Origin of the sequence: Thalassotalea euphylliae (assembly GCF_003390335.1) — a bacterium.
Lineage (GTDB): Bacteria > Pseudomonadota > Gammaproteobacteria > Enterobacterales > Alteromonadaceae > Thalassotalea_F > Thalassotalea_F euphylliae_B.
Genome location: NZ_QUOU01000001.1, coordinates 2,306,000 through 2,363,670, shown reverse-complemented (window position 1 = coordinate 2,363,670; position 57,671 = coordinate 2,306,000). Strand labels below are relative to the sequence as shown.

The following is a 57,671-nucleotide window of genomic DNA, read 5'->3' as shown; positions in this document are numbered from 1 at the left end:
TTTGGTGCGGCGCGTGTGCTCTTGCCTTGCCGTATCATCCAGTATTTTTGCCACATAACGCGGCAAGCCGCCCAGTGTTTCAACAATATCCATATTGGCGATATGGGTTGCCCCTCTAGTAAATTTTGACGGTAACAAACAGGTGCTTTCAACACATATTTTCATGCGAAAGCATCTGTTAAAGCCATCTATGATATAGAACTCATTAATCGAAACGGTAACACGCTTGTCATGCCAAAGAGCTTTTAAAATCGATTTCATATTCAAGCCCTCCTAGTGGTTCCAAAACACGTGAACAGAGCCATTTTCATCTTCTATGGTGAAGATATCGCCATTCAGCTCCATGTCACGCGCCATACTTTGATAGTCGATGTAATACGCGAGTTGCTTGGGAATTTCGGTTGTGTCCTGCGTTAGTTCTTGTGCAAAGTCAGCAACTGACGAAAAACATCCGTGATAGTGGTCACTTGCGGCGGTATTGGCTTTGTCAAGGTTATTGTTGAAATGGTTTAATAACGCACCACCAATATCCGGGTATTCATTAAGAAAACACACGTAATCAATAATACGCTCAAGGCTTTCATGCTCTGAGATGTCAATACCATCAAAATTCTCATGGTCATGAATAGCCCATTCTTCTGCATCATTAACAGGGCTTTCCTGTAACATGGCTTGAATTTGCTCATTGATAAACTCTTCACCATCGGCGGCATTAACCCAAACACCGTGAAGGTGTCCGGCGTTATAGGCGGCCAAATCTGCAACATAGATACGTGGTTCATAAAAATTAGTCATGGGCTTTGCTCCTAAAATCATGGCTGAGGTTTAACGAAGCGCTGTTTGCGCTGCTGATGAACCTCTGACGACTAGGGCGACTAAGGCGGGGGTGAAAAAATCCAGAAAAATTGCGGAGGGTCTAGCGCTGCTGGAAACCGTCATTTTTCTTGATTTTGAGCGAACAAGACCGCTCTTTTTTGTGTAAGAAATCTACAAGTCATTGATAGCAATATTTTGTTATGTCAATTGACAATCTATGTTGTTGTGCGAGAATCTTGCTCGTTACTTGGACAGGATTTGTGATAAAGGATTATTAATGGCATTGGATGCTAGCCCCTCGCGCATAGGCCGCGAGCATGGGGATAACCCACTCATTGGCGATAGCCACGCCGAACCACCCACACCGCAACAACTGATAACAGCCACTGCAATTCCACCGTCGCTGCTTAACCAGTTACCGGATGAAATACGACGCAAGCTGCGCAATCAAGCATGGAGTCTTATCCCGCCAAGACAAAGTGACTTATTTCGCTACCAGCATAGCGCTATGTTTTGGGTCAAAACCAACAAACGCTGGCAGCAAGTCAGTTATGCGCAATATCGTCAACACACTGATGAATGCTATGCCTTTGCCCCTTACCAAGCGCTTGATGTCGATAACAACACGCCGAAATTTGCGGGTGGTGGCGGTGCAAACAATGTGCTTAATGCGACTAACCCCATTACGAGCCAAGGCGGCCAAATCACCAATGCGGTACAAAGTGCCTTAGCCACTAACAATGCATCGACCTCAACGAATGGCTTAACTGGCGCAAATACGTTCGTTAATAATCAAAATAACAAACGCGGCCTCACTCAAGCCGAAATCAATCAACGGTTTTTAGGGGCAAGTGTTGACCCTGAGCAAGCATTAGAGCCTCATGTGTTTATCAACAAACCCAATCAGGGCGAGCAAATTGAACTCAAAAAATCAGCACAGGTGTATATGCGCTTTAGTCAGCACACCATGACACCTGCTGATACTGTAGAATCGGTTGCCAAGCAATATACAGGTCAAGCAGACGCAGGGTTAGTTTATCCCTATAACTTTAACGAGGGGTTTACCCGTCGCAATCCGCCACAAGCCGGTGATACCATCAAAGTCCCCAGTGGTTGGGATACCCATGTCGAAGGTTCAATCACCAATGCCAGTTCAGTGGAAGTGAGCTGGCAAGGGGCAAGCAGTGGCAGTAAGTTCATCTCCCTACCTAAACCACCACCAGACCAGATGCGCTACTGGGAGACTCGCCTGACCCTTGACCCCGGCCTTTATCAATTGACGGCAGTTGCGAGTGGCGCAGAGCACAGTATTGATATTGAAGTGCTGGGGGTAAAAACTGATACGGATTGGGTCAAAGTACAAGCCTATTATGACGATATCTGGCAAACGCCACTGCCGCTTGAAAACGTGAATATCAGCATTGACAACAACGCGGTACAAGAAAATATCGCGCTCAATCCCGAAGGTGAGAAAAGCACTACCGTTAACGATTTATCCAGTGCAGAAGCCACTGCCGAAGAAGCGGGGGTGACGGTGCAAAAAGACCTGCCCCAAGGGCAAGTACTGGTGGAAGTTGCCCGTAATGAGGCGCTAGAGGGTGACATTGAACAACTGCGCCAATCACTGCAAATGCAACTCGATGGTGCTTATCGTGATACCGTATCAAGCATGTCTGGCTTTCAAAGCCAATGGGATAGCTATGGTTATGCCGCAATCGCTATGGGCGGCATGGCAGGGTTGTACCAAGGGGGCGGTAAATGGCTGGGTGACCAAGCCGATTTATTTGAAGCCCAAACATGGATTGACTTAGGCAGCACCATGAAAGCTGCCGCAGGCAGTGCCTACGACACCACCGCAGAATACGCCAGCGAGAAGTTTGACCAATTGCGCCAAAGCGCCAATGAACTCTCTGAGTGGGCAGAAGACGGCGGCACAGACGACCTATTAAGCTGGAATTGGTATCAAGCCAATGCCGAAGCAGCGATTGATGCGGCTACTGAGGCATACGCAGATGCAGTACAAAGCGCCAGTCAGTATGTGGAAGATGCCGCCGATGCTATCGAGGCCACCACCGATTACGCGCAAGCCCTGTTAACCCATCACGCCGCTATATTAGCCCTGTTTGATGATATTGCCAAAGGTGATGTGAATAAGGTGGAGCGTTTTGTCGATACCGTGTTAATGGATATTGACCCAGAATTAGCCGAGCAGATTAAAAATAGCCCAGATTTTCATTTGGTGCTGGCGCTGATTGAAGACCATGACAGCGCGTTAACCTATATCGCTTACCTGAGCCTGTTTATGGAAGCGGTTCCGCCTAACTTTTATGCTTTTGTCGCGGGCAAAGGCAGCGCCTATCTGACCATCGAAGTGTGTTTATTGATACTCACCACCTTTTTCACCCTCGGCGTTGGCACTGCCGCGCGCGTTACCACGCTAGCAGCCAAGCTTGCCGCCAGCAGCGCAAAAGCCGCAGGTGCCAATCAGAAAATCAATAAAGCACAAGCGGCAATCACCGCCTTTAGCAAAACGGTGGAAGACTTTGCCAATAGTGCAGAAACGCTTAAAAACCTAGGTAAAAAACTGACTCAAGCAAGAGCAGCAGGACTTACTGCTAAAGGCAAAACCAATTCCACATTAACCGCGAAAAAAGAAACGACTAAGCGTGAAACTAAATGTCGTTTGTGTAAAAAATCAGATCATACAACACCACGCAGTTTACGCGGTATGGTTGACTATGAATAAAAGGACTTTTGATGAGCGACCAGATAGATAATCAAATAGAAGGTACTGTTGATAAAGACACAAAGTACCGTGACCGACTGCAACGAGAAATCATGAATAATGACAATCACCCATTTAACAATGGTATTCATATGGCAGCACACCATTTGGTTTCAAAAGAAGCGGTCAAGTTGGCAAAAATGAGAGATTTGCTTGTGCATAAGGGTTATAACATTAATTTGGTAGAAAACTTAGTTTTCCTGCCGAGCACACTTCAAGGGGCATGTCAGCTCAGAGTGCAACTGCACCGAGGCGACCATACCTATGCCTTGCCAGATCAAAAGCCTTATCACGATCAGGTGACTGCTTCTATAGAAAAAATAAAAGGCCAACTTCGCAAATGTACTCTAAGGACACAGGAAGATAGTAGTGAAGTTCAGCAGAGAGTTGATAAAGAGAGTGTCAAGATACTAAAACGGATTGCTGAGTTTCGAGTACCGCTCACCTCTATTTTTAGAAATTTCAAACCATCGAGTAAAGTAGGTTGCTCAAATCAAAACGAGGTTAAAGAGTGTGAGGGTAGCCTTGTTAGATGCCACCATGAACGCTCTCATGTTGGGCAAATAAACTATCTAAATCCTTATGCTGAAAAACGTAAAGTCTCGCAAACAATGAATTATACCAAATCTCATTACCAACTAAAGGTAGGAAGTTAATCATGAGTCACGATTACAATAATGAATACTACATTTTGTTAAAACCATACAATGACCAAACACTATATCCAACGGCCTTTCAAAAGTCCGCTGATAGAGATTACAGCTTTGAGCGACTAATCTGGGGGCAAGAGCCACTATTTTTTGAAAATGGCTACAAAGAAGAAGATATTCAAAATGGCATAACGCGCCCCATTACCGATGTTTTACTACAAGGGGTAACACCAATTGTTAATACTCGTGTTAGAGACCGTTTAAAATTCTTTAACTTTGTTGGTATGCAACTGTATCCAGCTGTTTATGTTGATGATAATGGTACATTCCATGAAAATTATTGGTGTATGAACTTCTGGGAAGAGCTGGACTGTTGGGATAGAGAGAAATCAAAAATTGAGAAATTCACCGCTGAAGAGATGTTAGATCCTGACTATATGGATGGCTGTGATATATATAAGTACCACTTAGACAGTAAGGTGTTAGATGAAATACCGGAAGAAGAGCGACTAATATTCAAGCAAGAAGGTGGTATTAAATATATCTTTGTGCATCAAAAAATTGCCGATATTTTTAATGAAGAACAAGCATCCGGCGTAAATTTAGTCAAAGTAGCGGACTTTGAGGAAGGTATGCAGTTTTAAGCGTTAAACACTGATCCTAGCAGTATGAAAAACTACAATGATGAATATTACATAGTTCGCAACGAATCTCGAGAAGATGCTTTGTATATCAAAGCATTGGAAAGGTCAGCAGATAGAGATTTTGAATTCGAGCGATTAACCTTAGGCCAAGAACCATTATTCTTTGAAAATAGCTATAAAGAAGGTATCAAACACGTTTTACCAAGTATACTGTTTGATGCACCAACTCCTATTGTTAATAATCAAATACGCGATCGGCTAAAATACTTTAATTTTGTCGATATGCAGCTATATCCAGCAGTTTATATTGATGATGAAGGCCACTATCACGAAAATTACTGGTGTATGAATTTTGGGGGTCGGCTTGATTGCCTAGATAGAGAGAAGTCTATTTTCTATAAAAGTAGCCAAGAAGATTTATTGGAAGACCCATTGGCTGATGATCTATCAGTAAAGCAGTATTCACTATCAGAGCAAATCCTTGATGAAATCCCAGAGCAAGACCGACTAATATTTAAAATGGGTGGGGATGATATGGGTTATGTTTTTATCCATCAAAAAATTGCCGATATTTTTAAAGCAGAAAATGCGACGGGTATCGAGCTATTTAAAGTCGCAGACTTTGAAGATGGTATGCAGTATCGGTAACTAAGCGTCTTGCTATTCCAATGAACAATTATGATGAACAATATTATATTGTGTTAGACGATTTTAATGATGAAGCCCTGTATGTAAGTGCATTGCAAAAATCGATAGATAGGAGCTTCGGCTATAAAAAATTGACTATTGGTCAAGAGCCTCTTTTTTTTGAAAACAGTTACAGAGAAGATGACATTGCAAATGGTATCAAGCACAAGCTCCCTTCTGTGATGCTAAAAGGAACTATTCCGATCATTAGCAATGAAATCAGAGACCGTTTAAAGTATTTTGATTTCGTGGATATGCAACTCTACCCCGCGGTTTACATTGATGATGAAGGGCAATATCACGAAAATTACTGGTGCATGAATTTCTGGGGGAAACTTGACTGCCTTGATAGAGAAAAGTCTGTTTTATCAAAGATAGGTCAAAGGAAATTGCAGGAAAATCCCTACGCTGATAGATTGCCAGTCAAAAAATACGCTCTATCGCAGGAAGTGCTTGATAAAATTCCTGAGGAAAAACGACTAATATTTAAAATTGGGGGAGACAATACCGGTTACGTTTTTATTCATCAAAAAATCGCTGATATTTTTAGAGAAGAAAATGCAACGGGCATAAAGTTATATAAAGTTTCTGAATATAAAAAAGGTATGGAATATAGATAGCTATATAAATGCTTAATGAAAAATTATAACGACAAAATCAGAAAAGTTGCCAAGGTTCTAGCGCAGCTTGAAGTCTTTACTTTTCTTGATTTTTAGCAAAAAGATCGCCCTCTTTTTACACAATATTACTGTTAAGCCGAAACTGTATGTATTAGGCAAATCCGGAAAATTGCCCTTACATTAACTTTATGCGGTTACAGTTATTTAAACGTAACTTAGATTCGCATAATAAGTGCAATTTCTCAGGTTAGGTGGCCAGCTGTTATAGTTCGGCTACTTTCTCGCCAAAGGAAATAGCCTTATGAACTACAAACAGCTGACACAAGCTGAACGATACCAGATTTACGCTTTGTTAAAAGCAAAACATAGTCAAAAAGAGATAGCTGAAATTTTAGAGCGCAGTCCGTCATCCATTTCACGCGAGATACGACGCAATAAAGGATTGAGGGGCTATCGACCAAAACAAGCTCACCAATTGGCTAAACAAAGACGTCAATCGGCTACTAAGTCAGTCAAAATCACAGAGCAGGTCCAAGGTTGGATTAAGTGGTTGCTTGAGCAAGACTTTAGCCCAGAGCAAATTACTGGACGGATTAAATTAGAAGAAAAGCTTTCCCTGCACCATGAGAGTATTTACCGCTATATTTATCAGGATAAAGCCCAAGGTGGTCAACTGTATAAATCTCTCACCAGAGCAGGTAAAAAATACCAAAAACGCTATGGCCGCTATAGTAAGCGTGGCCAACTTGTGAACCGTGTCGGTATTGATGAACGCCCAGCGGTAGTTGACACAAAATCTCGTCTTGGTGATTGGGAAGGTGATACTGTTATAGGAAAAGGGCGCCAACACGCCTTTGTCACACTGGTTGAGCGAAAGACACTTTATACCGTTGTTAGGCGTATTGAGAGCAAACATGCTGATATTACAGCAGACGCTATCATTGATAGTGTTATGCCACTCAAAGAAAAGGTACTGACGATTACCTTCGATAATGGTAAAGAATTTGCTCAACATGAGCGAATTGCTCAAGCGCTAGAAGCGGATGTGTACTTCGCCCACCCTTACGCTTCGTGGGAGCGAGGTATCAATGAGAATACTAACGGTTTACTGCGACGTTACTTTCCCAAAGGCACAGACTTTATGGCGCTTAGTGAAGAAGAAATTCAGGCGGCAGTTGATAAGCTCAATCACCGCCCAAGAAAGACAAGAGGTTATAAAACACCTTATGAATTATTTACCGGTCAGCCAGAGAAATTAGTGGCTGCATAAACGATTGCACTTATTAGTTGAATTCAAGTAACCTATTGGTTTATTTTTTGTGCCCAAAGAGGTTATTTATGAAATTTCACACGCCAGAAAACAGGTCATATAATGCTCTGTTAAAATCAATGGTTGATGTCGGTTATTATGTTGTGCCGATTACTTTTGTATTTGCTGTAATTTCCTATGTTACGGCAGGAGATTTACAAACTTTTTCAAATGATGTGATTAAGGAGCATGTCGCATTCTTGAGCGCCTTTATTGCGGTCTCTTGCACCGTGATCTGTTACGGCGCATCCCTGATGCTATTGAATGAAAAGCGCGTGTTACATAAAGCTACCGCTTATTTTGCAAAATTATCAATAATACTGCTCAGTGCACTTTACTTTACCGCTGTTTCAGTCTCTTTCGTGCACAGCGTTGCCACATGGTCATTAGAAGGGTTAGCCATTTTTATCCCTGTTACGGCTTTGTGTTTTGCAGTGATATTCTTTACACATGGCATGGCTAAAAACCTTTATGAAGGTAACGCCTTTGACAAAATCAGCGGGCGTAATCAACGAGCCTTTGGCGCAGGCTTTTTCTGCATCGGATTGATCATGCTTGGCCTTACCATACTTCAGCAATTGGACGCGTTACTTTAATGTCATAAACTTGAACTGGTTTAATTGAGCCGGACACTTTAATAAAGGACAATGTTCCAATATTGAGGTGTTAAATGACAAAACGAAAAAACAAAACCTATACAACCGAATTTAAACAAGAAGCTGTAGCTTTAGTGACTGAGCAAGGCTATACGGTCTCACAAGCCGCAGCCTCTTTGGGAATTACAACTAAACTCATTTATAACTGGAAAGCGAAACTTGAACAACAACAAGCTGGCAATGCGTTAAGTGAAGGTGAACGAGCAGAGCTAAAACGACTGAGAAAAGAAGTTAAAGAACTCAAAGTGGAGAAAGAGATCTTAAAAAAGGCAAGCGCCTTCTTTGCGAAAGAAATGAAGTAAAGTACGAGTTCGTCAAAGCCAATAGTCAGGCTCATGACGTCCGCAAGATGTGTGCTGTGATGCAAGTCAGTCGCTCTGCTTACTATGCATGGCTCAAACGGCCAGCCAAGTTAATTACGGCAGAAGAGCTTCATTTATATCGGCGAGCTAAAGCGCTGTTTAAACGCAGTCGTGAAAGCTTGGGCTATCGCGAGCTACATAAAAACTTACGCAAAGAAGGCTTTGAAATTGGTAAGCACAGAACTCGAAAGCTCATGGAAGCGTTAAACCTAAAAGTAAAGCAGCGAGTTGCCTACAAGGTAACAACGAAGCGTAAGCATGCTGATGCAGTTGCAGATAATTTGCTTAATCAGAACTTTAATCCGTTGGGGCCAAATCAGATTTGGGCTGGTGATGTGACTTATTTAAAAACAGGCGAAGGTTGGATGTATCTTGCTGTTGTGATGGATTTATATTCTCGACGCATTGTTGGTTGGCATATAGATAAACGTATGACGACTGACTTAGTGATGAAAGCCATGATTAGGGCTTATAACCTGAGAAAACCAGCTAAAGGCTTAATATTCCACTCTGACCGAGGCTCTCAATACACCAGTAAGCGTTACCGTCAGCTGCTCGAACAATTTGGTATTCGAGCGAGTATGGGTGATGTGGGAGCCTGTTGGGATAACGCAGTAGTGGAGAGGTTCTTTGGCAGTTTGAAACATGATTGGTTACTTAAAGTGGCTCAACCTACGCGTGAGCATATGAAAAATGATGTTGTCGATTATATGAAGTATTACAACTTAGAAAGACTGCATTCAGCTAATAGTGATCTGTCACCAGTAGAGTATGAAAATTCTTTTAGAAAAGTGTCCGGCTGGAGTTGACCAGAACACTTCAAAATGACTCTTCGATTGAAGACCAAGTTCGTATTTGCAAAGCACGCGCCGAGGCTGAAGGCTGGGAAGTCGTGCAAGTTTATACCGATCATGGGATTAGTGGTGCTAGCATGTTATTGCGTCCGGGTATTCAAGCGTTAATGCACCATTCCCAAATGTCAATGTTCGACATTGTAATGACCGAAGGGCTAGACCGTTTAAGCCGTGACCAAGAAGATGTTGCTGGTATTTATAAGCGGATTAAATTTGCCGGAGCAGAAATCTATTCGCTCAGTGATGGCGGCATTGTCAGTGAGATTCACATCGGCCTTAAAGGCACCATGAATGCCTTGTTTTTAAAAGACCTCGCCATTAAGACCCATCGCGGCCTAAGTGGCCGTGTTGAAAAAGGGAAATCAGGTGGTGGTATCTGCTATGGGTACAAGGTCTTGAAACAATTAAGTGCAAACGGTGAACTGGAAAGGGGAGAGCGGGAAATTATTCCGGAAGAAGCCAACATCGTAAGGCAGATATTTAAAGACTACGCCGCAGGCGTATCTCCCAAGAAAATAGCCTTAAAACTCAATTCAGACAATATCCCATGTCCGTCTGGCAAGGCATGGGGCGCAAGCACTATCTATGGCAACAGAAGGCGCGGAACTGGCATTATCAATAACGAGCTTTATATCGGGCGGTTAGTTTGGAACCGTCAGAAGTTCATTAAAGACCCAGACACAGGTAAACGGGTCAGTAGATTAAATCCTTCGGACGAATGGCAGGTTACCGAAGTGCCGCACTTGCGTATTATAGAACAAGCACTTTGGCTTAAGGTGAAAGATAGGCAAAAGGCACTGGATGAAAAACCTAATTTGCAGTCAAAGAGGCGTCCTCCAAACTTACTATCTTATCTATTGAAATGTGGCTGTTGCGGTGGTGGTATCAGCATGGTTTCCGCAGAGCGTTACGGATGTTCAACTTCGAGAAATAAAGGCACATGCGCCAATCGTCTTACCATCCGAAAAGATGCCTTGGAGAATACGATACTTAACGGATTGCAAAAGCATCTAATGAAGTCTGAGCTTATCGATGCTTTTTGTGAAGAGTATACAAAACATATCAATACGTTGCGTAAAGCACGCTATTCAAAAATTGATAGATATAAAAAGGAATTGGTTAAACTCGCTAAAGACAAAGAAAACATTATCGAAGCTATTAAAAATGGTATTCCAGCCTCAGAGATTAAAGATAGCTTGATGGCAATTGCCAATAGGCGCGATAGTATTGAAGCCTATTTAAAAGAGCAGGACGAGCCTCAAGTCCTGCTTCATCCAAGCATGGCGAAACGCTACCAACAAGAGATCAAATCGCTCAGGGTTTCGTTAAACAAAGAAGAGAGCAGAACGGAAGCAGCCGAGTTGCTAAGAGGATTAATTGATAGAATCGTTCTAACGCCTAAAGCATGCGGTAAAGAGTACACGGTCGACTTACATGGCGACTTGGCGGGTATTCTATCTATCGCGACGGGCAGAGAAAAGAAGATTACCGAGTATGATCCACTGTTAGAGCAGATTAGCAGTGTATCAGAACAATTGGAGTGTGTTGACTTTCTTAACGAAAGTACCTTCAAGGGCAAAATGGTTGCGGGAGCCGGATTTGAACCGACGACCTTCGGGTTATGAGCCCGACGAGCTACCAGGCTGCTCCATCCCGCGCCAAGTATTGTAACGATTTAAGAGGTCGGTTACCGACGACCTTAACAAGCGAGCTAAATAAAGCGGCTTGTCTTTCGAAGCGATGCGTATGTTAAGGAGTGTGAAAAGAATTTGCAACTAGTTTTATGAGAAAAAGTGACCCTGTAACACATTTTGTGTAACTGCCAGTTTTAAATAACATCTTTTAATCGGTCTTCGAATTCGATCATAAATCGATTTAAGGCCGATTTCCAATTTCTTATCGGCATCGTCCATTTTTTAGATGCCTGCTCAATAGCTAAGTAAACCACCTTTTTCGCCGAATCGTCATGTGGGAACAGCTTACGTTTCTTAATGGCTTTACGTATAACTGAGTTCAGCGATTCAATAGCGTTGGTGGTGTAAATAGCTTTTCTGATATCTTCAGGGTAATTGAAGATGGTACTAACGTTTTGCCAGTTATTTCGCCATGAGCGAGAGATATTGGGATATTTACTGTCCCAGCGTTGCTCAAACTGCTCTAAGGCCATTAAGGCTTCATCTTCAGTTACCGATTGGTATATGCGCTTTAAATCAGCCGTGATGGCTTTGTAGTCTTTCCACGGCACAAACTTCAATGAATTACGCACCATATGAACAATACAAAGCTGAATTTGTGTGTCAGGATAAACGGTATTAATTGCATCAGGGAAACCTTTAAGGCCATCGACACAGGCGATAAGGATATCTTTGACGCCACGGTTTTGAAGCTCCGTTAATACGTTAAGCCAGAACTTCGCGCCTTCGTTTTCTGATATCCACATACCTAGAAGTTCTTTATGGCCTTCGATATTCACGCCTAAGGCTAAGTAAATGGCTTTGTTGATGACTTGCTTATCTTGGCGTATTTTTACAACCAAGCAGTCGAGATAGACGATTGGGTAAACAGCATCAAGCGGCCTGGCTTGCCACTCGACGACTTGAGCGATAACCGCATCAGTCACACGAGAAATCAGTGTTGGTGAAACATCTGCATCGTACATTTCCTTGAATGTGGACACGATTTCACGAGTCGTCATGCCTTTGGAATACAGATATAAAATCTTGTCATCCATTGACGTAAAGCGGGTTTGATTCTTTTTAACCAGTTGAGGCTCAAAACTAGAATCTCTATCACGAGGTGTATCTAAATCAATCTCGCCATCTTCTGTTCGTATAGTTTTGGGCGAATAGCCATTGCGTGAATTATCGTTGATGGATTGCTCATGACGAACATAACCAAGGTGTTCATCCAGCTCCGCATTAAGCGCAGCTTCAACCGTTACCTTGGTAAGCATTTTACGAAAGTTCGTTAAATCTGCTTCCGTTTTGATGGATTTAGCCGCTTGCTTGGCAAAGACTTCAAGTTCTTTCTTGTTCATAACTACCTATCCTAAACCCTATATGGGTATTAATAATAGGCAGTTACACAGATTTAGTTACAGAGTCGAAAAAGTGTTGTTTGCTTAATTATTGCACCTTGTGGCGTTAAATAAACCAACTTGGCTAACAGAAGCTATTGAACTCAATCATCCACACAAATACTTACTCAGGTATTTAGCTAAGTAACTATCGCAGCTTACCCAGTTTGTTTATAATTGCCGCCACTTTTATCTCCAGGCTTTTCTTATGTATCAATTTTTAGCGTTAACTTCTCCGGGTATTGAAATTTTATTGGTGGACGAGATCCAGCAATTAGGTGGAAGCAACGTGGTGCAAAAGCCAGAGGGGGTTTATTTTACTGCCGAGCTAGCACAGGCTTACCAAATTTGTTTGTGGACGCGTTTAGCGAGCCGAGTCTTGCTAAAACTGAGCGAAGGCGATGCACAAAACAAAGATGCACTTTATCAAGCGGCAAAATCGGTGGAGTGGGATGACTGCTTTGCACCTGAGCATTCGTTTGCGATTGATTTTGTTGGCAAGAGCCGAGAAATTCGCAACAGTCAATTTGGTGGCTTAACAGTAAAAGACGCCATTGTTGATTATTTTAGAGAAAATGATTTAGAGCGCCCATCGGTCAGTAAACAAGATCCTGATATTCGCATCCAAGCACGTTTACTCAAAGGGCAAGTCAGCTTTTACCTAGACTTCTCTGGCCGAGGCTTATTCCAACGTGGTTACCGCAAAGACAGCGGCGCGGCGCCGTTAAAAGAGAATCTGGCCGCTGCCATGGTGATGCGCTCTGGCTGGCTAGAAGACACAAGTAAACCGCTTGTTGATCCTATGTGTGGTTCAGGCACAGTGTTAATTGAAGCGATTGGCCTAGCGACCAAACAAGCACCGGGTTTAGAGCGTGAATTTTGGGGCTTTGAACATTGGTTTGGCCATGATGATGCCCTCTGGCAGCAAACCTTTGACAAGGCTCACCAAACATCTATCGACAATTTTGCCAACTTCACTGGTAAAGTATACGGAAGCGACATCGACAGTCGCGTCGTCAACACCGCGAAACAAAACGCCCGTAAAGCTGGCATTTCTGATCTTATTGAATTTAGCTGCAAAGACGCGGGTAAAATTAATAACGTATTTTCAACACCAGGCGTTATGCTATTTAACCCGCCATACGGCGAGCGCATTGGTGAATTACCAGAGTTAGTCGAGCTATTTGGCGAATTTGGTGGCAAGCTAAAACAGCAGTACAGCAATTGGCGCGTGTCTATTTTAACGGCCAATACTGAGTTGTTGTCACTGTTAAAACTGGCGACGAGCAAGCGCTATAAGTTTAAAAACGGCCCTCTCGATTGTTTGTTAGCGACTTACGACTTAGATGACAAACAACTCGCAAAAGACAGTTTACACGGCGGTGTTGATTTAAGTCAGCAACCGTCCGATTTTGCTAATCGTTTAAAGAAAAACCTAAAAGCCCTCAAAGGTTGGATAAAGTCAGAAGGTATCGAATGTTATCGTTGTTACGATGCCGACATTCCTGAATACAATGTCGCTGTCGATGTCTATCAAGATTACCTCGTTATCCAGGAATACGCTGCGCCAGCTAAAATAGCCGCTGAAAAAGTCGCAAAGCGTTTACAAGAAGTGCTCTTTTGGGCGCCTAAAGTTACTGGCATTGACGCCAGTAAAGTCGTACTGAAAACGCGCCAGAAGCAAAAGGGCAGTAACCAGTACAACAAACTGAATAAAAAGAACCAAGCGCTTGTCGTCAACGAGCACGGCGCCAAGCTCAAAGTGAACTTGTGGGATTACCTTGATACAGGTTTGTTCCTTGACCATCGTAAAACAAGGCAAATTGTTGCGAAATGGGCAAAAGATAAAAGTTTACTTAACTTGTTCGCCTATACTGGCTCGGTTTCGGTGCAGGCAGCACTTCACGGGGCTGAAAAAGTCACGACCGTAGATATGTCAAACACTTACCTCAATTGGGCGCAGGAAAATTTTGCGTTAAACCAATTGGTAAGCCACAAGTATGAATTTGTGCAAGCCGATTGCTTAAATTGGCTAAAAGAGAACACCGACAAATTCCAACGTATTTTTATCGATCCGCCAACGTTTTCAAATTCTAAACGCATGGATGATGCCTTTGATGTGCAACGTGATCACATAGCGATGATCACTGATGCACTTGGCTCACTGACTGACGATGGCGAGATACTGTTTACCAACAACAAGCGTAATTTTAAAATTGACGTTGAAGCGCTAAGCGAGCTTGGTTTAAAAGCACAAAATCTAACGGATAAAACACGTGATAAGGATTTTGCGCGCAACAAGCACATTCATAACAGCTGGTTGATTACTCGAATATAAGCGCTAGGAAAAATAGCATGATTGATCATGGATTTATTTTATACGGCAGTGACGGCTGCCACTTATGTGAAGATGCGCTAGCACTGTGTCAGCTGTTACCTATGCCAATAATGCTGACATTGGTTGATATAGTCGATGAAGAAGACTTAGTTGAAGCCTATGGCCAGCATATTCCGGTAATGCAGCGTGATATCGATGGTAAAGAGCTATTCTGGCCCTTTAACCTCAAACAGCTAACCGAGTTCGTTGCCAATGGTTTGGCGTTAGCCGCTAATGCCAGTAACCAAGCCGCTAATTAACGTAGTGAAATAGAGTAGTAAATATCCCAATGGAACTAATCCGTATAACTAATGCTGAGCTCGCTTTTGGCGACGCTAAAATTCTTGATGATGCCGAGCTGAGAATTAATCAAGGTGAGCGCGTTTGTCTGGTTGGCCGCAACGGTGCTGGCAAATCCTCATTATTAAAAATCGTCAGTGGTCGACAGCAACTGGACGATGGTCAATTGACCTTCTCTAACGATATTCGTATCGCCATGTTGGAGCAAGATCCCCCGCAAACCTGCGATAAAACGGTGTTTGATTATGTTTCTGAAGGCTTACATGCCAATGCTGAGCTCATTAAACAATATCACCAGTTAGTCACCCTGGTTGCCGAACAGCCAAGTGAGAAAAATTTAGATGCGTTGGCGAATGTACAGCAGCAACTAGAGCAGGCGAATGCCTGGCAAGACGAGCAGCGCATTGAACAAGTGTTAAGTACTTTGGCACTTGATGCGGATAAAACAGTTGATCAACTCTCTGGTGGTTGGCTTCGAAAGCTTGCCTTAGCCAAGGCCTTGGTAACCAACCCAGATGTATTACTACTTGATGAACCAACTAACCACTTAGATATAGACAGTGTCTTATGGTTAGAGCAATTTTTGAAAAACTTTGCTGGTACTATTGTTTTTATTAGCCATGACCGTGCGTTTATTCGCCGTTTATCGACTCGCATTGTTGATTTAGATCGCGGACAATTAACTAGCTATCCTGGCGATTACGATAAGTACGTCGAGCAAAAACAACACGATTTACACGTAGAAGCACAGCAAAATGCGTTGTTCGATAAGAAGCTTGCGGAAGAAGAGGCTTGGATCCGTCAAGGTATTAAAGCACGCCGCACCCGTAATGAAGGGCGAGTACGCGCACTTGAGCGTTTACGTGTAGAGCGCAGCCAACGCCGAGAGTTAAAATCGCAAGGTGATATTGAAATATCCAGTGGCGATCGTTCCGGCAAGCTTGTCTTCGAAGCACAAGACACCTCGATTGCATTTGATGAAAAGCGCGTGATTAATCACCTCAACTTGCTTGTCAGCCGAGGCGATCGTTTGGCGCTGATCGGCGCCAACGGTACAGGTAAGTCAACCTTAATTAAGCTATTAATGGAGCAGCTTAAACCGACGTCAGGTAAGGTCCGCGTTGGCGTTAACTTAGATATTGCTTATTTTGATCAGCATCGTGAACAGCTTGACCCGAATAAAACGGTGCAAGATACCGTTGCAGATGGCAAGCAGGAAGTCACGTTAAATGGTCGCAGCCGCCATGTACTGGGTTATCTACAAGATTTCTTATTCAGCCCTAAACGCGCACGTACGCCAGTAAGAGCATTATCTGGTGGTGAAAAAAATCGCTTGTTACTGGCGCGTTTATTCTTGCGCCCGAGTAACTTGTTAATTCTCGATGAGCCAACCAATGATTTGGATATTGAAACTTTAGAGCTTTTAGAAGAAGTTGTCGCCAATTATAACGGTACGGTTGTGTTAGTGAGTCACGATCGCGATTTCGTTAACAACTGTGTTAATACTTGTCTGTATTTTGATGGCAGTGGCCATATTGAACAAATTGTCGGCGGTTATGACGACGTTGATCAATATCTTGCCTACAAGGCGGCGCAACGAAAAGCTCATGAGGAGCAATTAAAACCAGCACAAGCCTCTGAAAAACCAAAACAAAAGCAGGATAAACCCACCGCGAAGAAAAAATTATCTTATAAAGAGGCCAGAGAGCTTGAAGCTTTGCCAGAGGAAATAGATAATCTGGAGTCTTTAATTGGTGAATTGCAAGATCAGGTCAATCAACCAGACTTCTTTAGCCAAGACACAGCAACAACTCAGAAAATATTGAACCAGCTGCAAGAAAGTGAGTCAAAGCTCGAAGCTGCTTACGACAGGTGGCAAGAGTTAGATGAAAAATAATAAGTGAGATAAGTAGTTAGATGAAAAGTATTATGAAATCTCTGGTTGCCCTTAGTGTAACCAGCGCATTATCGGCAGCTGCGGTTAACGCTGCAACCTATGAAGTCGTTGATCTAGGTGAAGTGAACTCACTTAAATTCTCTTACGGACAACAAGTTAACAATCTTGGTGAATCAGCCGTGCAGGGCACAGATAGTTATAACTTGCCCGTACAATTTCAATATCTAGATGAAGATGATTACGACACAATCGTCAATAATGCTGATCGCACCCACGAACTAGTCAATAACTTAGAAGATATCGAAGATGAAGCCGCACTTCGTGCCGGTAACCCAACGGCTAACGACTTAGTGTGGGTGACCCGCTTTTTGGAAGGCCAAGGTAGTTCCCGCTATCAAAAAATTGGTGACACGGTTGCCATGATCAATCGCAGCGGCCAATCAGAAGAATTTGTTGTTTTTGATACCCCGTTTACCAACACGAGTACCTTGACCCGTTCAACAATCGACTTTATTAACGGTATTACAGACAATGGTTGGGTTTACGGTAACGGCTCAGCGCCATACTTACCGCTAGATTTTACCGAAAGTGATGGTGATGAGGTAACACATTGGGTGCGTGATTTTGCAACTCGTGCATTTATCTCTACGGATTACGGTCAAACGATCAAGCCTATTTTAGCGCCTGAAACCCGTTTTTATAATGGCCAATCAGCGATTTTAGATATCAAGGGCACAACTGCTGTTGGCTACGTGAGTAACCGACTTAACCAAAATCGCGTAGACGATATTGAAGATGAAACTGGTGGCTGCGCGGATCCCAATATTGTTGATGACATTCCGTTTGAAGTTTGTGTGCAAAACTTGTCAAGCGACTTGTACTTCCTAACCGCTTATCAATGGGACTTAGATAGCGAAGGTAATGTTGTTGGTGAAACCGATTTAGGTTTACTGGTCACGCCAAATGAAAGTGACGAGCGAGTGTATCGCAGTTATGCGCAAGCTATTAATGCTAACGGTGTTGCGGTTGGTTTTAGTCACGGTTGGATCGATGAAACTGAAACATCGCCAAGCCAAAATGAACCTCGTCGTCTTTATCCCGTTGTGTATAAAAACGGTGAAGTAACGAGCCTTGTCGAAGATCATGGTGAAGTAGGTGAAGGGCGAGCATACGATATTAACGACAATGGTATCGCAGTTGGTTATGTTACTCGTTCAGTAAATGGCTCAGTACGTGAAAAGTTTTATCATATTGATACTAACGCACCAGCTGGTGATATGACGATGATTTTCCCTGATGATTTCTTTAACGGTTCATCAAGTACTGCATTTGCTATCAATAACGCTGGGTTAATTGTCGGTGAAGGTGAGTTCGAAACGCAAAATAGCACTAGCCAACGCCGCACACATGGCTTCTTGTACGATATCAATAATGAAACGTTTACCGATCTAAATGATTTCTTAACATGCAACTCTGATTACACCATCATTGAAGCACGTGATATTAACGACAACAATGAAATTTCTGCCACCGCAGTTGTTAAAGTGCCACGCAGAGATGCGAAAGGTGAATTAATGTTGAGTGACAGCGGCGAGCAACTCGTTGAAGATGTTGTACGTGCGGTTACGTTAAGACCAATCAGTGGTGACATTGAAGATTGTACTCAAGTGTCAGAAGACCGAGTGGAGCGTAAAGGTGCTGGCTTAGGCGCAGGGCTGCTTGCAATGCTTTCTGTATTTGGTTTTAGACGTAAGCGCAATCGTTAGCCCCTTGCTCAAGGTATAAGAACTTTTGAAAATTAAAACGGCTCATTTCGAGCCGTTTTTGTATTATCTGGATCAGGAACCCTTAAACTAAACTGGTAACTCTCTCTTTTGAAAGTGAAATATCAGTTGTGATTGAAACGTCTATCAATAAAATTTGTATTTATTACTCACAAACAAAGCTTTTCGTTTTGTTCTTCATTAATATAGATTTCAACTTCTTGCCAAAGCGCACTATTGCTCCATTTATCACGTTGCCCGCAAATATATGGGAAATAGGTCCTAAAAAATGCGGTTGCTGGAATCGTTAAATAGCGGTCTATGGTCTTTTGGTCACACAGCGAAAGCTCAACGCAAATAATAGCTTCTTCATATAAATTAAATAAAGCTCTGATTTTATATCCCATTTTTTGCTTATTTATGAGGTCAATCATAAAATCAATATAGCCCTTGTTGGTTTTATCTCGCTCGAAAAGATCTTTAATATCACTATGCGCTTCTTGCATCATTTTATTAATACTTAGCCGATGTTGGAAAATCTCCCCAGTTTGGTGACGTTTGATGATTGCCAAGCTGATATTGATTTTTTGATTTTGCTTATGCTCCAGGTACTCAAACAAGCTGATAAGACCGCCACAAATTAGCACCAAAACCGTTAATAGCGAAACCACGGTATTAATGGCTTTATGGTGGGTGTTGAAGGCATCAAGGAGTGGCATTATTCATTCCCTTTACATGATGCTAATTCCGGATTTAGCTTACAAATATCAATAATACCCTTGGGCTTGTGCATTGGCGACGATGGCGCTGGGGAAGGGGGACTATTACTTTGAGACATTTCCTGCAACGGCTCACTTTTTTCTTTGTTTGGTGAGTCTTTTTTACTGCTCGGTTTTACGTTATTAACAACCTGCTTTGGCAACTTTTTACTTTGTTCTTTATGTTGAGTTCCGCTAGATGCTGGATTTGCTATTGCTTTTAAAGAAACAATAGTCAGTGCCAATATTAGCGTGATGGTATAAAGTCTAGCCATTACAATCGTTCCTCGATCTAGTTTTAACATTATTGTTTGTAATCCATTCTTTTAGGTTCTATGAATGACTTGTCCGTGAGCGATGATTCAATTCTAAAGTTTACTTTCGCACTATTGCGTAGATATTTGGGTGAGCGGCCAGTTTGGTAAGGCTTTATCTCAGTTGGACTGGTGTATTTGGTGAGCTTGTGAGTCGTCGCTTCCGTTGCCATAAGTCATTTCCATCGCAATGCAGCTTTTTAAGCTGGCGTTGCTTGCAATTGTTGTATCGTCGTTGTGCACTTAGGTATAGCCTAGTTTATTCGTATTTTCCTGTAGATAGCCCAAAACGAAATGACGTTGCCAACTTGTGAGCATATGAGAAATGACGCGGCGGCATATAGGCGCTATTACAACTTAGCAAGACTTCATAGTGCTAATGGTGATCTTTCTCCAGTAGAATAATAAGCAAAGCTCCTGAAGAAAACTGTCCTGATTTGTTGCGCGGCACTGATTTAGATGCAAACAGAGCCAAAGAAATGGCTTTCGAAATGCGAAAAGCTGGCTTACCTATTATAATTCTCAAATAAAGTAAGCCGACTGACTATGTTCGTGAGCCGCTAAAAGTAGTAGGTGCAATCGGCAATTGGCAGCGAATTGTTAGGCCTTTACCAGATGGTGATTCGACACTAATAGTCCCATTCATTTGTTCAATATTCTGCTTCATAATTGCCATACCTAAGCCATACCCCTCGATTGCTTTTGAACGACTGGAGTCAACGCGATAAAAAGGTTCAAAAATTTTATGTAGATGTTGCTCTTCTATGCCGGGGCCATTGTCACTAATGATTAAAATAATATCGCGTTTTTCTCGTTCAAGGTTTATCTCTACGGTACATTTTTTACCCGCATATTTAAGAGCGTTCGATATCGCATTTTGTAAAATGCAGGTAATTGCGTCATCATCTGCCATGACGTAACTATCTTCGGTGTGATTAACAAAGCTAATGCGTTGCTGTTGACCAAGCTCCGGCTTTAGTTTTTCGATAGCCTGCTCAATAATAGGAGCTAATTGCTGCGGGCTTAGCTCAAATTGAAAGTGTCGACTCTGCAAGCGACTAAAGTCTAAAATTTGTTGAATAAGCCTGTTCATTTCCTCGCTGTTTTCTTCGATAGTTTCAAAATAACTGAGTTGCTCTGGGTGTAATCTGCTTTTCAGCAAGTGCATGGCTAAGCTTTGTCGAGTGAGGGGAGTTCTAAGTTCGTGAGAGATGTTGCGCAGTAACTTTTTATGGCTACCCAATAACTTTTCAATTTGGCTGGCCATGTGATCAAAATCTAATGCTAAATTGTGAAATTCAGTAATATTGCTGTTGACTTGATTAGATGCTCTTACGGCTAGGTTACCAGTGGCTAGCTGTCGGCTGACCTTTTGTAAGCGCCTTAGTGGTTGCTGTAGGTGTTTGGCAAAAATTCTTGAAACTAGTGCCAATGTTATCGCAGCGACTAGAAAACGCATCAACCATAGATAATATTTGGCTTCGTCAGCAGGGTGTAATTGCCAAGGCAACTGAATCATTAAGTGGTCATCATTTGATAAGTGAATTGCCAACATCGGCTTACTGACTCGATTGTTCATGGGTTGATCAAGTTGGCGACTTTGTGACATTTTAAATTGAGCATGGGGGTGAATCTCCCTTGCTGTGATACTTTTATTTTCGTTATCAACCACATACAAGGCATATCGCTGCGCTTCTTCCCAATTTTTTAGGCTGGCTAAGTCATTATTGTCAATATACGCTTGCGCTTGATAGGCCAAATCTTGAAACTCTTGTTGCAACTTGGCTGGTAAGGTTAATAGCGTGTTGATGAGCAGTAATTCAATAAGGGTAGATAGTGTGAATACCAACAAAAAAATGGCACTAAAGTAGCCAAATAAACGCTGACTAATACTGAGCTGAGGAAAGTTTTGAGTTAACTTCATTAGTTTTTACTTAAACTATAATTAGCGCTTTTGAGTAAAGGCATAGCCTTTGCCACGAACGGTAACAATCGTCTTTTTGGGCAGCCCCGCTTGGGTTAATTTGCGGCGAATATTACTAATGTGCATATCGAGATTGCGATCAAACTGACAATAATCGCGGCGCAGGATTTTTATTTGTAAGTCTTTTTTGGATACTGTTCTGCCTTGGTGTTGCATTAAATAATCAATTAGCTCAAATTCGGTATTGGTTAACGGTAGTGCTTGAATGGCTTGCTGCAGGTTAGTGTCAGAAATTGCCGTGCCAGTGCGTTGCCGCTCCATCGCCACTCGACGCAATATTGCTTTTATTCGAACTAATAATTCAGGCACACTAAAAGGTTTGGCCAAGTAATGATCAGCGCCAGCAGCAAAGCCCTCTATTTTTGCGCTTTCATCTGCCATAGCCGTTAGCATTAAAATTGGCGTGGCAAAGCGTTTGCACACTTGTTTAGCGGTTTGGATACCATTTAGCTTTGGCATCATGACGTCAAGTAATAACAAATCTATTGACTTTTGACCAAGAATATCAAGGGCTTGCTCGCCATCATGGGCGAGGCTAATAGTGTAATTTTCTTCTTCTAATACTGACTTTAATAACTCGCACAACTGCAAGTCATCATCGGCTACTAAAATATTAGGCACAGCAATAAAATATAAATAGGAATAATTGGCGATATCATTACTATTTTTTAATTGATTGCAAGTTATTCTTAAAATAAATGATGACAAAGCACTGTAATTGTAAGTTTTGTAAATTATTTGCACATGATAATTATTATCATTTAGAATTCTGCCCGTTTTAACTTCTCCCCTAATTAAGGCACTTTTAAATGAAAGTAAAATATCTCTCTTTAGCCGTAGCTGCTGCACTTAGTAGCCAAGTATTGGCTGATGATATTCAAGAATTAGCAACCACAGAAGTGAGTGCTAAAACCAATAAGCAGCAAGTTATCACCGCTGAACGACTGGCTAATTTACAAGTTAACGATGTTAAAGGTACTTTACAACAACTTGCTGGCGTTGATGTTAGTAACAGTGTTCGTTATAGCCAAAAAGTTTATTTACGCGGTCTTGAAGAGCATTCTGCCAATGTCACCATTGATGGCGCACGTCAAGACGGTCAAATGTTTCACCACGCCAGTAATCAGGTGATTGACCCAGCCATTTTAAAATCAGCTACTGTTGAATTAGGTGCAACCTCAGTGCTTAGCGGTTACGGTGCTAACACGGGTGCGGTTAGATATGAAACTAAAGATCCGCAAGATATGCTGGCTGCGGATGAGCAATTTGGTGCAAGAGTGTCACTTGCTGCCGACGACGCCACTGAATTTAGACAAGCAAACGTTACTGGCTACGGTCGTCTAACTGAGCAATTAAGTGTGTTAGCTTATGTTAATTACAATGAGTCAGGCGATATTGAAACACCAGATGCCGCGCCAATTGTTAGTAAGCACAGTGAATTAAAAAGCGGCTTATTTAAAGCGGTTTACGATTTTTCTGACACCGAACAATTAGAATTTTCTGCCCAATATGCTGAAGATGGCGGTCGCCGCAACCTTTCAGGCGAAAAGCCTGGCGCGACAAGCCTTGAGCAAGCGTTAGGGTTTCACGGTTATGAGCGCGATACGTATACCTTAGGTTACCAAAACAGCAGTGATGATCCGTTATTAGACTTAGCTGTTAATGTTTATGCCAATGAAAAACGTTTAGTGCGTGAGCCAATTGTTCAAGGTGCTAGCGCATACCCAGAACGCGAATACTCATATACCACTTATGGTTTGGATGCCAACAATACCTTTATTATTAACGATATTGCTTGGACTGCTGGCATTGAGACCTTTAAAGCTGAGCAAGATATTAAAGTTGATGGCTTTAGAGTGAACACCCTTGAAGATGGCAGTACTGAACAGGTTGATATTAATATTCACGATGAGCCTACCGCTTCATTAGTGGCTGGTTATGTTCAAGCTGAGCTTAACTTTGGTGATGTAACAGTTGTCCCTGGTGTTCGTTATGACAGTTACAGCTTAGGCGGCGCTTATGATCTTTCGTTTAACAAGTTATCACCTAAGTTAGCGGTTGACTGGCAGGCCAATAAAGATCTTAACCTTAAACTAGGCTATGGCCGCATTTTTAAAGGCCCTGCGTTAGCAGAAACACTAACCCTTGGCACTAATATTCAACAAGCCGATAATGTTGCCGCTGAAACCGGTAATCACGTTGAATTTAATATTATTCAAGACTTAGCTGAGCAGTTGTCAGTAGATAGCGCAAAAGCCTATGTTAATTTGTTCCATTACGCCATTGACAACTACTACCACCCAACTAAAAACACTAGCTTGGCAGGTGGTCGTTTTGACTTAGAAGTTGATGGTGTTGAAGCGGGCTTTAACGTTAGTCATGAAGATTTAACGGCTTATATTAACTACAGCTATAACACCGGCGATAACGAATACCCGGGTTACACAACCGATCACTTATATGCAGGTACTCAAGTCGTAAAACTAGGTCTTGATTACCAAGTAAACAATGCCTTAGTTGTTGGCTTTAATAGTTACTTTGCTAGTAATGCCGATTTAGATCGCAATTCTCTTAACGGTGAAGGTCAAGTTGAAACAGAAGAAGTGAAAAAAGCAGGCTATGGCGTTACTAACCTTTGGTTAGCTTATGACGTAGAGCAAGTGGAAGGCCTAATTGTGAGATTAGGTGTTGATAACGTTTTCGATAAAGCTTATCAAAACCACAATAGCTTTGGTATGTACTGGGGTAATGCCGATTACAACGACAATGAAGTGGGTCGTAACATCAAAGTTGGCGTTAGCTACCAGTTCTAATTAACTAATCTCAACTCTCATTAAGAGCTGAGGTTAACCAATCAGTAATAGCGGCCAGTATTCAACTGGCCGTTTTATGTAAATTATTGTTATGAAAATATCTCTTCTTCGCAGTCAACTAGCTTGGCTTGTTTTTGCAGCGTTATCGGCAACCAGTGTAGTTGCTTCAGAACAGGGGCAAGTAAAAACAACGACACCAGCAACCATAGATCAATTAACCAAACAATGGCTTGATTTAGCACAGTCGAGCAATCAACTTCAACAAGACTGGCAACTAGAGCAACAACAGCTCGAACTTAGGATTGCACTGCTTAAAGAGCAAAATAAAATCTTATCCTCGCAAATTAGTCAGGACAATAGTCAGCAAGATCAAGTTAATCAGCAAAGGCAAGCAATTTTAACTGAGCAAACTGTGCTTGAGAAAAGTGTCGGCCAATATCAAAAAGCTTTGCCAGCGATTATTAACCAATTACAAACCCTGGTTGCCTCTTTGCCGCCCTATTTAGCCGAGCAGTTAAAAGGTGAGTTAGCCCAGTTAAGCCTGAGAGGGAATCAAATTGAAACGCAAACTCGAGTAGGTAAGTCTCTTAGTAACGAATATCAAGCCATTGCCAGCATTATTAAACAACTAACCAAAAGCTCAGGCTTAATTCAGCTCAAACAAGGGGTGATTGACATTAATGGCAGTGAGCGCTTAACCCAGCAATTGTATTTTGGTCATGATCAGGCGTGGTTTATTAGCTCAGATAACAGCTTTAGTGGCATTGGCTTTCGTCAGCAAAACAGCTGGCAGTGGCTAGCAGTTGACGATGCTAATGAACAAATTCGCCAGGCAATTAACCATGCTGAAAGCCAAACACCGGGTCAGTTAATCAACTTACCGATTGCTTTAGGAGCACACTAATGAGCCCACTAATAAAGTCGGTAATAACAATAAACTCGATAATAAGCTTGTACTTGTTGGCGTTTTCAACCGTATTTGTTATTGCCAGCCCAAGCAGTTTTGCCAGCGACATTAGTAGCGTTGAGGCCGAATTACTGGCAGAAATAAAACGTGCCAACAAAGCCTACCAACAGCAAACGCAAGCAATTGCCAAACAGCGTCGGCAATTGTTAAAACAGTTAGCAAGCCAAGAGCAGACACTGAAAAAACTCAGTGTTGAGGCCAAACTTATTACGCGCACTAAAGACGAGCAAAACTTAAGTGTGACTAAGCTCGAAGAGCGCTTAGCCAGTTGGCAGCAGCAGTACAATTACCTCAACCATCTGTTAGCTAGCATAGATAACCGCAAGCCAATTACCTCGTTAGCAGCGCTCAGCGAACGGATTGAGCAACACCTCAAACCGACGCAATTCGAGCCGATGCAAGTTGCACTCACCAGTGGTGAGCTGATTAACGGCGAAAAGTTGAGTGTAGGACCAGCGAATATTTTTATTAGCGGCGATAACCAGCAAGCGGGCTTAGTCGCTGGTTTGGTGACTCAGGTCGAGCAAACGTGGCAATTGGCACTTCAATACGATGATGCTCAAACCGCTGCAGCACTTGAATTACAGCAAAACCAGCGCGGCACACTGGCATTAGACGCTACCAATAATCGCAGTTTAATTTTAAATCAACACCAAGAAACCATTGCTGAACACTTAAATAAAGGCGGCATTTGGATTGTCCCCATTTTGGCTTTTGCTTTGTTAGCATTGACCATTGCTGGTGTTAAAGCGGTTAGCCTAAGTCGTTTACCTAAGTTAAAGCCAGCATTATCTTCAATTGAGAATACATCAACTGACAACAGCAAGCTTGGCATTTATCAACAGCGTTTACTAACCATCGCTAAACAAAACCAGCACAGCCAAACGCAATCTGACGACTTGTTATTTGATCAACTGATGCAAATTAAACAAGAAATTGAACGCGGTTTAAGTGCTATTGCGGTCACCGCAGCGGTTGCGCCGCTACTGGGGTTATTGGGTACCGTTAGTGGCATGATCCAAACCTTTAAACTGATGACTTTATTTGGCGCCGGTGATGCCAATGCCGTATCTGGCGGTATTTCTGAGTCATTGGTGACCACAGAGCTTGGTTTGATTGTTGCGATCCCTGCTTTGGTTGCACACGCGTTAATGTCGCGTCGTTGCCATCACTATATGAATGGCTTGGAGTCTTTTGCCATTCGTTTATCGCATCAACAAGTCCCCCCCCCTGAAAATAACACGAGTGTTACCCGTGAGGTCACCAATGTTGCTTAGTCATTCACTTAGTCATTTACTTAATCAATGGTCACCTAGTAACTGGCTACCGGAAGAACTCATTACTGGCGGGGTAGTTATCTGGCTCATTATTGCGTTAGCGCTGGTTTGTTATAGCCTACTACTACAAGCACTTTATTGCAGCTATAAAAAACAAAACTTAGCGTGGCTACAAAGCTGGTTAACACCACTGCAAATTTTAATTAGTGCACTGCCTTTACTCGGCTTACTGGGCACGATTATCGGTTTGCTAGATACCTTTGCCGCAATAAGCAACAACTCGGCGCTGTCGATGAGCGATGCTATAGGTAAAGCCTTATTAACCACGCAAGCTGGTTTATTGGTGGCAATTCCTGCGATGGTGATGCTTTGGAAATTACAGCGTACAGTGGATAACTTTGCTCCTAGTCCAGCTCTGACGGAAGTCAGCTGTGTAGTTGAAACGAGCAACGAGGAACTCAATCATGCGGCCTAGTTTGCAGCAGCGCTTGAGTAATGCTCAAAATCAGCAAATTGATTTATCACCGTTGCTCGATGTGGTTTTTATTTTGCTGATTTTCTTTATTGTCACCACAGTGTTTGTCAAAGAAACTGGCGTTGAAGTCAGTAAGCCGCAGGCGATGAGCGCCTCCGATTTAGAAAAGAAAAGCATCTTAATCGCGATTACCGATAGTGGCCAAGTCATGTATGGTGGCCAAGATATTGGTGTTGTCGGCGTAAAACCTACGGTTAGCCAATTACTGGTGCAACAAACAATGCCAGTGATTTTACAGGTTGATCAAGAAGTTAAAACCAAGCTCTTGGTTGAAGTGATGGATCAAGCAAAAGCGGCTGGTGCCACTAAGGTTAACCTAGCGACGGTAATGCCATGATCCAAATGCGCTTTATGCTATTAGCTCTGGTGATTGTCACAGGTTTAATGGCGATATTAATTATCAATAATCGCAGCGACTTAACCAAGCCAGATACTTTATTGGTACAGCCTCTTGAGCAAGTTGCAGTATTGCCACCGCCACCACCGCCGCCAACAGTAAAAGAACTTACTCAGCCGCAAACCCTCAAGTTAGATTTACGGCAGTCTAGCCAAGGGCCGAGCTTAAAACTCAGTAAAATCAATATCAAACTGACTAAACCGCAATTAGCTGCGCCTGAGATTCTAGACTTTACCCCTGAATTTGACAGTAAAGCGATTGCCGCGGCCTTAACTGGTTTTGCTTTAAATGAGCTCGACCAACAGCCCCGTTTAACGACACCGTTAGAAATTCGCTTTACTTCAAAAATGAAAGGGGCGGGGGTTAAGCAAGTGAAAGTGAAATTGCACGTAGTGATTGAAATTGACGGCAAGGTTCACTTAAAAGCGATCAAAGAGAACCCTTACCCAGAGCTTAATATCGCGATTAAACAATTAACCAAAAAAGCGCGCTTCACTGCGCCAAAACGCCAAGGTAAAGCGGTGCGCGCTGAATTTATTTGGCCATTAGTATTAAAAGAATCATGAACAATTATTTATTTTTTTCTAAACCATCGTCGATATTGCCCTCAGCAGTATTGACAGGCGTTTTATTGCTAAGTGCTTCGTTTAGCCAAGCGAGTTCTGGCACCGAGCTAGAGATCAAACTTGAGCAGCCTAAGCTACTGATGCAGCAAATTTCTGCCAGCGAGCTTGGCATTAAGCCTGTGTTGACCAAGGGCGAGCAGCAGTATCATCAATTAATTAATGACAAGCTCAAAAACAAGCAATATCGACAGTTGCTTGAGACATTGAAGCAGCAAATTGATATTGAACAGGCGAGCGCGGCAATGGCTTATTTACTCGGCCAACTGGCATTGCAACAACAGCAATTTCAAGTGGCGACCAAGTATTTTGAGCAAGCGATAAAAAAGCAAACTGGTTATGGCAAAGCGCATCACGGCTTGGCGTTAGCCAAATTACAATTAAAACAATACACTAGCGCCAGCGCTCATTTAGTTGAGGCAATGCAGTTGGGGGTTAAAGATGCTCAACTTTATAGCTACCTCGGTTATAGCTATATTCAAGCGAACAATTTTCACAGCGCAGTAGTTGCTTATCAGCAAGCCAAGTTATTAGCGCCTGATGACAATCAGGTTAATCAATCACTGCTATATGCCTATAGTCAAGCGGGTCAAACCCAAGCAGCATTGAGCTTATTAACACAAATGCTTAATCAAGAACCCAACAATGCCGATTTATGGCTACATCGCGCCAATGTTTTATTAGTTAAGCAGCAGTATCAAAGGGCGATTGCCAGCTTAGAAACGGCAATTCGCTTGGACAAAAAAAAGCATGTACCAACCAGTGCAGACAATATTGCACTGACCGCACAACTACAGCTGCAGTATGGCAGTATTGCTCGTGCCGAGCACTTGTATCAGCAAATTTGGCGTGAGCATGCTAACCCCGAGCTAGTCATTGACGCGGTTGAATACTTGCTTGCTAAGCAGCAACTTAACAGTGCCAGTAAGTTGTTAGGGCAAATCAACAAAGGTCAATCCAAAACCAGTAAGTCGCTTAGCAGTCAGCAACAAAGCCAGCTTGCTTATTTAAATGGCAAAGTGCAATTGGCCAAGGGGAAACGCGTTAAGGCGGATAAATATTTTCAACAAGCGTTGGCGTTAAATGCAGTAAACGGCCAAGCATTATTAGCTTCAGCTCAGTTAAAGCGCCGAGCTGGTCAAAGCCATCAAGCGCAAATGCTGCTGTTAAGAGCGGCTAATCTCGATGAATTTAAACTCAACGCCTTAACCGAACACGCAGATTTAATGATGACTTTGGGTCGCTACCGCAAAGCGCTTGAGTTACTCCAGCAAGCGTTAGATTTTGCCCCTAGTGAAAGCAGTATCTTTGAAAATATTAAAATACTTGAGCGCATTGTTAGTCAGGAAGCTAGCTAATGCGGGTTAATAGAAATCTACTGAATTTTTCACGTTTAATTCACGTTTATGTTTCGATGGCGTTATTGAGCTTGATGATTTTTTTCTCGATAACCGGCATTACCCTTAATCACCCTGAGTGGTTCGCAGATGATCAAGCAACAGTTGAAGAAGCTGACTTTGTTGTTAATCCCGAGCTGTTATTGCCAAGTACACAGGGTCAGTTACTCGACGTCTTACTAAAACAACAACACCTTAACGGCAATCGTCTAAGCATTGAGCGCAGTGATGATGAACTTTTTATCAGTGATAAAGGCCCTGGCCGTTATTTAAGCTTAACCATTGATTTAGCCAGTGGCGAAGCGTTTAAAGAAGCAACCGATTACGGCTACTGGGCACTGTTTAACGATTTACACAAAGGCCGCAATAGCGGTGGTTTTTGGCGCTTTATTATTGATTTGAGCGCAGTATTGATGATCGTTTTTAGCATCACTGGTTTTATTTTAGCACTGGCTCAACGGCGAATTAACCGCACCATGGCCGCTAGCATTATTACCACCATTGCCATGGTAATTATCTATTGGCTCTGGGTTTAACACTATTCGTTATTTTATTAGTTATGTTCTTGTATGGATTTGTTTATGAAAAAATCATTGGTTTTTGTTTCGCTACTGTCACTTTCGGGGCTTTCTCTCTCGGGCTTTTCGAGCCAAGCATTGGCAACCGAGTTAAAGCTTGAACTCAATTTGCCACAGCAAACAGGGGAGTATCACAACCCTTATGTTGCGATTTGGCTTGAAGACAGCTCAGGCAAAAGTATTCGCACCTTAGCGCTATGGCGTGAAGGGGCTAAATGGCTCAAAGATATTCGCCGTTGGTGGCGCAAAGTCGGCCGAAAAGATGCTGAGTTAGTCGATGCAATCACCTCTGCAACCCACGCTGCTGGCCGCTACCAACTGAGCTTTGATGCCGTTGATGACAATCAACAACCGTTAGCCGCGGGCGATTATATTTTACGTATTGAAGTTGTCCGTGAAAATGGTGGCCGCAGCATGGTCAAACAACCATTCACTTTAACTGGCAAAAGCCAACGTTTTACCTTAGCAGCGACGCCAGAAACTGCTCAATCTACTTTTATTATCAAGGAGTAACCATGAAACTTAAACCGTTATTTATTGCTGCTACTAGCTTATTACTCGCCACCCAAGCAAGTGCTCATAATCGCTGGCTACTGCCAAGCCACTTTAATTTATCGAACGATAAAGGCGAGTGGATCATGGTTGATGTTACCGCCTCGAACGAAACCTTTTTTGTCGACAAACCTATGGGCGCAGAGCGCATGGTCATTACTGGCCCTGACGGTAAAAGAGTAAGAGCTGGCTCATTGTACAAAGGTCATCGCAAAAGTGTTGTCGATTTACAGTTAACGCAAAGCGGTACTTATCAATTACAACTTGCGGGGACACCTTCGTACTTTACTCGTTACGAAGTAAAAGGCGAAGAAAAGCCCAAGTTTATGCGCAATGTTAACAAGCAACAGCGTGATGCCCGTTTGCCAAAAGATGCCATTAACGTTGAAACCCTTGAAGGTTATAGCAATGTATTGAGTTTTGTTACGTTAAACTCGCCATCAGTTTCATTCCCGCTTAGCAAGCAAGGTTTAGAGCTGATTCCGGTGACTCATCCGTCGGATATTGCTCAAGGTGAACCCGTTGAGTTTAAATTTGCCTTTAACGGCGAAGTAAAAGCTGGGGTGAATGTTGAAATTATTCGCGAAGGTGTCCGTTATCGCAATGATCCTGAAGCGTTAGAATTAACTTCAGATAAAAACGGCGCGATTAAGTTCACCCCTAAACAAGCGGGGCGTTATCTTTTAATGGCAGATTACCAGCAGGACGTGAGCGATTATGCCTTAGCAGATAAAGTTGGTGGACGGGTGTTTTTAACCTTTGAAGCGGTATTAGACTAAGTTACAAATATTGTTTTTTAAAAGAAAAAACAGTACCTTAATATATTCGACAGGGGCATTAAGCCCCTTTATTTTTCTCGCTTTTCAGTCTCTCGATAACCTGTAACCAGCCCCAAATTACGCGTTGTAACGGTAAATCCTCGTTTGGATGTTCACGTTGCATTAATTTTATCTCATTGGTTTGTGACTCTGCGTATTCAATAAAATGCTTGTTGTTCATCATTCGTCCTTAATCATCAAAGTAGTGAGGTATTAAGCGCTTACTTTGGTGAACACCAACCAGCCTGATTGAGTAATTTAGTTAATGAAAATTGCGGAGGCTCCACGCAGTGGAAACCGTTACCAACTAAAAATTTATATTACGGAGTAATAGCTAGCCAGCAACGATTTAAGTACCAAAACACGACAGGCCAATTATCCCTGGTAAGCTTTTTAGTACCAAGCAAGAGAAAGCTAAATCTGTGACAGACTGGGGCGATTAACGGTGACGTACTTGATAGAATAAAACACCAGATACCTCTATAAGCATCCCTTCCCCGCTATGTCCAATACTCTTTAGTATTGGACATAGTGATTTAGGGCGTTTAAACTAGTTTTATTCTGATAATCATACTAATTATTTGTTTTTATTAATCCTTATTATGGCTGCATCTAAACCTGTACCTTTATATCCCACATACTTGGATCTACTTGATTTCGACTTTGAAGATTACCCAGAGCTTAACGACTTCTTTAGCGATCAGCCTAACTGGTGGCTTGAGCATTTCAATTGGGGAAAAGCTTATCTTGAATATGTTGGCCGCAACAAATCACCACATACCTACGACAGATTTAGAAATGAAGTTGAACGTTTCTTACTTTGGTCGTTTCTCGAAAAACAAACACCGATTGATCAATTACGCAAAGCTGACATTCTGGAATATGCAGACTTTTGTTGGCAGCCAGCTGTTAATTGGATTGGTACGTCTAATCAAGAACGCTTTAAAGTAGCTGCTGGTTATTCCTCGGCTAACGAGCATTGGGCACCATTTAAAGTACAACTTGCCAAAAGCCAGTCAAGCAAGCTTACCGCAAATGCTCAGCCGTTAGATGTTAATCAACTAAAAAAGAAATATCGACCGTCACAACAAACACTCACATCCATGTTCACTGGTATTATTGTTTTCTATAACTATCTGATGAGTGAAGAATTTTGTCTGGGTAATCCGGCACAAATTGCTAAAAAAGACTGCCGCCACTTTATTACTGATGTGCAAGTTAAAGACGTTAACCGTTTAAGCACTGCCCAATGGCAATATGTGCTTGATGTTGCTGTTGAAATGGCTGATGAAGATGCCGTTTATGAGCGGAACTTATTTGTGATTGCTGCGTTAAAAACCTTATTTTTACGTATTTCTGAATTGTCAGAGCGTGCGACATGGTCACCCATTATGGGGCATTTTTGGCTTGATGACGACGATAACTGGTGGCTAAAAGTTTTTGGTAAAGGTAGAAAGCTTAGAGACGTCACAGTGCCTGTTGATTTCTTACCGTTTCTTGAGCGCTATCGCTTATCACGCGGGCTTTACGGCTTACCATCGAGTAATGAAAATACGGTACTCGTTGAAAAAATTCGTGGTCAAGGAGGCATGACAGCTCGCCATTTACGCCGCATTGTTCAGGCGGTTTTTGATCAAGCTTACGATAAAATGCGCCAATATGAAGGTGAAAATAAAGCACTTAGACTCAAAGAAGCCACAACACATTGGCTAAGACACACAGGTGCAAGTATGGAAATTGAGCGCGGCCGTGAGCTCAAGGATGTTTCCGAAGACTTAGGACATGCCAGTATGGCGACAACTGACACGGTTTATGTTCAAACTGAAAATAAACAACGAGCAGCAAGTGGTAAAAAGCGCAAAGTGAATTAGTACTAAAAAACCAATGTTTTTATATGGCCATTTCCCTATTAACCCCCTATTGGCAATGTTTTGGGGAAATGGCCTATGATAAATCAGTAAAGCTAAGTCAAAGCAATACGATTAGCCGTTTGATTTTTTCCTGACTAGCGTGAATCTAGCCAATAGCATAAGTAGCAACACAAATAAACTTGTGTATGTGATACTGCCACCGCCCGACTTCTTACTATTATTTACTTGTTGCTCTCGCTGAGTGACAGTCACTTGCCACTGCCCAACTGCCCTATTGCCAGCGCTATCTTCAACGGTGTAAGCAATGCTGACGTTGCCAAAAAATTCTGCATTGGGTTTAAAAGTCGCATCGCCATTAGCGCTAAAACTAACGTTTGCGTGCTCAACTGCAATAAGGCGTAAAGTGTCTTGCTCGGCATCCGTATCGTTGGCAAGTAAGTTCACCTCGACCGATTGCCCTTGACTGATAACACTTTGCTCATTAGTGATCACAGGTGGTGTATTGACAGGAGGCGTATTTGGCATGATACGCAAATGCACCTTACCTTGGCTACTACCGCCTTTACCATCAGTGATAACGTAGTCCAATGTGGTTGTACCAAGATGATCTGTCATTGGCGTGTAATGCAGTTGGTTATTATCAACCTCTACCACACCAAAATCAGCATAGGCAGTGACAATCGTTAATGGATCATTATCCTCGTCAAGATCATTGGCGAGTGCGTCGATGGTGATCGCTTGGTTCATCACCAGATCAATATGATCATCATGTGCGACAGGAGCGCTATTGCCTGTTTTTATTGTGCTCACATAGCCAGGATCAATAATGGTGTGATCAGTTGTGTTATCACTGTCATTTGCACCACCATCCTCAAGCTGGATCTTAACGCACCAGTGCCCCGGCGTTAGTCCCGGTGTCCATACCTGACTTTTATTACTGCGCTCTGGCGGCGGGCAATAGCCAGGTTCACCAGCGGCAGATAAAAGTTTATTATTGGCATCTTCGACAAAATCGTACCAGCCCTGCTCTTTATTGTATTTGCGATAAACCGCATTTTCAGGGATCGGTTTGCGCTGCGGAATCGTGACAATAATATTCCCGCCGACTTGAGTTAACCCGGTCGCGACAAAGCCGAATAAGCCACCGACGTTGATAAAGTCATCATCATTGGGGAGCAAGCCGTTTAGATCACTCATGTTCATTAGTAAACCCGTCGCTTGCATTTGCTGAGCAAACTGCTCTTGACGTAAACAAATACCGGTTTCAGTTTCCATTAAAAATTTATCATCCAGAGTTTGCTGTTGCTGTACCTGACAGCCAGCAATAGCATCGAGATAATCAGCGATACCGTCGCCATCAGTATCAATATAGCCCTCGATATTATCTGCGATACCGTCACCGTCGCTATCGCGATCGGTTAATGTGGCAAGCTCGTCAACGACTTGGAAGAAAACAATAACACTTGTGGTTAACTCAGGATGGCCGTCAACAGTAACCGTCAATTGAAGGCTATACATCCCCTGTGCAAGCGCGCTTGGATCTAAGCTGAACGTTGTTGGAGACGCACTAGTGTTGACCAGCTCTGCACTAGAACTTGTCCATTGGAAGTTCAAGTTATCATTATTATCGGCATTGCTAACCGTCGCCTGCACAGTAATTTCACCGCCGTTGGGAGTAATCATCGAGGTGCGTTTACCATTTTGTAATATGGTTAACTCAACCATAGGTGCAACGCTTTGCTCGGTAATGGTTACCACTTGCTCAATATTGTCACCTAGGTTAATGCCATTGGTTAAAGTAATCACAAGCGTTTCATCACCTTCTTCCTGATCATCGTTGGCTATAACCAGGTTAATGTTGGTACGAGTACCTTGGCTAATCACTAGCTGACCTGAAACTAAATTGTGATCTTGATTATCGGCACTACCACTGACTGCATAGTCTATGGTGACTGGATAACTTGGCGACTCGCCATTAAGCACAACAGGTAAGCTAATTTCACTACCTTCACCAACGTCAATATCTTGCCCTAAGTTCACTAACGGCTCTATACAAACTACTTGCTGCGCAACTTTGCGATTACCGCTAGCATCTTGTGTTTGCCAAAGGACAGCGTGTTTACCCGGTGCGAATACTGGCTCGAGATTATCGACCAAAGCAACTGGCAAATTATTGCCCTGAGCATCGGTAGCACGAGCAACGCCTAACGTCACCCGAGTAAACAAGCCAGTTGCGTTCACACTGCTAACACCGCATAAATCATCCGGTACCGTTAGGACAATACCGCTGTTATTGTTGATGCTAATGGTGACCTGACCTTGGGCGGTATTTCCTGCTTGATCTTGAATCACGTAGTCAACCGTCACCACACCACTTAACTGATCGCTGGCAATAAAACGTAACTGATTATCAGTAATATCAGCCTGCCCTAACTTGGCGGCAACAGATACTAAGGTTAAACGATCATTTTCAGGATCTGTGTCATTGGCTAAAACATTAAGGATAAGTGTTTCACCTGCTGCTATGCTCGCACTGTCATTGACAGCAACAGGAGCGCTGTTGGCAACGCCATTGGAGTCTCCTGAACCGCTGTTATCACCGCCATTGGAGTCTCCTGAACCGCTGTTATCACCGCCATTGGAATCCCCTGAGCCGCTATTATCGCCGCCATTGGAATCCCCTGAGCCGCTATTATCGCCGCCGTTAGAATCTCCAGAGCCGCTGTTATCACCGCCACTAGAATCTCCAGAGCCGCTATTATCGCCGCCGTTAGAATCTCCAGAGCCGCTGTTATCACCGCCATTGGAATCTCCAGAGCCGCTATTATCACCGCCATTGGAATCTCCAGAGCCGCTATTATCACCGCCATTGGAGTCTCCAGAGCCGCTATTACCGCCGCCACTACTAGAGCCAGAGCCACTGCTAGAACCGCCCGGAGTTGGGCTAGCTGGTGCCACACTAATACTTACTGTCGCAGTAGCGGAATCAATATCACCATCATTGACCGTAAACGTAAAACTATCAGCGCCGAAAAAATTAGCATTCGGTGTATAAGTTAGGTTTGGTGCCGTGCCCGATAGCTGACCGTTACTCGGTTGGCTAAGTACAGCAAATGTCAAGATCTCGCCAGTATCAATATCACTGCCCGTTAGGGTAACCGCTTTGGCAGTATTGTGCGCTGTCGTTATGCTCTGATCATTGGCCACAGGAATGTCATTGGTATTCGTCACGGTTAACCTAAAACATTGCTCAGCACTGTCTATTTGACCGTCATTAGCAATGACACAGACATTTGCGTCACCAACATCTGCATTACTAGGTTGACCTGATAAGACAAAATAGTCAGGTTGAACTTTACGCACGCGATCACCTGATAATTCAGCAATAAAGAGATTACCATCATTATCAAACATCAAGCTTGTTGGTGAGCTGAGCTGAGCGAGACTAGGCTGTCCATCATCGCCGGAGTTGCCTGAACTGCCATCGCCTACTATAGTAGTCAGCTTTTGAGTGTTGGCATCAATTTTTAGGATGCGATGGCCATCAACGGATAAATACAAATTCCCCCACCGATCAAACGTAATATCTGAAGGAGCAACCAACTGGGCCGTTATTGCTTGACTGCCCTCGCCACCGCTGCCACCGCCAGCAATAGTCGATATTTTACCATCACTAGAAACCTTGCGAATACGCCCATTGACCTTGTCGGCGATATAAAGAGCACCTGCAGTATCTATGGTGAGCCCCGCTGGCGAATTCAGTGCCGCAAGCCTTGCAGCTAAGCCATCACCACTAAAGCCTGGCGTACCAATACCAGCAACCGTTTGAATTTTACCATCACTTGTTACCTTGCGAACGCGGTGATTACTCTGATCGGCAATATACAGGTTATCATCACTATCAAAGGCAATGGCCAACGGAGCATTAAGCATAGCCAATGTCGCTTGTTGATCATCGCTATCGTAGCCTGCGCCACCATTACCAGCGACTGTGGTGATAATCCCTTCGCTAATATCAAGTTTGCGAATACGATGATGACCACTATCAGCGATATACAAGTCGCCTAAACTGTCAAACGCTAAGCCGACAGGCTGGTTCAACTGTGCTTGGTTGGCCTGGCTGCCATCGCCTAAACTTGTGCCGCCACCAGCAACTATACTAATTGCGCCACTAACAAGATCTAATTTGCGAATAAGGTGGTTGTCAGTATCTGCAATATAAAGCTGATTAGCACCATCATAGGCAAGCCCTTGCGGCGCATTTAGCTGAGTTAAGTTGGCTGCACTGCTATCACCTAAACCCGTTTGGTTACCACCAGCAACGGTGCTAATAACCGATGACTTATTACTCACCGTTAACCAGCTAGGATTAGCGTCTTTTAAGCGAAGATTGAGCCTATCACTTTCAGGGTCACTGGCATAAATCGCCACACTATAGGCGCTATCCTCTCTCGCTGAGTTGTTGCCAATTGCATTAACAATAGGAGCATCATTGATTTCACTAACGCTAATATTAACTGTCGCCAGCGCTGAATCCGTGGTTCCATCATTGGCCTTAAAAGTAAAGCTATCACTGCCGTTGTAATGACTATCAGGCGTATAAGTAAGATTTGGAGCAGTGCCAGATAGCTGACCATAGCTAGGCTGGTCAATAACCCTAAAACTTAGACTATCCCCAATATCTATATCACTGGCCGTTAGCGTGAGCACTTTCGCGACATCTTCAGCCGTACTCACGCTCTGATCGTTGGCGACGGGAACATCGTTTGCGTTATCCACTGTAATCGTGACTGTGGCTAGGTCAGAATCAGCTAAGCTATCGTTAGCCTTAAAGGTAAAGCTATCACTACCGTGATAATTCACCTCAGGTGTATAAGTGAGATTTGGCGCTACACCCGTTAACTGACCATGGCTAGGTTGACTAATTACAGTGAATGTTAAGCTACTAGCGTCATCAATATCGCTAGCAGTTAAAGAAATCGCTTGGCTGCTATCTTCAGCAACACTTACGCTCTGATCATTGGCAACCGGAGCATCATTGGTATTGGAAACCGTAATGGAAACCCTTGCCAACTCAGAATCGGCATTGCCATCGTTAGCTTTAAAGGTAAAGCTGTCACTACCGTGATAATTAGCTTTAGGTGTATAAGTCAGGCTTGGCGCAGTACCTGTTAACTGTCCGTTACTAGGTTGCTCAACAACGGTGAACGTTAGGCTACTACCCTCATCAATATCATTACCCGTTAAAATGATCGCCTTGGCTGTATCTTCACTGGTGCTGACACTTTGAGCATTAGCCGTTGGTACATCATTAGCACTCGTGATGGTAATGGTAACTGTAGCTAATTCAGAATCCGCACTGCTATCGTTAGCCTTAAAGGTAAAACTATCGCTACCGTAATAATTTTCCTCCGGTGTATAAGTCAGGTTTGGTGCACTACCAGATAGCTGGCCATGAGCAGGTTGTCTTACCACGCTAAAATTAAGGCTATCACCAACATCAACATCATTAGCCACCAAGGTAATGACTTTGGCAGTATCTTCAACTGTAGTAACACTCTGATCACTGGCCGTTGGCGCATCATTGTTATTAGTGACGGTAACTGTAATGGTAGCTAACGCAGAGTCGGCTGTGCCATCGTTGGCTTTGAAGGTAAAGCTATCTCGGCCTGCATAATGGGTATCTGGCGTATAAGTCAAGTTTGGTGCACTGCCAGATAGTTTCCCATGAGTCGGTTGACTCACTAGAGAAAAACTCAAGCTATCATTATCAATATCACTACCCGTTAAGGTAATCGCTTTGGGGTTTTCTTCTGCGGTAGTTACGCTTTGATCATTAGCGACAGGAACATCATTAATGTTAGTGACCGTAATAGCTACTCTTGCCACTACAGAGTCAGTTTTACTGTCGTTAGTTTTAAAGTAAAAGCTGTCACTACCGACATAATTGGTATTGGGCCTGTAAGTCAGGTTGGGTAGTGTGCCAGATAATACGCCGTGAGTCGGTTGCTTAACTATAGAAAAATTTAAGCCATCGTTATCAATATCACTGCCCGTTAAGGTGATACCTTGGGAGGTATCTTCTGCAGTAGTGACACTTTGAGTATTAGCAATCGGCGCGTCATTAACACTAGTGATGGTAATAGTCACAGTGGCTACTCCAGAATCGGCGCTGCCATCATTAGCCTTGAAGGTAAAACTGTCCCTACCGTAATAATTCGCGTTAGGCGTATAGGTATAGTTCGGCGCGGAGCCTGTCAACTGGCCATGGCTAGGTTGGCTCACCAAACTGTAAACTAGACTATCGCCAACATCAATATCACTGCCCGTTAAGGTAATCACTTGCGCGGTATCTTCAGCGGTACTAACGCTTAAATCGTTAGCGATCGGGGCATCATTGGTATTAGTGACTGTAATAGCCACCGTAGCTAGCCCAGAATCGGCTGTGCCATCGTTGGTTTTGAAGGTAAAGCTGTCATTGCCCACATAATTAAGACTAGGCGTATACGTAATATTTGGTGCTGTACCCGTTAACAGGCCATGAGCTGGCTGACTCACTATAGAAAAATTTAAGCCATCATTATCAATATCACTGCCTGTTAAGGTAATAACCTTAGTGGTTTCTTCAGCGGTGCTCACCACCTGATTATTAGCAAGTGGAGCATCATTGGTATTAGTAACCGTAATGGTGACTGTCGCTAGCCCAGAATCTGCACTGCCATCATTGGCTTTGAAAGTGAAGTTATCGCTGCCGTGATAATTCGCGTCAGGTCTATAAGTAAGATTTGCGCCACTGCCGGATAACTGACCATGACTCGGTTGTCCAACAACAGTAAAACTAAGGCTATCGCCGACATCAATGTCGCTACCGGTTAAAGTAATCACTTTGGCAATATCTTCAGTCACGGTCACATTTTGAGCATTGGCGATCGGCGCATCATTGATATTGGTCACTCTGATAATGATGCTCCCAGCTTGGGAATTGGCTTCGCCATCATTGGCGATGAAAGTAAAAATATCACTGCCAACAAAATCCACAGCAGGCGTGTAAATCAGGTTTGGTGCCGTGCCAGCCAACTTACCATTACTCGGCTGGCTAACCAAGGTAAAGGTCAGACTCTCGCCGACATCGATATCATTAGCCGTCAAGGTGATCGCTTTGGCTGTATCTTCGGTGGTAACGATACTCTGATTAGTGGCGATCGGCGCATCATTAGTATTAGTAACCGTGATGGTGACTGTTGCTAGCGCAGAGTCAGCACTGCCATCATTGGTCTTAAAGGTAAAACTGTCATTGCCGACATAATTCGCATCAGGTGTATAAGTCAGATTGGGTGCTGTGCCAGTTAACTGACCATGATCAGGTTGGTTGACAACGCTAAAAGTGAAAGTATCGCCGACATCAATATCACTAGCCGTTAAAGTGATCGCTTTGGCAGTATCTTCCGCGGTGGTGACACTTTGACTATCCGCAATTGGCGCGTCATTCGTATTGGAAACCGTTAAGGTAAAACACTGCTCAGTATCCTGAGCGCCGTCATTAACAATTACACAGACATTGTCACTTCCTACCTCCGCATTGGTCGGCGAGCCAGACAACGCAAAGTGATCCTGTGTTACTTGGCGTATACGGTTGCCAGATAGTTCAGCGATATAGAGGTTTCCTCTGTTATCAAACGCTAGACTGGTTGGCAGCCTAAGCTGAGCGGAGGCTGGTGAGCCGTTGTCACCGCCATTGCCGAAACTGCCATTGCCAACCACCGTAGTGATGATATTCGTATGAACATCAACCTTTCGAATACGATTATCATCACCAGAAATGTATAGGTTTCCCCACCTATCAAGTATGACGTCGAAAGGAGTGACTAATTTGGCTGCAGTCGCAGAACCACCGTCGCCACCATTGCCACCGCCAGCAACGGTATTAATTTTACCGTCACGACGCGTGACTTTTCGAATACGATTATTGATATTATCAGCAATATAGAGATTTCCTACAGTATCTATGGTGATCCCTGTTGGGAAATGTAACTGAGCCGAGGTTGCTATCGAGCTATCACCACTAAAACCTGAGCTACCATTACCAGCAAACGTACTTATACTACCATCGCTTGCAACCTTGCGAATTCGGTGGTTAACCTGATCAGCTATATACAGGTTATCATCGTCATCGAAGGCGATATCTAGCGGTAAGTTAAGCGCAGCTAGTGTCGCCTGTTGATTGTCACCATTAAATCCCTTTACGCCACTACCTGCGACAGTGGTAATAATGTTTGAGCTAATATCAAGCTTGCGAATTCTATGATGGCCAGAATCGGCGATATACAAATTGCCTAAGCTGTCAAAGGCCAGGCCCGCTGGTCGGTTAAGCTCAGCTTGAGCAGCCTGGCTGCCATCACCTAAACCACTGCTGCCCCCACCGGCGACCACGCTAATAGCACCAGTGTTCAATGCTAATTTATAAACAAGGTGATTTGCAGTGTCAGCAATGTAAAGAAAATTGCTGCCATCATAAGCAAGTCCTTCTGGGGCGTTCAACTGAGTTAAGTTGGCGGCACTGCCATCGCCCAAGCCTGTCTGGCTGCCCCCTACTATGGTACGAATAGCAGCAGGTACATTGCTAACTGTCAACCAAGCTGGGAGGGAATCTTTTAAGCGTAGGGTTAATGCGTCCCCCTCAGCATCGCTGCTATTGACCGTCAAGTTAAAGCCCTGATCTTCTATCGCGTTAGCATCGGAAACAGGGAAAATGATAGGCGCATCATTGGTATTCGTAACCGTAATAGTGACTGTTGCTAGCCCAGAGTCAACACTGCCATCATTGGTCTTAAAGGTAAAACTGTCACTGCCGACATAATTCCCATCAGGTGTATAAGTCAGATTTGGTGCTGTGCCAGTTAAGCTACCGTGATCAGGTTGACTGACAACGCTATAAGTGAAACTATCACCAACATCAACATCACTACCCGTCAAGGTAATCGCTTTGGCAATATCTTCCGCTGTCGTCACGCTTTGATTGTTCGCCACTGGTGCATCATTAATATTAGTGACAGTAATCGTCACCGTTGCAGAGCTAGAATCAGTGGTGCCATCGTTTGTTTTAAAAGTGAAATCGTCGCTGCCAACGAAATTAGCATCAGGGGTATAAATCAGATTGGGTGGCGTGCCTGTTAAATTACCGTGGTCAGGTTGGCTGACAACGCTAAAAGTGAAAGTATCGCCGACATCAATATCACCGCCGGTTAAGGTAATGGCTTTTGCGGTTTCTTCTGCGGTAGTCACACTTTGACTATTAGCATTTGGTGCATCATTGGTGTTGTTGACCGTTAAAGTAAAACAATGCTCAATATCTTCAACACCGTCATTAACAATCACACAAACATCTTGGCTGCCGACATCGTCATTCGTTGGTGTGCCAGAGAGCCTAAAAGTTCTCGGAGTTATCTTTATAATACGGAGATGACCATTGTCAGCAATATAAAGATTACCTAGGTTATCGATAACCGCATCTGATGGCGACGACAACAATCCGGTACCACCATAAACCGTCTCAATAATATTGCTAGAATTTAAAACTTTACGAATACGGTTATTTGGCGCATCAGCAATATAAATATTATCGAAACGATCAACCGCTAAGCCGCGAGGGCGATTAATTTGTGCGGCAGTCGCCAGGGCGCCATCACCACTAAAACCTCGAGCACCTGTACCGGCAAATGTGGTAATATTTCCTGAAGTATCCACTTTACGAATGCGGTTATTTTGCCAATCGGCAATAAAAAGCTCACCCTTACTATTCTTCACGGCATCAAGTGGTCTAAACAAGCGGGCAGCCGTCGCCAGACCATTATCGCCACGAAAACCGCCAGAGCCATTACCTGCTGCTGTGGTAATGATACCTGTCGACAGTGAAACTTTCCGGATACGGTTTGAATTTTCGCTCGCAATATAAAGATCGCCATCACTACCAATCGCAACACTGCGCGGGGCATTTAATGCCGCTTGTGTGGCCAGACCGTTATCACCACTAAAGCCCGCAACACCAGTTCCTGCCACTGTGGTAATAATTCCCAAAGTATCGACTTTGCGAATGCGATGATTGTCAGAGTCGGCTATGTAAATATTGCCTGCACTATCTACCGCTACCCCCTTAGGGCTGCTTAAATTCGCTGCCGTTCCCTGACCACCGTCGCCACTAAAGCCCGCAACACCAGCAAAGCCTTTAGGACCTGATTTACCCTCACCTGCTACCGTAGTGATAGTACCTGCGCTATTAACCCTGCGAATACGATGATCACCAGTATCAGCTATATAAAGGTTACCTCGGCTATCAAGGGCGATACTCAGAGGATTGATAAGCCGGGCAGAGTCTGCTGGTATATTATCAAGGAGTGTAGAGCCTCGACCTGCAACCTTCGTCACCACAGATGGTACATCGGTAACGGTTAACCAATCGGGTGAGCCATCTTTTAACCGCAAAGTTAATGTCTTGCCATCGGCATCGCTGGCATAAAAAGTGGTATTGAGCGCTGAATCTTCGTCGATGCTTATATTAGTAAGACCATCAATCACCGGGGCTGCAATCGCTTTGCTGCTTACCAGTAAAAAAATTATCAGTAATGAGGTTAATAAACTAAGGTACGGAGGGGAAAAATTTCGCGCTACTTCAAAAAGGGGGTTTCTACAACACGACACAACAACATCCTCATACAACAATTTCATTATTTCATTGCAAGGGGAAACACCATCCCATTGTGATATGGCGATCCTAGCCTTACTTAGATTGCGTTTGTCGTCAGTAAAATCGCTGTATTTTAGTGCCCGCTAACTTAATTGAGCGCATAAAACCAAGATGCGTATTATTTTTGACAACAAGATCACAGCGCACAGAGTGTTTGTCAATCGGCCTGACAAAGCGCACGTTATTGAAACCAACCTCAGTGTTTAGTGATAGCTCGATGATTCAGTGAATGCAGCAAAGGTATGTATAACCCCAAATAGCATTAGTCAAAATATCGAGTTACATAATGTTTACATTTTATTTACCTTTAAGTAAACCCCCACTGGTAGGATTTTATACAATTAGTTGGTTTATCACCCACCGCTATGGGTATACCAGCAGCTAGGCAGTAGATTTTTCCTGTAACTGTTGAATTCCTGCCATGGAGGCACTATTTCAGGGGCCTGATGTACTGACAATCGAAATTTGAGAACAATGATGAAGCTTTATGTATTTGAACATTGCCCTTTTTGCATTAAGGCAATGATGTTGGTTGGTTTGAAGCAATTGCCTGTAGAAATAGTGTTTCTGCAAAACCATGATGTTGAGGCGCGAATTGCCATGGTTGGCCGTAACACGGTGCCGATTTTAGCCAAAGATGATGGTACTTTTATGGCTGAAAGCATGGATATTGTGAGCTATTTAGACAATTATGATAAAAAACCTGTGCTCTCACAGTCGATTAATTTAGCGAACATACAAACCTGGGAACAGACCGCCTACTCAAGTATTTTACCGCTACTTTTCCCCAGAACCCTGATGATCGATTTACCAGAATTTGCTTCAGAGCCTGCCCGTCAGTGGTTTAGGGACAACAAAACCGCGATGCTTGGCAGAAGCTTTGAAGCCGCCTATGCCGATAGTGATGAATACCTGGTGACACTCAATCACCAACTAAGCTTGCTTGATTGGCTAGTTTTACCGTCTGAACGCGCAAATACGTTAAGTTATGATGATGTTCACTTTTACCCAACGCTGCGCAACTTAACCCTTATTAAGGGGATTCGCTTGCCTGTCAAAGTGCGCCATTATATCGATGAAGTCACTCAGTTAACCGGTATACAATTATTTGATGAGGTCGCCGTTTAGTTGCTGTTTAGGTCTAAGCTTGAAGAACTTAAAAGCCTAAGCTTGGCTCGCAAGCTTAGGCTGAGATGAGTGGTAACTCACAGCTATCATTAACATAACGGCTGCCGAGCTAAGATTTGTGGCTTTGTGCTATGACGAAGGATTAGCTATACGAGTATGATGGGCTAGCTACTGCTGGTTGATATTTGCCTTTAACGCCAGTGCCGGATCTAAACGCACATTAAACCAGTTTACGCGCCAGTCTAAGTGTGGCCCCGTTGAACGCCCTGTTGAGCCAACCGCAGCGACTACATCGCCTTGCTTCACTTTGTCACCAACTTTCACATAACTATCGCTAAGGTGCAGAAACGTCGAAGAAATGCCATGGCCATGATCGATGATCATGGTACCACCCGAGTAAAACATATCCGGTACATTTAACGTGATCACGCCATCAGCTGGCGCTTTTACGGGATCGCCTTTTTTCCCCGCGTAATCCAAACCATAATGTGGTGTTTTCGGTACGCCATTATAAAAGCGCTGGCTGCCATAAACGCCAGTCACTATGCCTTTAATGGGCGCAGCAAAGCCATCAGCAAAAGCGGTTAAATTACTATCTTTCGCCCTCGCCGCTTTCACTTGCGCACTGTCTTTCTTAGCACGTGCAACTGCTTTGGGATTAGGTTTCATGATACTTTTTTTAATCCCGTTGATACGCTGAATTTTGTATTCACGGCCTTTTGGGGTTAGTGTTTTTTGCTCTGTCGTACCGTCAGGGTTCGTTACTAGCAATTGGTAACTGGTATTATCATCACGGCTAAAACCAAATGCGAATTGGCCTTGTTTGCTGACTTTCAGCATTTTGTCGTTTAGCTTAACGACAGCGCCCGGTGTCGCTTGACCAACAATTAAGCCACCTTGAGAAACTTCACCCGACAGTGTTAGTTTAGCAACAGCAGGAAAAGCGGTTAAGCTCGCCACTGCCAATGCAGAAAGTGTCAACGAAAACAAACCTTGCTTAAACATTGGCAATCGCTCCTTTCCCTACACCTTCATAAGCAACCACTTTGATAGTATCGTTTGGATGTTCTGCTTTTAATTGGCGACCAATATAGTCGGCGAGCAATTCAACCGTTGAATCACAATCAACCACTTCCAACACATGCTCTTGCACCGCGATATCAAAACGGCCTTGCGGCGCCATATAAGCAAAGTATTGATGTTCAGGCTGTAAATTGTCATGCGCAAATGCAGATAATTCAATTTCTTGTTTGCTTACTTTATCTTCAATTGAAGCTAAGTAAATGTCGCGCCAACGTTCACACCAGTAAGCTTCTAATTCAGTATCAGCTTGATCATTTTTGAACAAGTTTATTTTTGAACGGTGACCATGAGCGATACGTTGACAGTTACCATCATGCTTTTTAAGGCCATGGGTATAGTGATAAAAATCACTTGGAATGACTTCAGGTCGTAAGTTGATCGAAAGACCTTTTACATTATCCGGTAGCTGCTTTTGGATTACTTCAATCAAGTGTTCTGTGACCGCTTCAATGGTAATGGCATTGCAATCTAATTTCGCGAAAGCACATTCGGGTGATTGTAAAAAATAACTCGCTCGTTCACAGATAAAATCAACAAATTCATGTCCTTCGCGACTATCTGAGTTGGTTACGTGTAACTTTTCTGAGCCTATTGGTAACAATAGCTTATGGTCGACCGCATCATCGATAATGGCTTTGATTTGCTTTTTAACGACGCCGAAATCAAGCACCATACTCATTTCGTTTAAATCGCCATCTAATAGCACATCAACAATCCAGCTTTCGCCGACAATGCCGCGTTGCTCACACAGGTATGAAAAATCAATAACGGTTAAGTCGTTAACAAATAATTGCATTCAGTTTTTCCTCAAGTTAAACGACCAGTGTTTAACCTTTTACCTGCCAAGTCATTTGTTCACCCGCTTTAATCGGTACGACAACATCAGAGCCGAATGCCATGGTCTCTGGCACATCCCACGCCAATTTTTCTAACGTGATCGTATCGCTGTTAACTGGCAAACCATAGAATGTTGGGCCATTTACACTGGCGAATGCTTCTAATTTGTCCAATGCATTTTCTTGCTCGAACACCTCGGCATAAAGTTCAATTGCAGCATGTGCAGTGTAAGAGCCTGCACAGCCACAGGCGCTTTCTTTCGCATGTTTGGCATGTGGTGCAGAGTCGGTACCTAAGAAAAACTTCTTATTGCCACTAGTGGCAGCTTCTACTAAGGCTTGTTGGTGAATATTGCGTTTTAAAATTGGCAAACAGAAAAAGTGTGGGCGAATACCACCAACCAGCATATGGTTGCGGTTATAAAGTAAGTGGTGCGCTGTAATGGTAGCCCCAACGTTATCACCTGCCGCTTTAACAAATTCAACCGCTTGTTTAGTGGTAATGTGCTCTAACACAATTTTTAGATTAGGGTGTGCTGCAACAAGTGGCGTTAAGATGGTTTCGATAAACTCAGCTTCGCGATCAAAAATGTCAACATCCTGTGTGGTTACTTCACCATGTACTAATAGCAAGATGCCTTGACGTTCCATTTCGGCTAATACGTCTTTGATGTTCGCTACGTCGGTCACGCCTGATGCAGAATTAGTGGTCGCACCTGCCGGGTATAGCTTACAGGCAAATACCAAACCGCTATTTTTCGCATCGATAATATCTTGCAGTGTCGTATTATCCGTTAAATAAAGCACCATTAGTGGTTTGAAGCCTTCACGCGGCTCGGCGGCCATAATGCGATCATAATATTCTTGTGCAAGCGCAGCATTAGTTACTGGTGGCACCAAGTTAGGCATGACAATCGCTCGACCAAAGTAGCGGCTAATATCAGTTACCGTGTTGGGCAGCACCTCGCCATCGCGCAAGTGCACATGCCAATCATCTGGTCGAGTAATAGTTAAACTTGTCATTGGTTATCCTTTCGTTTATCGATAATTACTGAAAATAAGTTTTGGGCGCTGTTACTGCCAACTTTACTGATCGTTTTGATCATTAAGTAACTTCAATAATTGATCTTTTAAATTTGGTGGGACTTTATAAATCGTTAAACTGTCGTTGGCCTGATTATACACGACATCTTGACCAAAGTGACTACGTTCAAAGCTAATGCTAATACCATTGCCATAGCCAGAATATTTAGTGACCTTGTTGACCACTGCTTGATCGTGTGGGAATGACTCTTCAATTTGGTAATCTTGAGTTTTACAGAACTCGTAAAAGCTATCGCCGCCATCACCATTTGAAACAATTTTATCAATTTCTTTGATTTGCACGTCTTGCGACGATTCTTTTTGCTCTTTGCAGTAACTGAGTAATTCTTTACGTGTTTGTTGCTTTTCCTCTGCGTCTAATTGATTGACCGCGACATAATCTTCAACTGCTTCAACTAGCGCTTGGGTTTGTGCTTTGGCGTTTAAACCTTCTTCACAGCCTAAAAAGTCTAAAAAGAAGTCTGATACTTTGCGACCGGCACGGCCGCGAATAAAGGTAACGTATCGATCACCTTGAGGATTTTGCTGGTAATCGAACAAATCGATACGTGCGGCAAGCTGCAGCTTATCGGTATCTAAATGCTGATCAGCAGAAATATTTAACTCACTATCAACAGAGTAATGCTCTGAAATAGGGATAATGGCGGCAATTAGGTAGCGGCCGCCCATGTGCTCATAGTGGCTAAGCACCAAATAACCCGTTTCCGCTAAGTCGTATTTTGTTAGCTCGTTTTTCAGCAAGTTTGTGGCTTGCTGGCTAAAGCTGTTGAAGTCTTGCACATCGCTCAAGTAACTTTCCATGATATCAACAAAGCGCGCTTCATCACCTTCAGCAGGCATTGAGGAAAAATGGCCATAGCCTTTATTGCCTTTTTTGTTATAAATATTATGGAGCGACTCCATAAAACTTTGAATTTTATTGCTTATGGCTAACGATTCTGCACCGTAGCGAATCTGCACTTCGCCAGTTTCAGCTTGTTTTGAAAGAAAGTGCAGTGCGATATTGGAAATTATTAAACTCATATTTGCTGGTCAGTATGATATTGATAAGGCTTTTGATAAACTATGGCGCTTATCACCTTTCAATCTTATCTTGTGATTTAACTAAACCTAAAAACATCTGCGGACTAAAGCCGATAAAATGCTGTTAAGTAAAGTCGCTAAGTAAAACGTATTTAAGTAAAAAATTATGCCTATTGTATCTAAGTATTCAAACGAACGTGTAGAAAAAATTATCGACAACCTATTAAATGTGCTGATTGACGAAAAAGCAGGTGCAGATTTGTCGTTAATGTGTTTAGGTAATGTAGTAACCGAAGTATTAACACAGCAAGTACCTGAAAAACAACGACAAGCAGTGGTTGATAATTTCACCAAAGCACTTGCTCAGTCGGTTAACACTACAACTAAATAAGAAAAACAAGAGTTACAAAACGTTATGGTGTCGTTTGAATCGAAAACCTACAGCAAGAAGCTATTACACTTAATTAGCTGGGGGCACTGGTTTACCTTCTTTAATATTATTGCGGCAATCTTGCTCGCCACAGTGTATGTGGTTAATGAAGCGGCGCCACAGACTTTTGCCGGCCAAGTGTATCTAGTGAGCACTTGGCTTAGTCATATGGCGTTTTTAACCTTTATGACATTTGTCTTGCTGGTCTTCCCCCTCACCTTACTTATTCCTAAAACCCGATTTATCAGAGCAGCAGCTTCAGTGATTTTTACTGCTATGTTGCTGCTTTTGCTGTTAGATGCCTTTGTTTACAACCGATTGGGCTATCACATTAATGCCTCGTCTATTGGGCAAATTCTTAGCTTAATTGGTCAAGAAATTGAGGATGACAGGCGTACTTTTTGGTTTATCAGTTTAGTACTAACGCTGATAATTTTAACGTTTCAACTCGTAGTGAGTAACTATGCTTGGAAGCACCTGAGTAAATTACAGCGCACGTTTTTTGCCAAGTTTGTGGTCTTTGGTTTAGTTGTTGCTTTCTTTACTAGTCATATGATGCATATTTGGGCCGACGCCAACCTTGAATATGACGTGTTAAAGCAAGATACCACCTTGCCACTATCTTACCCAACCACAGCAAAAACGCTGCTAACTAAGTATGGTTTGTTTAACGAAAATGACTACATGGTGCGAAAAACTAGCCCATTAGCCTTTAATCAAACCATGCCTAAATATCCTGTGCTTGGTCAATGTCAGGCGATTGATTCAGCACAATCAACCTTCGTCATTTTAAGTAAAGCGCCCATCTCTAAGCAGCAAATCCGTCAGTTTAGCCAACGCTCAACAGCGGCAACGATTGAGCTTGCACATCATATCGACAATGCGAGTTTTGACAATGCGTGGTTTAATCTCGTTTATGGTTTGCCTACCATTTATCAGCCATCAATCAAAAAAGAAATGGCGACACCAGTGTTACTGCAAGCGATTAAACAGCAGCAGCTTAGTGCTAGCTTAACATTGATTACTGAACAAGCGTCGCCAATGATGCCTTGGTTTGCTAAGCATTTTGATGAAGTAAATGAACTCGATAATATTTCTTCGTTAATTTTTCCTGAGGAATTGGCGACCTTTTCACAAGGGCTGCATTTTATTTACTTTGATCAGAAAGATACCTATCAGCTTGAGTTGTTTATCGATGCCCTACTGCTCGCTCAAAAGCAGCAAACTCAGCAAGATAATATTATTATCAGCTCGCTAGGTAATGCCTCTGAGCAAGAGATGCTATCGATTAAGCCAGCGTTAATTTTATCGCCAGCAAAAAGAAAGCAGCAGGTGTCGCGCTTAACCAGTCAAATGGATATTGCCCCTACGTTACTATCGAACTGGCTTGGCTGTGAGCAGCAAGCCGAACAGCTAACTGGCGGCAAGAATATCTTCACACTCAAAGGTGATCGCGTTGTCGCTAATACCACAGAAAATGGCATGGTAGTATTCAACAAAGATAAATCGGTGTTAATTGATCAAAATGGCAACTTCCAAAGTTACTCTCGTCAGTTGGCTGCACCAATTTCTGTTAGCTCCGATTTTCCATTGATGATCGATGGTGTCCATTTCATTAAACGCTTTAGCGAAAATCAGCAACAGATTCAAAACGTTCAATAAATCAGCGGTTGAACATCAGTAACGATAAATATGGACTTTTGTGATTGCAAAAGTCCAATTTATCATTAATATACAAGCTGTTTCGTGGGGTTAAGGAAAACTTTAACGAAATGAGTTTCAAAAGAATCGGGATATAGCGCAGTCTGGTAGCGCGTGCGTCTGGGGGACGTGAGGTCGCAGGTTCAAGTCCTGCTATCCCGACCACTTTTTATGCAGTAACTACTACTGACAACCACAACTTTTAGTAATCCCCTACGTACTAGTGTATCTCTATTGATTCGAGCGTGTTGAACTAAACTGGTCAACTTCAGACGGACACTTTTCTTAAATAATTTTCATCCTCTACTGACGACAGACCACCGTTAGTTGAAAGTAGTCTCTCTAAGTTGTAATACTCAATATATTCACCCTTCACCATTTTTCAAATACGTCACATCGCCAGGTCAAATCTTCGCTTAGCACATTGCTAGCTTGTTGCTGTTCAAGTCGACAAGAGTTAAAAGTGTCTGCCAATAAAAGTTTTTATCTGGCTGCGATAATATAGAACATTTGGCAGCAATATCAGTTCACGCAGATAAAGAAGGTGAGCTTTAGTTACCTTGCTTCGCCACAAAACTAAAAACAGTGACTATCATGTTATCTCTACAGCTTTATTGGAGGTACGTATGCTAATGAAAGATGCTTGTCAGCAGTTTTTGTTCAATTGTAAATACAATAAGAAACTATCAGAACACACTATTCGAGCCTATGAGCAAGATATAAAAGACTTTAATTCGTTAACGGAAGTTAAATTTATCGATGATATAAATAAATCAAAAATAAAAATTTTTATTAGACGCCTTCAGCAATCTGATTTGAGTGTTAGAACCGTTAAAAGAAAAATTGCCTGTATTAAATCTATGATCAAATGGCTTGAGCAAGAAGAGATCATAAGTAATAACCCATTCTATCAAATAGACACTTCAATAAAGTCCCCCACCCTTTTACCTAGAAATTTACCTAAGCAAGCTCTGCGCAAAATGTTACGTGCAGCGAGATCATCCCTGAATCTAAAAAAAGAAGATAACTACGATTTAAAAAAACTACAGACTTTAATTCATACCGGTAAGCAACTAAACAAACTCACCTGCATATTGATCATAGAGCTTTTGTTCACAACAGGGGTTCGTGTCAGTGAATTGGTTAATATAGAGTTGTCCCATATTTTTTTTAACGAAAGGAAAATCAAAATACTATGCAAAGGACAAAGGGAGCGATTCGTCTTTCTACCAAACATTGAATTGGTAGAGTTACTAATCGCCTATATCTCGCTAAGAAAAGTCACAAATGCACAACACTTTTTTTTATTGGTGAACAGCAGGGGCAATCAAGCATCGCCCCAGTTTGTCAGGAAGTTGCTAAGAAATACAGCTATCAAAGCAAGAGTGGACAAGGTAACCCCTCACATGTACCGACACTCGTCAGCATGTCAGCTATTAGAGTCAGGCTTAGATATTAGGTACGTTCAAAGATTACTCGGTCACCAAAGTATATTGACGACTCAGTTATATACTCACGTTCATGACAACGATCTTCAGAAAAAAATAAGCAAAGCAAATATTAGGAGTTTTATAACGTAAAAAGTAATGATAACTAGGAATTATAATTGAAAATTAAAAAGATAATTTTAGCTACTGAATCCCAGCACTCCTGGGCTCCTTCGAAGTATTTAGACTTGTCAGATACGCAAGTTAATGAGCTAAAACAGTATTTGCCTACACCTCAACAATCCATAGAACTCTTACATAATTTAGGAGTTGCTGCATCAAAGTCAGGAATAGATATTGAGCATATTGTTATTAATGATATTACATCTGCCATGGATAAAATAAGGCTTTCTTCAAACAATGATTCTTGTGTATGGATTGTTTCAGATGGGCGAATATTTCATAATTCAGGGCCATTATGTGCGTGGCTTAAACAATTAGATATAAAAACCTATGGCATAGACACTACGATACAAAGCCTAACTGACAATAAATATTTAATGTCTGTAATTGCACAAAAGCATGGCATTAAGGTTCCAGAAAGTAGGCTATATCGAGGAAAAGACGAAGTTGCTGTATTAGATGGATTTAGCAGTAATGAAGGGTATTTTGTAAAACCAAACACGCTGGGTTCACAAATTGGCATATCACGCGCATCTAAAGTGAATAGCCTAAAAGAAGCCGTATCGCTTAGTGAAGCTCTACATGAGGCTTATGGTGTAGAAGCAATCATACAATCCTACATAGCGGGTAAAGACTATAGGATTCCTGTTATTGAGAGTAAAGACCAAGTGGTAAATTTTTCATGTTGTGAAGTCTCTGTAATTAATAAATCAGGCGAAGAACAAGACTTTTCAACTAACAGGATCGAATGTGACCGCAGGTGGTCTTTGAATACTGTTACTGATAAATCTAGCGAAGCTTTCAGTAGTGCCGCTCATGCAGTAAATCAGTTGTACAAACTCGGCCTTATTGCGGATTACTCTGGAGTAGATATGAGAGGCTCTGATGAAACTGGCTATTTCTTTTTAGAAAATAATGTTAAACCGTTTGTAGACCAATCATTCAAGCTACTTGCCAGATCTATAGGATATGATTCAATGGGAGCTATGTTTCTTGAATCAATCCAAAGGGACAATAACCGCCTCTATTAGTTATTTCATCAATGTTTTCAAGTGAAATAATAGGATACATAAAATCCCAAAACTGCAGATTTTGAGGCCATAGTGCATTGGATAACTCTATATTATCATTAGAAAAACAAGTGACTAACTCTTTATTGATCGTGTTTTTCTCAACATATTGAATTTTTTTGTTAAGTAAATCTGCGTATCGGATAGGTAGTGTATTGAAATCAAAATTAATTAATAAAAAGTTTTTCCACGCAGTCTCATCACCATTTATGTAGCTAAGTAAAGCGTGATTGAAATAAGATTTTATTGCAAATACAGGATCTTTCAAAGATCCATCTAAAACGTACTTATGCGACTGATTACTGAACTCCAGTGCTTGTTCAATAGAACCTTTTGTTGCCATAGCTATAGCTAAATTGTGGTACGCAGAAAAATAGTCATATGGATAAGTGCATTGATCAATCATGCTAAAATATAAGTCTATTGCTTCATCTGCGTTTCCACTATAAATGGAGTACAAACCGTAATTATTAATAGGAAAAGTCATTTCTACAGAGCCCTCTAAAGACACGGCCTCTATGGAGCTACTTAACATAGTCGGTATTTCAGGATTATTGATGTTTTTGGTCATTAGCTCACAAGCTAAATTATTCTTATACCTCGCGGCTAGGAATGGATCTTCAAGCTTAAAATACTCGTAACTATGTTTTTTCATATTTCCATGCACGGGAAGTAATGAAATAAGCACTTTGCATTTCGTTGACGTACGAGAATTATTAATTTTACTCTGAAGCTTTAAATACTCATCAGAATAACGGGAGAATTCCCCTAAAGCTATAAGACTTGAAAGCTGAATGTAAGTAGCACAAAAGTCGAACCAATCAGACAGTTCATCACTTAAAGTTACTATGTTTAGATTAGCTTTAACGGCTTCTGATAATGCAATCGCACCATGCAAGTCGATCATACGCATTCGAACTTGTGCAAATAGTAAAAGTTCAATTAGTGATTCACGGTTTCTGTTAGTGGAAACTCCCGTGAGTCTGCAAAGCATGCTATCAATTTGCAACCTAATTAAAGAAGCTTTTCGGTAAAGTACATCGACTTCTTTATCTTTTACTTGGTCAGTTGTAAGAGATTCGATTCCGGTTTCTATAAATGTTAAGACATGATCTGAAATGTTTAATTTATTAGCTTCCAATTGCTTTAATATATAATTGATCCCCTTATCAAATAGCTTGATCTTAGTCTTATTATCTAACATGTCAGAATAAGCTATTGCAGCAAGATCTACCTCTATTAAGCTGTCACTTTTTAGAGTTTTATAATAATTATCAATAAATCGAAATATATCTTGCTTTTTGAGTAAAGTTAAATATCGAGCTATTTTAGGGTGAGATAGCTCACACAAATTACTTGTCAATGAAACTATACCAGTCTCTAGGGCTTTTCTTATTGATAAACGAATATTAAAATGTTCTGCAAGAGTTATTATTCTTTGATAGCGATTCTCTATCGAATAGAACAATGTTAATAGCAGGAGAGTATTTATCGCATCTTCTCCATCACTAAAGCATTCTTCAAGTTTTTTTCCTACACCACTAATTTCAGAGCTTTCTGCAAGATCAAACTTGATAGCTGCTGGCAAGCCTAAATTATGCTTATAGCTAAAAGCTATACCTTTGTCAGCCAAACCTAGATAATCAAATAGCCCCTTAGCATAATGTTCATTAAAGGGTTTCACATTGTGAAGACTAAGTACGAGGTTGTTTTTGTCACTCAATAGTCTCAATTGCTCAGTAATTAGCTTGTAAGTCTGACCTGAATATGCACCTTCCAATATCACTAGACACCTTGGTGATATAAGCTTGACTATAAGGAGGATTAGCCCAAATCCGTTATTAGTGATCTCTTCAATATTACTTATCCATACAGCTTTAAAATCTGTACTCATTAGCAAATTAGATATTTTTAAAATTTCTCTTCTTTCATTTGCATATAAAGGCCCTTCAATCTCTCTAATTATGTCAACGAAAGGTAGCTTGGCTCGATCTATATCTAATTTTTGAGAGTCCCACTTTATGGGAGCCTTACCTACAAAGGGGATAGAAAGATTTAATTCGTTAAGCCTAATACTTTTGATTGACTGTAGTATCTTTGATCTCAGAGGTTGTTGCTCCATGGCACATGCAAAAAGAAACTGTGTCAACAAAAGCGGGTTGCGACCTATTTCATATTTTAATACATGCGCCATTCCTAATTCGTTACTTAGCACGGAATTAATGATATGCGATTTACCAACTCCTGAGCGGCCAGCCACAAAACAAAAATTAGCGCCTCCCCTTATTGAATTTAGTAATCGAGTCCTTTCACCTACACGATCAAAGCAATCCATTCATAATTCCTAGTTATCATTACTTTTATAGAATTTGAATATTCCAATAATTTTTCAATATTAACAATACCTAGACGTTTAAGTGCTCAATTCATAAACGCCATCTTGTCCACTTCCCTTAAACTTAAACACCAACCCAGCACTGGCATCGGCTTGTCCTGATAGTAAACTGAGGTAACGCTGGTTAAGTTCGTCGATACTTGTTATCGTTTTCACCTTGATATGTTGCGCCATTTCTTCGATAAAAAGGTTCATTGATTGTGCGATTTCCGCAGTTAACTGAGCGCCCCCTTTGGTTTTACTTTTGACTTTTATTTGTGTGGGCGCAAAAAACGTTTCTGGTTTAGCGCCCGGTAGCGCTTCATTTGATGGCTGAGCTGCTGCAAGATCATTGATATGTGTAGCACCAACACTGCACGAATAAACGATATTTTCTGCAAAATGCTGATGCGCGCTGGTGAGTACGGTTTTACTGCCCGCCATATCAACAAAAATGCTCGCTTTACCGCTATCAAGCGTGGCGATATCTTCATAACTGAAAACTTCATCATAGAGCTTGGTTGATTTAACAAACGCGACCCGTGAAGGTGACGTTAGGCCAATTAGCTTTAACTTTTTAGCATTGTCGCGTTGGCGGCTGGCAAAGGCTAAAGCCATGCTGGTTTTACTCGATGCACTGGTAATTATGTATTGGCTAGCACCAAAGAAATTATGATCGGACATAAAATCATCAATCAACCATGATGTCGTGTACAAACCTTTAATGAGCAGCTGATAAGCTTGAGTTTCTTTTCGATAAAATGGATTTTTCGCCACGCGCTCATAATTGGCGTAAACACTCGACAACTTGTGTCGATGCTCAGCAGTGTCACTAAAGCTAAAAGGAGTTATATGCCCTGCTTTTATGGTTAAAAATTGTGTCATGGGAAA

General features: G+C 42.4%; 44 protein-coding genes and 2 tRNA genes (2 of these 46 running past the window's edge). 30 read left to right on the top strand and 16 right to left on the bottom strand.

Going from position 1 to position 57,671, the window contains the following annotated elements:
* Positions 1–261 carry the 5' portion of a hypothetical protein gene (locus tag DXX93_RS10350; RefSeq protein ID WP_116008031.1) on the bottom strand. The gene continues 30 nt to the left of window position 1, outside the view, so the window shows 261 of its 291 coding nt (coding positions 1–261); its start codon is at positions 259–261; its stop codon lies beyond the left edge, outside the window.
* Positions 262–273: 12 nt separating this feature from the next.
* On the bottom strand, positions 274–795 hold the full coding sequence (locus DXX93_RS10345; RefSeq protein WP_116008030.1) for an antirestriction protein ArdA: 522 nt from the start codon (positions 793–795) through the stop codon (positions 274–276).
* 298 nt (positions 796–1,093) lie between these two features.
* Here DXX93_RS10345 and DXX93_RS10340 point away from each other — a divergent pair, with 298 nt between their 5' ends.
* From DXX93_RS10340 to DXX93_RS21185, 9 genes are all read left to right on the top strand, one after another.
* Entirely contained in the window at positions 1,094–3,562 is a 2,469-nt protein-coding gene (locus tag DXX93_RS10340) for a hypothetical protein (protein ID WP_116008029.1), read from the top strand.
* An 11-nt stretch (positions 3,563–3,573) separates the two neighbouring features.
* Positions 3,574–4,257, top strand: a complete 684-nt coding sequence (locus DXX93_RS10335) for an AHH domain-containing protein (RefSeq protein ID WP_116008028.1) — start codon at positions 3,574–3,576, stop codon at positions 4,255–4,257.
* A gap of 2 nt (positions 4,258–4,259) precedes the next feature.
* The gene (locus DXX93_RS10330) at positions 4,260–4,895 is read left to right on the top strand and encodes an imm11 family protein (RefSeq protein WP_116008027.1); all 636 of its coding nucleotides are present in this window, start codon (positions 4,260–4,262) and stop codon (positions 4,893–4,895) included.
* A 24-nt stretch (positions 4,896–4,919) separates the two neighbouring features.
* Entirely contained in the window at positions 4,920–5,543 is a 624-nt protein-coding gene (locus DXX93_RS10325) for an imm11 family protein (RefSeq protein ID WP_116008026.1), read from the top strand.
* A 20-nt stretch (positions 5,544–5,563) separates the two neighbouring features.
* Positions 5,564–6,202 (top strand): imm11 family protein, encoded by a 639-nt coding sequence (locus DXX93_RS10320; protein WP_116008025.1) that lies wholly within the window; start codon positions 5,564–5,566, stop codon positions 6,200–6,202.
* Between the two features lie 301 nt (positions 6,203–6,503).
* Positions 6,504–7,472, top strand: a complete 969-nt coding sequence (locus tag DXX93_RS10315; protein ID WP_116006822.1) for an IS30 family transposase — start codon at positions 6,504–6,506, stop codon at positions 7,470–7,472.
* A 68-nt stretch (positions 7,473–7,540) separates the two neighbouring features.
* On the top strand, positions 7,541–8,107 hold the full coding sequence (locus tag DXX93_RS10310) for a hypothetical protein (protein ID WP_116008024.1): 567 nt from the start codon (positions 7,541–7,543) through the stop codon (positions 8,105–8,107).
* Between the two features lie 74 nt (positions 8,108–8,181).
* Positions 8,182–9,338, top strand: a protein-coding gene (locus tag DXX93_RS10305; RefSeq protein WP_116008023.1) for an IS3 family transposase whose coding sequence is annotated in 2 segments (ribosomal slippage) — positions 8,182–8,425 and positions 8,425–9,338 — 1,158 coding nt in all. Because the reading frame shifts where the segments join, the coding sequence is not laid out codon by codon here.
* Entirely contained in the window at positions 9,335–11,008 is a 1,674-nt protein-coding gene (locus tag DXX93_RS21185) for a recombinase family protein (RefSeq protein ID WP_374188943.1), read from the top strand. The genes DXX93_RS10305 and DXX93_RS21185 overlap by 4 nt, the downstream gene beginning before the upstream one ends.
* On the opposite strand, the gene DXX93_RS10295 is transcribed toward DXX93_RS21185, so the two are convergent.
* A tRNA-Met gene (locus tag DXX93_RS10295) sits at positions 10,965–11,041 on the bottom strand. The two genes, DXX93_RS21185 and DXX93_RS10295, sit on opposite strands and share 44 nt — an antisense overlap.
* A 170-nt stretch (positions 11,042–11,211) precedes the next feature.
* Positions 11,212–12,420 (bottom strand): IS256 family transposase, encoded by a 1,209-nt coding sequence (locus DXX93_RS10290; protein ID WP_116007348.1) that lies wholly within the window; start codon positions 12,418–12,420, stop codon positions 11,212–11,214.
* A 247-nt stretch (positions 12,421–12,667) separates the two neighbouring features.
* Here DXX93_RS10290 and rlmKL point away from each other — a divergent pair, with 247 nt between their 5' ends.
* The 4 genes from rlmKL to DXX93_RS10270 are packed head-to-tail and all read left to right on the top strand — an operon-like array spanning position 12,668 to position 18,799.
* Positions 12,668–14,797 carry a bifunctional 23S rRNA (guanine(2069)-N(7))-methyltransferase RlmK/23S rRNA (guanine(2445)-N(2))-methyltransferase RlmL gene (rlmKL, locus tag DXX93_RS10285; RefSeq protein WP_116008022.1) on the top strand — a complete coding sequence of 710 codons (2,130 nt, stop codon included), beginning with the start codon at positions 12,668–12,670 and terminating at the stop codon, positions 14,795–14,797.
* 17 nt (positions 14,798–14,814) lie between these two features.
* Positions 14,815–15,096 carry a glutaredoxin family protein gene (locus DXX93_RS10280; protein WP_116008021.1) on the top strand — a complete coding sequence of 94 codons (282 nt, stop codon included), beginning with the start codon at positions 14,815–14,817 and terminating at the stop codon, positions 15,094–15,096.
* A gap of 29 nt (positions 15,097–15,125) precedes the next feature.
* Complete coding sequence (gene uup / locus DXX93_RS10275; protein WP_116008020.1) at positions 15,126–17,033, top strand: ATP-binding cassette ATPase Uup; 1,908 nt, start codon at positions 15,126–15,128, stop codon at positions 17,031–17,033.
* Positions 17,034–17,053: 20 nt separating this feature from the next.
* Positions 17,054–18,799, top strand: coding sequence for a DUF3466 family protein (locus DXX93_RS10270; RefSeq protein WP_116008019.1), 1,746 nt, complete (start codon positions 17,054–17,056; stop codon positions 18,797–18,799).
* Positions 18,800–18,966: 167 nt separating this feature from the next.
* Here the strand turns inward: DXX93_RS10270 and DXX93_RS10265 are convergent, their stop codons facing one another.
* The 4 genes from DXX93_RS10265 to DXX93_RS10250 form a co-directional block, all read right to left on the bottom strand.
* Entirely contained in the window at positions 18,967–19,515 is a 549-nt protein-coding gene (locus tag DXX93_RS10265; protein WP_116008018.1) for a DUF4760 domain-containing protein, read from the bottom strand.
* Entirely contained in the window at positions 19,515–19,829 is a 315-nt protein-coding gene (locus tag DXX93_RS10260) for a hypothetical protein (protein ID WP_116008017.1), read from the bottom strand. The genes DXX93_RS10265 and DXX93_RS10260 overlap by 1 nt, the downstream gene beginning before the upstream one ends.
* 583 nt (positions 19,830–20,412) lie before the next feature.
* A complete protein-coding gene (locus DXX93_RS10255; protein WP_116008016.1) occupies positions 20,413–21,792 on the bottom strand; it encodes a sensor histidine kinase in 1,380 nt (459 codons plus the stop codon).
* 21 nt (positions 21,793–21,813) lie between these two features.
* A complete protein-coding gene (locus DXX93_RS10250; protein ID WP_116009915.1) occupies positions 21,814–22,473 on the bottom strand; it encodes a response regulator transcription factor in 660 nt (219 codons plus the stop codon).
* 188 nt (positions 22,474–22,661) lie between these two features.
* Between DXX93_RS10250 and DXX93_RS10245 the strand changes: the two genes are divergently transcribed.
* The 10 genes from DXX93_RS10245 to DXX93_RS10200 all read left to right on the top strand — a co-directional run bounded on the left by DXX93_RS10245 (position 22,662) and on the right by DXX93_RS10200 (position 31,770).
* On the top strand, positions 22,662–24,665 hold the full coding sequence (locus tag DXX93_RS10245; protein ID WP_116008015.1) for a TonB-dependent receptor domain-containing protein: 2,004 nt from the start codon (positions 22,662–22,664) through the stop codon (positions 24,663–24,665).
* 91 nt (positions 24,666–24,756) lie between these two features.
* A complete protein-coding gene (locus DXX93_RS10240; RefSeq protein ID WP_116008014.1) occupies positions 24,757–25,569 on the top strand; it encodes a DUF3450 family protein in 813 nt (270 codons plus the stop codon).
* Entirely contained in the window at positions 25,569–26,909 is a 1,341-nt protein-coding gene (locus DXX93_RS10235) for a MotA/TolQ/ExbB proton channel family protein (RefSeq protein ID WP_116008013.1), read from the top strand. The genes DXX93_RS10240 and DXX93_RS10235 overlap by 1 nt, the downstream gene beginning before the upstream one ends.
* Positions 26,899–27,384 carry a MotA/TolQ/ExbB proton channel family protein gene (locus DXX93_RS10230; protein WP_116008012.1) on the top strand — a complete coding sequence of 162 codons (486 nt, stop codon included), beginning with the start codon at positions 26,899–26,901 and terminating at the stop codon, positions 27,382–27,384. The genes DXX93_RS10235 and DXX93_RS10230 overlap by 11 nt, the downstream gene beginning before the upstream one ends.
* On the top strand, positions 27,374–27,781 hold the full coding sequence (locus tag DXX93_RS10225; RefSeq protein WP_116008011.1) for an ExbD/TolR family protein: 408 nt from the start codon (positions 27,374–27,376) through the stop codon (positions 27,779–27,781). The genes DXX93_RS10230 and DXX93_RS10225 overlap by 11 nt, the downstream gene beginning before the upstream one ends.
* Entirely contained in the window at positions 27,778–28,407 is a 630-nt protein-coding gene (locus DXX93_RS10220) for a hypothetical protein (RefSeq protein ID WP_116008010.1), read from the top strand. Before DXX93_RS10225 ends, DXX93_RS10220 begins: the two co-directional genes overlap by 4 nt.
* Complete coding sequence (locus DXX93_RS10215) at positions 28,404–29,822, top strand: tetratricopeptide repeat protein (RefSeq protein WP_116008009.1); 1,419 nt, start codon at positions 28,404–28,406, stop codon at positions 29,820–29,822. Before DXX93_RS10220 ends, DXX93_RS10215 begins: the two co-directional genes overlap by 4 nt.
* Positions 29,822–30,397, top strand: a complete 576-nt coding sequence (locus DXX93_RS10210; protein ID WP_116008008.1) for a PepSY-associated TM helix domain-containing protein — start codon at positions 29,822–29,824, stop codon at positions 30,395–30,397. Before DXX93_RS10215 ends, DXX93_RS10210 begins: the two co-directional genes overlap by 1 nt.
* A 45-nt stretch (positions 30,398–30,442) precedes the next feature.
* The gene (locus tag DXX93_RS10205; protein ID WP_116009914.1) at positions 30,443–30,952 is read left to right on the top strand and encodes a DUF2271 domain-containing protein; all 510 of its coding nucleotides are present in this window, start codon (positions 30,443–30,445) and stop codon (positions 30,950–30,952) included.
* A gap of 2 nt (positions 30,953–30,954) precedes the next feature.
* Entirely contained in the window at positions 30,955–31,770 is an 816-nt protein-coding gene (locus DXX93_RS10200) for a DUF4198 domain-containing protein (protein ID WP_116008007.1), read from the top strand.
* Between the two features lie 58 nt (positions 31,771–31,828).
* Here the strand turns inward: DXX93_RS10200 and DXX93_RS20790 are convergent, their stop codons facing one another.
* Complete coding sequence (locus DXX93_RS20790; protein WP_181902196.1) at positions 31,829–31,990, bottom strand: hypothetical protein; 162 nt, start codon at positions 31,988–31,990, stop codon at positions 31,829–31,831.
* Positions 31,991–32,411: 421 nt separating this feature from the next.
* Here DXX93_RS20790 and DXX93_RS10195 point away from each other — a divergent pair, with 421 nt between their 5' ends.
* Positions 32,412–33,680 carry a tyrosine-type recombinase/integrase gene (locus DXX93_RS10195; RefSeq protein ID WP_116008006.1) on the top strand — a complete coding sequence of 423 codons (1,269 nt, stop codon included), beginning with the start codon at positions 32,412–32,414 and terminating at the stop codon, positions 33,678–33,680.
* A 111-nt stretch (positions 33,681–33,791) separates the two neighbouring features.
* Here DXX93_RS10195 and DXX93_RS10190 read toward each other — a convergent pair whose 3' ends face one another.
* A complete protein-coding gene (locus DXX93_RS10190) occupies positions 33,792–44,252 on the bottom strand; it encodes an Ig-like domain-containing protein (protein WP_181902195.1) in 10,461 nt (3,486 codons plus the stop codon).
* A gap of 643 nt (positions 44,253–44,895) precedes the next feature.
* Here DXX93_RS10190 and grxB point away from each other — a divergent pair.
* A complete protein-coding gene (grxB, locus tag DXX93_RS10185) occupies positions 44,896–45,549 on the top strand; it encodes a glutaredoxin 2 (protein ID WP_220347566.1) in 654 nt (217 codons plus the stop codon).
* 168 nt (positions 45,550–45,717) lie between these two features.
* Here the strand turns inward: grxB and DXX93_RS10180 are convergent, their stop codons facing one another.
* The 4 genes from DXX93_RS10180 to yejK form a co-directional block, all read right to left on the bottom strand.
* The gene (locus DXX93_RS10180; protein WP_116008003.1) at positions 45,718–46,554 is read right to left on the bottom strand and encodes a M23 family metallopeptidase; all 837 of its coding nucleotides are present in this window, start codon (positions 46,552–46,554) and stop codon (positions 45,718–45,720) included.
* Positions 46,547–47,428: a 6-carboxytetrahydropterin synthase gene (locus tag DXX93_RS10175; protein ID WP_116008002.1), complete on the bottom strand. Its 882-nt coding sequence runs from the start codon at positions 47,426–47,428 to the stop codon at positions 46,547–46,549. The genes DXX93_RS10180 and DXX93_RS10175 overlap by 8 nt, the downstream gene beginning before the upstream one ends.
* A 31-nt stretch (positions 47,429–47,459) precedes the next feature.
* Positions 47,460–48,491 (bottom strand): dihydroorotase, encoded by a 1,032-nt coding sequence (gene pyrC / locus DXX93_RS10170; protein ID WP_116008001.1) that lies wholly within the window; start codon positions 48,489–48,491, stop codon positions 47,460–47,462.
* A 63-nt stretch (positions 48,492–48,554) separates the two neighbouring features.
* Positions 48,555–49,595, bottom strand: coding sequence for a nucleoid-associated protein YejK (gene yejK / locus DXX93_RS10165; protein ID WP_116008000.1), 1,041 nt, complete (start codon positions 49,593–49,595; stop codon positions 48,555–48,557).
* A gap of 166 nt (positions 49,596–49,761) precedes the next feature.
* Here yejK and DXX93_RS10160 point away from each other — a divergent pair, with 166 nt between their 5' ends.
* The 5 genes from DXX93_RS10160 to DXX93_RS10140 all read left to right on the top strand — a co-directional run bounded on the left by DXX93_RS10160 (position 49,762) and on the right by DXX93_RS10140 (position 54,367).
* Positions 49,762–49,986, top strand: a complete 225-nt coding sequence (locus DXX93_RS10160) for a DUF1414 domain-containing protein (RefSeq protein ID WP_116007999.1) — start codon at positions 49,762–49,764, stop codon at positions 49,984–49,986.
* A gap of 24 nt (positions 49,987–50,010) precedes the next feature.
* Positions 50,011–51,687 (top strand): DUF3413 domain-containing protein, encoded by a 1,677-nt coding sequence (locus tag DXX93_RS10155; protein WP_116007998.1) that lies wholly within the window; start codon positions 50,011–50,013, stop codon positions 51,685–51,687.
* A 127-nt stretch (positions 51,688–51,814) separates the two neighbouring features.
* Positions 51,815–51,891 (top strand) — tRNA-Pro (locus tag DXX93_RS10150).
* A gap of 461 nt (positions 51,892–52,352) precedes the next feature.
* Positions 52,353–53,306, top strand: a complete 954-nt coding sequence (locus DXX93_RS10145) for a tyrosine-type recombinase/integrase (protein ID WP_116007997.1) — start codon at positions 52,353–52,355, stop codon at positions 53,304–53,306.
* A 26-nt stretch (positions 53,307–53,332) separates the two neighbouring features.
* Positions 53,333–54,367 (top strand): ATP-grasp domain-containing protein, encoded by a 1,035-nt coding sequence (locus DXX93_RS10140; RefSeq protein ID WP_116007996.1) that lies wholly within the window; start codon positions 53,333–53,335, stop codon positions 54,365–54,367.
* Here the strand turns inward: DXX93_RS10140 and DXX93_RS10135 are convergent.
* On the bottom strand, positions 54,321–56,741 hold the full coding sequence (locus tag DXX93_RS10135; protein ID WP_116007995.1) for a hypothetical protein: 2,421 nt from the start codon (positions 56,739–56,741) through the stop codon (positions 54,321–54,323). The genes DXX93_RS10140 and DXX93_RS10135 overlap by 47 nt on opposite strands.
* A gap of 78 nt (positions 56,742–56,819) precedes the next feature.
* On the bottom strand, positions 56,820–57,671 hold the 3' portion of the coding sequence (locus DXX93_RS10130; RefSeq protein WP_116007994.1) for a DUF2855 family protein. Its footprint extends 315 nt past the window's final position; the window shows 852 of its 1,167 coding nt (coding positions 316–1,167); the start codon falls outside the window, past its right edge; it ends in the stop codon at positions 56,820–56,822.

Excerpts from the sequence above, each read along its gene's own strand:
- DXX93_RS10345 (WP_116008030.1), bottom strand. The coding sequence starts at position 795 with ATGACTAATTTTTATGAACCACGTATCTATGTTGCAGATTTGGCCGCC.
- DXX93_RS10340 (WP_116008029.1), top strand. The coding sequence starts at position 1,094 with ATGGCATTGGATGCTAGCCCCTCGCGCATAGGCCGCGAGCATGGGGAT.
- DXX93_RS10335 (WP_116008028.1), top strand. The coding sequence starts at position 3,574 with ATGAGCGACCAGATAGATAATCAAATAGAAGGTACTGTTGATAAAGAC.
- DXX93_RS10330 (WP_116008027.1), top strand. The coding sequence starts at position 4,260 with ATGAGTCACGATTACAATAATGAATACTACATTTTGTTAAAACCATAC.
- DXX93_RS10325 (WP_116008026.1), top strand. The coding sequence starts at position 4,920 with ATGAAAAACTACAATGATGAATATTACATAGTTCGCAACGAATCTCGA.
- DXX93_RS10320 (WP_116008025.1), top strand. The coding sequence starts at position 5,564 with ATGAACAATTATGATGAACAATATTATATTGTGTTAGACGATTTTAAT.
- DXX93_RS10315 (WP_116006822.1), top strand. The coding sequence starts at position 6,504 with ATGAACTACAAACAGCTGACACAAGCTGAACGATACCAGATTTACGCT.
- DXX93_RS10310 (WP_116008024.1), top strand. The coding sequence starts at position 7,541 with ATGAAATTTCACACGCCAGAAAACAGGTCATATAATGCTCTGTTAAAA.
- DXX93_RS10290 (WP_116007348.1), bottom strand. The coding sequence starts at position 12,420 with ATGAACAAGAAAGAACTTGAAGTCTTTGCCAAGCAAGCGGCTAAATCC.
- rlmKL (WP_116008022.1), top strand. The coding sequence starts at position 12,668 with ATGTATCAATTTTTAGCGTTAACTTCTCCGGGTATTGAAATTTTATTG.
- DXX93_RS10280 (WP_116008021.1), top strand. The coding sequence starts at position 14,815 with ATGATTGATCATGGATTTATTTTATACGGCAGTGACGGCTGCCACTTA.
- uup (WP_116008020.1), top strand. The coding sequence starts at position 15,126 with ATGGAACTAATCCGTATAACTAATGCTGAGCTCGCTTTTGGCGACGCT.
- DXX93_RS10270 (WP_116008019.1), top strand. The coding sequence starts at position 17,054 with ATGAAAAGTATTATGAAATCTCTGGTTGCCCTTAGTGTAACCAGCGCA.
- DXX93_RS10265 (WP_116008018.1), bottom strand. The coding sequence starts at position 19,515 with ATGCCACTCCTTGATGCCTTCAACACCCACCATAAAGCCATTAATACC.
- DXX93_RS10260 (WP_116008017.1), bottom strand. The coding sequence starts at position 19,829 with ATGGCTAGACTTTATACCATCACGCTAATATTGGCACTGACTATTGTT.
- DXX93_RS10255 (WP_116008016.1), bottom strand. The coding sequence starts at position 21,792 with ATGAAGTTAACTCAAAACTTTCCTCAGCTCAGTATTAGTCAGCGTTTA.
- DXX93_RS10245 (WP_116008015.1), top strand. The coding sequence starts at position 22,662 with ATGAAAGTAAAATATCTCTCTTTAGCCGTAGCTGCTGCACTTAGTAGC.
- DXX93_RS10240 (WP_116008014.1), top strand. The coding sequence starts at position 24,757 with ATGAAAATATCTCTTCTTCGCAGTCAACTAGCTTGGCTTGTTTTTGCA.
- DXX93_RS10235 (WP_116008013.1), top strand. The coding sequence starts at position 25,569 with ATGAGCCCACTAATAAAGTCGGTAATAACAATAAACTCGATAATAAGC.
- DXX93_RS10230 (WP_116008012.1), top strand. The coding sequence starts at position 26,899 with ATGTTGCTTAGTCATTCACTTAGTCATTTACTTAATCAATGGTCACCT.
- DXX93_RS10225 (WP_116008011.1), top strand. The coding sequence starts at position 27,374 with ATGCGGCCTAGTTTGCAGCAGCGCTTGAGTAATGCTCAAAATCAGCAA.
- DXX93_RS10220 (WP_116008010.1), top strand. The coding sequence starts at position 27,778 with ATGATCCAAATGCGCTTTATGCTATTAGCTCTGGTGATTGTCACAGGT.
- DXX93_RS10215 (WP_116008009.1), top strand. The coding sequence starts at position 28,404 with ATGAACAATTATTTATTTTTTTCTAAACCATCGTCGATATTGCCCTCA.
- DXX93_RS10210 (WP_116008008.1), top strand. The coding sequence starts at position 29,822 with ATGCGGGTTAATAGAAATCTACTGAATTTTTCACGTTTAATTCACGTT.
- DXX93_RS10205 (WP_116009914.1), top strand. The coding sequence starts at position 30,443 with ATGAAAAAATCATTGGTTTTTGTTTCGCTACTGTCACTTTCGGGGCTT.
- DXX93_RS10200 (WP_116008007.1), top strand. The coding sequence starts at position 30,955 with ATGAAACTTAAACCGTTATTTATTGCTGCTACTAGCTTATTACTCGCC.
- DXX93_RS20790 (WP_181902196.1), bottom strand. The coding sequence starts at position 31,990 with ATGAACAACAAGCATTTTATTGAATACGCAGAGTCACAAACCAATGAG.
- DXX93_RS10195 (WP_116008006.1), top strand. The coding sequence starts at position 32,412 with ATGGCTGCATCTAAACCTGTACCTTTATATCCCACATACTTGGATCTA.
- grxB (WP_220347566.1), top strand. The coding sequence starts at position 44,896 with ATGATGAAGCTTTATGTATTTGAACATTGCCCTTTTTGCATTAAGGCA.
- DXX93_RS10180 (WP_116008003.1), bottom strand. The coding sequence starts at position 46,554 with ATGTTTAAGCAAGGTTTGTTTTCGTTGACACTTTCTGCATTGGCAGTG.
- DXX93_RS10175 (WP_116008002.1), bottom strand. The coding sequence starts at position 47,428 with ATGCAATTATTTGTTAACGACTTAACCGTTATTGATTTTTCATACCTG.
- pyrC (WP_116008001.1), bottom strand. The coding sequence starts at position 48,491 with ATGACAAGTTTAACTATTACTCGACCAGATGATTGGCATGTGCACTTG.
- yejK (WP_116008000.1), bottom strand. The coding sequence starts at position 49,595 with ATGAGTTTAATAATTTCCAATATCGCACTGCACTTTCTTTCAAAACAA.
- DXX93_RS10160 (WP_116007999.1), top strand. The coding sequence starts at position 49,762 with ATGCCTATTGTATCTAAGTATTCAAACGAACGTGTAGAAAAAATTATC.
- DXX93_RS10155 (WP_116007998.1), top strand. The coding sequence starts at position 50,011 with ATGGTGTCGTTTGAATCGAAAACCTACAGCAAGAAGCTATTACACTTA.
- DXX93_RS10145 (WP_116007997.1), top strand. The coding sequence starts at position 52,353 with ATGCTAATGAAAGATGCTTGTCAGCAGTTTTTGTTCAATTGTAAATAC.
- DXX93_RS10135 (WP_116007995.1), bottom strand. The coding sequence starts at position 56,741 with ATGGATTGCTTTGATCGTGTAGGTGAAAGGACTCGATTACTAAATTCA.